The organism is Rouxiella badensis (assembly GCF_002093665.1).
GTDB classification, from domain to species: Bacteria; Pseudomonadota; Gammaproteobacteria; order Enterobacterales; family Enterobacteriaceae; genus Rouxiella; species Rouxiella badensis.
In genome coordinates, this window is the sequence record NZ_MRWE01000006.1 from 115,344 (window position 1) to 159,193 (window position 43,850).

Annotated in this window: 40 protein-coding genes (1 of these 40 only partly in view); 19 read left to right on the top strand and 21 right to left on the bottom strand. The window is 51.2% G+C overall.

Annotated elements, in window-relative coordinates:
• The 3 genes from BS640_RS05485 to licT all read right to left on the bottom strand — a co-directional run.
• Positions 1–18, bottom strand: the beginning of a protein-coding gene (locus tag BS640_RS05485) for a glycoside hydrolase family 1 protein (RefSeq protein WP_017490225.1). Its footprint begins 1,380 nt before the window's first position; the window shows 18 of its 1,398 coding nt (coding positions 1–18); its start codon is at positions 16–18; its stop codon lies off the left edge, out of view.
• A 15-nt stretch (positions 19–33) separates the two neighbouring features.
• Positions 34–1,926: a PTS beta-glucoside transporter subunit IIABC gene (gene bglF, locus BS640_RS05490; RefSeq protein WP_084912143.1), complete on the bottom strand. Its 1,893-nt coding sequence runs from the start codon at positions 1,924–1,926 to the stop codon at positions 34–36.
• Positions 1,927–2,172: 246 nt separating this feature from the next.
• Positions 2,173–3,033 carry a BglG family transcription antiterminator LicT gene (gene licT / locus BS640_RS05495; RefSeq protein WP_017490227.1) on the bottom strand — a complete coding sequence of 287 codons (861 nt, stop codon included), beginning with the start codon at positions 3,031–3,033 and terminating at the stop codon, positions 2,173–2,175.
• A 183-nt stretch (positions 3,034–3,216) separates the two neighbouring features.
• Between licT and BS640_RS05500 the strand changes: the two genes are divergently transcribed.
• On the top strand, positions 3,217–3,486 hold the full coding sequence (locus BS640_RS05500) for a hypothetical protein (protein ID WP_192504017.1): 270 nt from the start codon (positions 3,217–3,219) through the stop codon (positions 3,484–3,486).
• Positions 3,487–3,546: 60 nt separating this feature from the next.
• Here the strand turns inward: BS640_RS05500 and BS640_RS05505 are convergent, their stop codons facing one another.
• The 7 genes from BS640_RS05505 to cspE all read right to left on the bottom strand — a co-directional run bounded on the left by BS640_RS05505 (position 3,547) and on the right by cspE (position 9,970).
• Positions 3,547–4,704, bottom strand: coding sequence for a DUF1615 domain-containing protein (locus BS640_RS05505; RefSeq protein ID WP_206600911.1), 1,158 nt, complete (start codon positions 4,702–4,704; stop codon positions 3,547–3,549).
• 95 nt (positions 4,705–4,799) lie between these two features.
• Positions 4,800–5,768 (bottom strand): beta-propeller fold lactonase family protein, encoded by a 969-nt coding sequence (locus BS640_RS05510; RefSeq protein WP_017490230.1) that lies wholly within the window; start codon positions 5,766–5,768, stop codon positions 4,800–4,802.
• Positions 5,769–5,870: 102 nt separating this feature from the next.
• Positions 5,871–6,500, bottom strand: coding sequence for a Qnr family pentapeptide repeat protein (locus BS640_RS05515; protein ID WP_139802780.1), 630 nt, complete (start codon positions 6,498–6,500; stop codon positions 5,871–5,873).
• A gap of 13 nt (positions 6,501–6,513) precedes the next feature.
• Positions 6,514–7,983, bottom strand: a complete 1,470-nt coding sequence (locus BS640_RS05520; protein ID WP_017490232.1) for a heavy metal sensor histidine kinase — start codon at positions 7,981–7,983, stop codon at positions 6,514–6,516.
• Positions 7,980–8,654 (bottom strand): heavy metal response regulator transcription factor, encoded by a 675-nt coding sequence (locus tag BS640_RS05525; RefSeq protein WP_017490233.1) that lies wholly within the window; start codon positions 8,652–8,654, stop codon positions 7,980–7,982. The genes BS640_RS05520 and BS640_RS05525 overlap by 4 nt, the downstream gene beginning before the upstream one ends.
• Before the next feature lie 73 nt (positions 8,655–8,727).
• Positions 8,728–9,498 (bottom strand): alpha/beta hydrolase, encoded by a 771-nt coding sequence (locus BS640_RS05530; protein ID WP_017490234.1) that lies wholly within the window; start codon positions 9,496–9,498, stop codon positions 8,728–8,730.
• A gap of 259 nt (positions 9,499–9,757) precedes the next feature.
• Entirely contained in the window at positions 9,758–9,970 is a 213-nt protein-coding gene (cspE, locus tag BS640_RS05535) for a transcription antiterminator/RNA stability regulator CspE (protein ID WP_017490235.1), read from the bottom strand.
• A 1,219-nt stretch (positions 9,971–11,189) separates the two neighbouring features.
• Between cspE and BS640_RS05540 the strand changes: the two genes are divergently transcribed.
• The 6 genes from BS640_RS05540 (at position 11,190) to BS640_RS22225 (ending at position 17,412) form a co-directional block, all read left to right on the top strand.
• Complete coding sequence (locus tag BS640_RS05540) at positions 11,190–11,390, top strand: DUF7736 domain-containing protein (RefSeq protein WP_017490237.1); 201 nt, start codon at positions 11,190–11,192, stop codon at positions 11,388–11,390.
• A gap of 410 nt (positions 11,391–11,800) precedes the next feature.
• Positions 11,801–12,184 (top strand): winged helix-turn-helix domain-containing protein, encoded by a 384-nt coding sequence (locus BS640_RS05545; RefSeq protein ID WP_017490238.1) that lies wholly within the window; start codon positions 11,801–11,803, stop codon positions 12,182–12,184.
• A 195-nt stretch (positions 12,185–12,379) separates the two neighbouring features.
• Complete coding sequence (locus BS640_RS05550) at positions 12,380–13,660, top strand: MASE1 domain-containing protein (RefSeq protein WP_081601382.1); 1,281 nt, start codon at positions 12,380–12,382, stop codon at positions 13,658–13,660.
• The gene (locus BS640_RS05555; protein WP_017490240.1) at positions 13,657–14,292 is read left to right on the top strand and encodes a response regulator; all 636 of its coding nucleotides are present in this window, start codon (positions 13,657–13,659) and stop codon (positions 14,290–14,292) included. Before BS640_RS05550 ends, BS640_RS05555 begins: the two co-directional genes overlap by 4 nt.
• A gap of 23 nt (positions 14,293–14,315) precedes the next feature.
• The gene (locus BS640_RS05560) at positions 14,316–17,069 is read left to right on the top strand and encodes an ATP-binding protein (protein WP_225741524.1); all 2,754 of its coding nucleotides are present in this window, start codon (positions 14,316–14,318) and stop codon (positions 17,067–17,069) included.
• A gap of 94 nt (positions 17,070–17,163) precedes the next feature.
• Positions 17,164–17,412 (top strand): hypothetical protein, encoded by a 249-nt coding sequence (locus tag BS640_RS22225; RefSeq protein WP_081601383.1) that lies wholly within the window; start codon positions 17,164–17,166, stop codon positions 17,410–17,412.
• Here the strand turns inward: BS640_RS22225 and BS640_RS05570 are convergent.
• Entirely contained in the window at positions 17,409–18,605 is a 1,197-nt protein-coding gene (locus tag BS640_RS05570; RefSeq protein WP_084912146.1) for an MFS transporter, read from the bottom strand. The two genes, BS640_RS22225 and BS640_RS05570, sit on opposite strands and share 4 nt — an antisense overlap.
• Positions 18,602–19,810, bottom strand: coding sequence for a serine hydrolase domain-containing protein (locus tag BS640_RS05575; RefSeq protein WP_084912147.1), 1,209 nt, complete (start codon positions 19,808–19,810; stop codon positions 18,602–18,604). Before BS640_RS05575 ends, BS640_RS05570 begins: the two co-directional genes overlap by 4 nt.
• Positions 19,811–19,928: 118 nt before the next feature.
• Here BS640_RS05575 and BS640_RS05580 point away from each other — a divergent pair, with 118 nt between their 5' ends.
• Entirely contained in the window at positions 19,929–20,813 is an 885-nt protein-coding gene (locus BS640_RS05580) for a LysR family transcriptional regulator (protein WP_017491453.1), read from the top strand.
• Between the two features lie 18 nt (positions 20,814–20,831).
• Here the strand turns inward: BS640_RS05580 and BS640_RS05585 are convergent, their stop codons facing one another.
• Positions 20,832–21,530 carry a VIT1/CCC1 transporter family protein gene (locus BS640_RS05585; protein ID WP_017491454.1) on the bottom strand — a complete coding sequence of 233 codons (699 nt, stop codon included), beginning with the start codon at positions 21,528–21,530 and terminating at the stop codon, positions 20,832–20,834.
• Between the two features lie 109 nt (positions 21,531–21,639).
• Here BS640_RS05585 and pdxR point away from each other — a divergent pair, with 109 nt between their 5' ends.
• Positions 21,640–23,055, top strand: a complete 1,416-nt coding sequence (pdxR, locus tag BS640_RS05590; protein WP_084912148.1) for a MocR-like pyridoxine biosynthesis transcription factor PdxR — start codon at positions 21,640–21,642, stop codon at positions 23,053–23,055.
• Here pdxR and BS640_RS05595 read toward each other — a convergent pair.
• Positions 23,052–23,531, bottom strand: coding sequence for a carboxymuconolactone decarboxylase family protein (locus BS640_RS05595; RefSeq protein ID WP_017491456.1), 480 nt, complete (start codon positions 23,529–23,531; stop codon positions 23,052–23,054). The genes pdxR and BS640_RS05595 overlap by 4 nt on opposite strands.
• A 293-nt stretch (positions 23,532–23,824) precedes the next feature.
• On the opposite strand from BS640_RS05595, the gene BS640_RS05600 reads away from it, so the two are divergent.
• Both BS640_RS05600 and BS640_RS05605 read left to right on the top strand, forming a co-directional pair.
• Complete coding sequence (locus BS640_RS05600; RefSeq protein ID WP_026110473.1) at positions 23,825–25,297, top strand: EmmdR/YeeO family multidrug/toxin efflux MATE transporter; 1,473 nt, start codon at positions 23,825–23,827, stop codon at positions 25,295–25,297.
• Positions 25,297–25,755 carry a thiol-disulfide oxidoreductase DCC family protein gene (locus BS640_RS05605; RefSeq protein WP_206600913.1) on the top strand — a complete coding sequence of 153 codons (459 nt, stop codon included), beginning with the start codon at positions 25,297–25,299 and terminating at the stop codon, positions 25,753–25,755. Before BS640_RS05600 ends, BS640_RS05605 begins: the two co-directional genes overlap by 1 nt.
• Positions 25,756–25,777: 22 nt before the next feature.
• Here the strand turns inward: BS640_RS05605 and BS640_RS05610 are convergent, their stop codons facing one another.
• Positions 25,778–26,212 carry an OsmC family protein gene (locus BS640_RS05610; RefSeq protein WP_017491459.1) on the bottom strand — a complete coding sequence of 145 codons (435 nt, stop codon included), beginning with the start codon at positions 26,210–26,212 and terminating at the stop codon, positions 25,778–25,780.
• 384 nt (positions 26,213–26,596) lie between these two features.
• Here BS640_RS05610 and BS640_RS05615 point away from each other — a divergent pair, with 384 nt between their 5' ends.
• Positions 26,597–26,890, top strand: a complete 294-nt coding sequence (locus BS640_RS05615; protein ID WP_017491460.1) for an Rdx family protein — start codon at positions 26,597–26,599, stop codon at positions 26,888–26,890.
• A gap of 1 nt (position 26,891) precedes the next feature.
• Here BS640_RS05615 and BS640_RS05620 read toward each other — a convergent pair whose 3' ends face one another.
• Positions 26,892–27,809, bottom strand: a complete 918-nt coding sequence (locus BS640_RS05620) for a bestrophin family protein (protein ID WP_026110474.1) — start codon at positions 27,807–27,809, stop codon at positions 26,892–26,894.
• Positions 27,810–28,724: 915 nt separating this feature from the next.
• On the opposite strand from BS640_RS05620, the gene BS640_RS05625 reads away from it, so the two are divergent.
• The 6 genes from BS640_RS05625 (at position 28,725) to BS640_RS05650 (ending at position 37,322) form a co-directional block, all read left to right on the top strand.
• Positions 28,725–30,191: a sugar porter family MFS transporter gene (locus tag BS640_RS05625; RefSeq protein ID WP_017491462.1), complete on the top strand. Its 1,467-nt coding sequence runs from the start codon at positions 28,725–28,727 to the stop codon at positions 30,189–30,191.
• Between the two features lie 323 nt (positions 30,192–30,514).
• Entirely contained in the window at positions 30,515–32,440 is a 1,926-nt protein-coding gene (locus BS640_RS05630) for a bifunctional 5-dehydro-2-deoxygluconokinase/5-dehydro-2-deoxyphosphogluconate aldolase (protein WP_084912150.1), read from the top strand.
• Between the two features lie 109 nt (positions 32,441–32,549).
• A complete protein-coding gene (locus tag BS640_RS05635) occupies positions 32,550–33,725 on the top strand; it encodes an arabinose transporter (RefSeq protein WP_051040057.1) in 1,176 nt (391 codons plus the stop codon).
• 361 nt (positions 33,726–34,086) lie between these two features.
• Positions 34,087–35,592 (top strand): CoA-acylating methylmalonate-semialdehyde dehydrogenase, encoded by a 1,506-nt coding sequence (locus tag BS640_RS05640; RefSeq protein ID WP_017491465.1) that lies wholly within the window; start codon positions 34,087–34,089, stop codon positions 35,590–35,592.
• Positions 35,593–35,616: 24 nt separating this feature from the next.
• Positions 35,617–36,438 carry a 5-deoxy-glucuronate isomerase gene (gene iolB / locus BS640_RS05645; protein ID WP_017491466.1) on the top strand — a complete coding sequence of 274 codons (822 nt, stop codon included), beginning with the start codon at positions 35,617–35,619 and terminating at the stop codon, positions 36,436–36,438.
• A gap of 80 nt (positions 36,439–36,518) precedes the next feature.
• Positions 36,519–37,322, top strand: a complete 804-nt coding sequence (locus BS640_RS05650; protein WP_017491467.1) for a TIM barrel protein — start codon at positions 36,519–36,521, stop codon at positions 37,320–37,322.
• A 10-nt stretch (positions 37,323–37,332) separates the two neighbouring features.
• Here the strand turns inward: BS640_RS05650 and BS640_RS05655 are convergent, their stop codons facing one another.
• Both BS640_RS05655 and BS640_RS05660 read right to left on the bottom strand, forming a co-directional pair.
• The gene (locus BS640_RS05655; RefSeq protein WP_017491468.1) at positions 37,333–38,169 is read right to left on the bottom strand and encodes a MurR/RpiR family transcriptional regulator; all 837 of its coding nucleotides are present in this window, start codon (positions 38,167–38,169) and stop codon (positions 37,333–37,335) included.
• A gap of 597 nt (positions 38,170–38,766) precedes the next feature.
• Positions 38,767–39,174, bottom strand: coding sequence for an InvB/SpaK family type III secretion system chaperone (locus tag BS640_RS05660; RefSeq protein WP_017491469.1), 408 nt, complete (start codon positions 39,172–39,174; stop codon positions 38,767–38,769).
• 118 nt (positions 39,175–39,292) lie between these two features.
• On the opposite strand from BS640_RS05660, the gene BS640_RS05665 reads away from it, so the two are divergent.
• On the top strand, positions 39,293–39,760 hold the full coding sequence (locus BS640_RS05665; protein WP_017491470.1) for a DUF3237 domain-containing protein: 468 nt from the start codon (positions 39,293–39,295) through the stop codon (positions 39,758–39,760).
• 59 nt (positions 39,761–39,819) lie between these two features.
• On the opposite strand, the gene BS640_RS05670 is transcribed toward BS640_RS05665, so the two are convergent.
• The 3 genes from BS640_RS05670 to iolG all read right to left on the bottom strand — a co-directional run bounded on the left by BS640_RS05670 (position 39,820) and on the right by iolG (position 43,660).
• On the bottom strand, positions 39,820–41,304 hold the full coding sequence (locus tag BS640_RS05670; RefSeq protein ID WP_017491471.1) for a sugar porter family MFS transporter: 1,485 nt from the start codon (positions 41,302–41,304) through the stop codon (positions 39,820–39,822).
• A 369-nt stretch (positions 41,305–41,673) separates the two neighbouring features.
• The gene (gene iolE / locus BS640_RS05675) at positions 41,674–42,570 is read right to left on the bottom strand and encodes a myo-inosose-2 dehydratase (RefSeq protein ID WP_017491472.1); all 897 of its coding nucleotides are present in this window, start codon (positions 42,568–42,570) and stop codon (positions 41,674–41,676) included.
• Between the two features lie 76 nt (positions 42,571–42,646).
• Complete coding sequence (gene iolG / locus BS640_RS05680; protein WP_017491473.1) at positions 42,647–43,660, bottom strand: bifunctional inositol 2-dehydrogenase/D-chiro-inositol 1-dehydrogenase; 1,014 nt, start codon at positions 43,658–43,660, stop codon at positions 42,647–42,649.
• Positions 43,661–43,850: the final 190 nt, after the last annotated feature.

Sequence of the window (43,850 nt, forward strand, 5' to 3'; positions counted from 1 at the left end):
TGGAAATTGTTGGCTCATCGTCTTTCTCCTGTGTTAACGCACCAAGGTCAATAAAGGGGTATTTTCTTGAATGTCCTGCACGTCATTGATAATGACGTCGGCAAAGTCGTCGCTATTGGTAATCAGAATCGGTGTATCCAGGCTGTAGCCCTCGCGGCGAATAGCCTCACCGTCGAATTCGAGCAGCAGTTGTCCGCGAATAACCTCATCGCCTTCACTGACGTGCGGGGTAAAATATTTTCCGTCGAGTTTCACGGTGTCTATTCCGACGTGGATTAGGATTTCGGCGCCTTGCGGCGACTCAAGCCCAATAGCATGGAAAGTTTTAAACAATGAGGCGACCTTGCCGTCTATCGGCGATACCACACGCCCTACCGTCGGGGTAATGAACGCCCCTTTGCCCAGCAGGCCACCGGCAAAAATCGGGTCACTGATGTTTTCCAGCGGGTGCAGCTGGCCGCTCATCGGACTATAGATTTTTTCAAGCGCCGCTTCGCCATGGGTCGTTGAGGTCAATGGTGCAGGCTCCACCTCCTGCACCTGGACCTGAGGTTTCGCGGCGGGCTTCATGCCGAAGAAATAAGTCAGCAGCGTTGCGAGGGTCAGCGAGATCAGGAGGCCAATGATTGCCGCGACCACCGTGAAGTCGAAACCGGTGGGAGGAATTAGCTGGGCCAGCGTGAAGATGCTTGCAAAACCAAACGAGTAAACCGCCGTCTGGAAATAGCCGATGATCCCGGCTCCAATCGCCCCGCCGACGCAACCAAAAATAAATGCACGACGGTTTGGCAACGTAATGCCATAGACTGCAGGCTCGGTGATCCCGCAAATTCCCGCCGCCATTGCCGAAGCCGCATTGCCTTTCAACTGGGCGTCTTTGGTGCGTAGAAAAATGCCCAACGTTGCGCCAACCTGCCCGAAAATAGCCGGAACCAGCAGAGGGATGAGCGTGTCGTGCCCAACAACGCTGAGGTTATTGACCATGATAGGCACGATGCCCCAATGAATGCCGAACATCACACAAACCTGCCACAGGCCGCCCATCAACATGCCGGCAATGACCGAGTTAAAGCCGTAAATCAGCTCGTAGCCTTGCGCAAGCATATTGCTCAGCCAGGTTGCGGCGGGGCCGATAATCAGGAAGGTCAGCGGCACCACAATCGCGATACACAACAGCGGCGTGACAAAGTTTCTCACCGCACTGGGCAAGCGAGGATGTACGCCGCGCTCAATTTTGCAAGAGAGCCAGCAGGCCAACACCACCGGAATAACGGAAGAACCGTAGTTGATCATCACAACAGGTATGCCGAAGAAATGATGCGGCTGCGCGCCCGGCAGCTGTGAAGCGGTAAAGGCGGCGAGCATCAGCGGATGGGTTAAGGCACCGCCGATGGCCATCCCGACAAACGGGTTACCCTGGAATTTTTTACAGGCAGAATAGCCAAGGAAGATAGGCAGAAAATGAAACATCGCGTCGCTGGCGGCGAACAGAATCTGATAGGTGCCGCTTTGCGGAGTCGCCCATCCGGCAGCCAGGGAGATAGAAAGCAGCCCTTTAAGCACCCCACCGGCAATCAAGATACCGATAAATGGCGTAAAAATGGCAGAAATAATATCGATAAGCCGAGCCAACAGCCCTTCTTTAGCGGTGCTTTCGTTGTTCACAGGCTGTGAAGGTGAAGCGTCGAGCTGCTCTGCTATTGGCTTATAAACCTGATCGACATCGTTGCCAATGACCACCTGATACTGGCCGCCGCTTTCCACAACCATGATGACGCCGGGCGTTTTTTTTAAGGCTTCTGTGTGCGCTTTGCTACTGTCACGCAGTTTGAATCTCAAGCGCGTAGCGCAGTGAACCAGGCTGACCACGTTCCCCGTTCCGCCGACGCCGCCTAACACCTCGGAAGCTAATTCTTTATATTTCATCGTGTTTACCTTCTTCCCTGTACAGATATGAGTCTTGATAACTCGCGTTTTCCGGAATTCAGGCCAAAAAAAAACCTAAACCGATATCCTGTTAGCGGCACATGAATGCCGTAACAAAAAATCGGTTTAGGTTTTGCCTGCTTTCCAGTAACAATCCTAACTTTCGGTAAACAGCATGCCCTGAGAGAAAGCTTTACTCAAGCACGCGTCTCACCGTCGTTTGGATTTTGTGAGCGATCTCTCGAATCACTCCCCTTCAACCGCTGGCTGATTGAGCGTTTCTTTACGCACCCTTTCGATGTGAATCGTCAGAAACATTTTTTCTTCTTTAGTCAGCGCGTAAAGATAATTTTTCTGAATATGACGCTCCACGGTCAGCACGCACTGGTAGGCTTGAGGATAGAGATTTTTGACCTCATCGTGCAGCGACTCGTCTTCATTACGGACCAGTTTGCTACTGAGCATTCGCTGGGCGAAAAATTTTAGATGGGTAATAAAACGATGATAACTCAGGCTATCTTCCCGGTAATCGAGGCGCAGCTGGTATTTCACGATGTGCATAATTTGCTGAATAATCCGTGTGACCTGTACCACCTCAGACATCTCGCCCTGTAGCTGCCCCTTCACCAAATGCTGTGCGATATAGCCCGCTTCGTCCTCAGGTAAGCGCACGCCGAGGCGCTGCTCGATGATGTCTAACGCTTCAAGGCTAACGGCAAATTCACGGTGGTAAACCCGTTTGATATCCCAAAGCAGTGCATTGGGCAATGAAATCCCTTGCCTGAAACGTTCAAGTGCAAAATGGCAGTGATCGGTCAGGGCAATATACAGATTATTACCAAGCTGCTGCCCAAGACGCGACTGCGCAAGATCGATGATTTTTTCGGTCGTGGTCAGCACCTCCAGCGGAATTTCGGCCAGCAGCTCGCTGAGTCGAGCATTAAGCGCATTGCCCTGTAGCGAGAAAATCTTCTCGACCTGCGACATATCGAGGCGTTCGCCGACTCTTTTTTGGAAAGCCAATCCTTTGCCCATCATGACCTGTTCATGCAGAGAATCATCGACGGCAATGACCGCGTTATTGTTTAGAATTTTTATAATTTTCATCATGTTCCCTGAATGAAAAAGGATAACGCCAGTGCGTGTCCTTCGCTGATAACGGTGAAAGAGTCCGTAAAAACAGCGGATAACAAGCATTATTATTTGAGTAAACGGCAGGAAAAAGCGAGGACTCGTTTCTTATTGAGTAAAATTGGGGTAGGGTTTGCGGGTTTTAAACAGGAGGCTGAAATGAGCGAAGAAAATTTATCCCAAAGAATCGATCAACTGGAACGCATCAACCGTGAGCTGTTGGTTCAAATATCTGCCATGCGCATGCTGTTTGGCAGCGTCGGCAACACCATGAATGCGCAGTTTGAAAATAGCTTCACGACCGGGGTAAAAACCTTCGTGGAACGTGAGAAAGAAGCGTTGAACGCCAGCGAGATTGATGAGGCGTCGAAGAAATTCCGCACTGACGTGCTTAACTGCGTGTCTTCTCTGCTGCCAACCGTTATTTAAGTATCAACACCCTGCATTTGTTCATTAATGCAGGGTGGATTTTATCAACAAAATAACGCGTTAACCTCGAGTCAGGCACTGACGTCTGCGCTCATCCACGCGCTGGGCAAACCAGGCGGTGGTCAGATTTCGGGTTATTTTCGGGCTGTTTAGCTCAATCCCCGGCAGCATTTCTCGCGGCACCTTTTTACCCGCCGTTTTATCGGCGAGCGCAAACACTAACTTCCAGGTCGGCGTCTTCTCAAAATCGATTGACTCACCCAGCCTGAGATCGCGAGAAATATCCGAATTACTCAGACTCAGCCTTTTACTCAGCCTGCGCACGGCCATTTCGGTTTTCCCCGTCGTATCGCTGTAGCTCACCACGTCGCCATCAAGCGCCAACTTTACCCCGGATAAACGACTCACCGCCTGCTGAAAGGCTGCATTTCGGCTGGCATAAAAACCCGCGTTATAGTCGGCGAAGCGGTAAATCGGCTCACTGTAGTGCGTCGGATAACCGAGCAAATGCGCGATACCGAAATACATGCCCCCTCTGCGGCTAAATACTTCGCGACGAATAGTGCCGTCAATGGGATACGGGTAGCCACTCGCCTTAGATTCGGCAAAGGCGACACTGACCTGCATCGGGCCGCCGGTATGCACCGGATTAAGGTTGCCAAACAGCTTCTGCCCCATAGGCACCATGCCGATAAAGTCGTCGAAAATCGCGCTTAGCTCTTTCTCGCTGCGAACGTTGTCCAGGCGATCGCTATAGGACTTGCCGTTGGGAGAGTTGATTTTTAGCGCGGTATGAACCAAGAATGCAGGAATATGAACCTCGGCCGCCCGTCTATCTATCTCTTTCCAGGCGATTTTCCCCAAACCTGGCACCGGCGCATTGGCGTTAAAGTTGGATTCTTGTTCAGTGACCGCCAATACGGCGCAGATATTTTCCGTCGTCGGGTCGATTTTTTGCGTGATAAACGCGGTGCTGATGTCCTTCGCCCATCCCTGTTTATCGGCAACGTTGGCCGGCATCAGTGACACAATATCCGCTCGTACCTGTTCAGGTCGCTGGGTGCTGACGGTATTTTTTTCGGAACTGCATCCTGCGAGCAGTGAAAGAAGCAAAGCGCCAACCACCGGCTGCGTGCGCAGTTTCAGCAGAATGCGCGCACGGGGCAACAGTGCCACTTGGCGAGCGTTGTTGGTAAATAAAATGTTATTGAGCGTCATGTTTTCCCTGAATAATCAAACCAGTCACCTGGTCCGATTATTCACAGAATGAACGACAACAACAAAGCTTTTATTTACCAAGGTTGGCAGGAAAATTACGCCGCCTTCTCGACAAAATAGTTCAGAACCTCACAGCCTTTCCCCACGGACGGGGTTGCAATCACCCTTTTGCTGGCGATATCAATAATACTCACCGTACCGTCAGCTTCGTTAGCGATGAGAAGGCGCTTATTATCCGGACTGAAGCAACCGTCCATCGGCTTATTACCGACGTTAAAGCAGGCTATTTCATTTAGGCCGCCATCAAACAGGGTCGCGACCGGCTCTTGATCGCCAATCACAATGAGATATTCACCATCTTGACTGAAACGGACAATTTGCGCCCCTTTCTTATGCCCACGCAGTGGAACATATCTTTTAATTTTATGCGTTTGGCTATCAATAATAACTAGTTCAGGTTTATCGGCATTGCTGGTCACAATAAATGGCGCATGCGGTGCAGCGGAAATACCGTTCACACCTCCCGGCATGTCAATATTATCGATGACTTTCCCATTAGTATTTTTTAATTCTACGACCGTGACGCTGGCATCTTCCTCGTTGTCTGTGAATAACTTATTTCCTTCCGGTGTTACGCTCAGACGATGCGTATAGGTTGAAGGCACAGAAATTTGGCGGATAACTTTATCGGTTTTAGGGTCGATGACGGCTATCGTGGCGCTATTTTCACAGCAGAGATAGACGTTGCCATCGGCACCGAGACGCGCGGTGTGCGGTGCTTCAAGCGGGCTAAGCTCAATGAATCCGCTGAGTTCATGGTTGATAAGACTAATAACAGCAACCTGATGCTGAGGATGTGGATTATCGCCATGAATTCCGTCGCCAAATATCGGCACATAGGCTTTATCGTGTTCAGGAATAATCAACAACTCATGGGGATTGCGTGGGAATCCGGTTAATACTTTCTCTACTTCCAATGTTTCTGGATGCAAAAATAATACGCGACCACCCTGCTTATCTACCGCAATAATACCGTACCGGTTGTTATTTTCTGATAAAGACATGTCAGCTCCGTGATATTTTCAATAAGAAATACGGGTAATAGCCCTATGCTGTTAACTGTACTCATAAGGATAGTCGCTTATTTCCACTATCGCGATAGCGTATTAAACCGAGCTCACCACAATCAGACCAATCCGTTCCAATAACTGCGCCTGCTGCCATATATCAATCTTCACTCCGTCAAGGCTAACGCGGCGGATATTTAAATCCCCCAGCTCTGAACGCGTTAAGTCGCAAAAGGTGAAATCTGCCGTCGTCCAGTCTATTTGATGAAACTCTCCGCCAGACAAGTCTGACCCCCTAAAACTGGCCCCCAGTATATTGGCACCGGTCCAACGGTTTTCCCATAATTCGCATTTTTCGAGCACGACTTTCTGAAAGTTGGCATAGCTAAAATTATTCTTGGTGAGATAGGCTCGGCAAAAATAAGAGCGGCTGGTGATCATATTCATGAAACTGGCACCGCGAAAGTCAGCCCCTGACGCTTTACACTCACGGATTTCGCAGCCAATAGCCTCTACGTGTTTAAAATCGGCCATGGTCAAATCACAGCGCACGAAGCTGCTTTCTCGCAGGTTGGCACGCTGAAAACAGCAGCCAACCTGCTGACTGTCATCATAAAAATCACAGTCAATAAACTCGCTTTCTGACAAGTCAGCGCCGCTAAAATCACAGCGGATAAAGCGGCAGTTTTGCAATTTCTCATCGCAAAAAGTGGCGTCATCGAAACGCATATCGCTGTAGGTTTTATTTTGGACGGTCATTTTCCCTCTGGGTATTTTTCGGAAAGGGTTCAGGCATTTTCAGCGGGAAAAACAGCGTAAATCGCGTCTCGCGGTTTTCACTGGTGACGTCCCAACGCCCCTGATGCAGGTTCATGATGCTGCGTACAATAGACAACCCCAGTCCGCTTGATTGGGATCGGGTATTACGCGACACGTCGGCGCGATAAAATCTGTCAAAGAGTCGCGCCAGATGCTGCGACTCGATAGTCGGGCCGAGATTAGTCACGCTGATGCAGGTACCTTTAGGCATTTGCTCGGCCAGCAGCAAGATTTCAGAACCAGGATCGGCATAACGAATCGCATTGGCCAACAGGTTTGCCAGCGCGCGGCGCAGCAGGTTGGCATCCGCCCAGACGCTGCCGTCGCTGCGTAATTTAAGCCTCACATGACGTTCATCCGCGGGACCTTCAAAGTATTCTCCCACCCGCTCAAACTCGTCGGCAAGCGTAAGTTGGGCACGCTCAATGGCGTGGTCCGCGTGCTCGGCGCGCGCCAAAAAGAGCATGTTATCGGTCATTTTAGACAACCGCAGCAGCTCCTCAAAATTCGAACCCAACAGTTTCTCATAGTACTCGACTCCGCGACGCTGGCTTAGCGCGACCTCCGTTTGCCCAAGCAGATTGCCAATCGGCGTGCGGAGATCGTGCGCCATATCCGCCGAAACCTGACTCAACTGAGTAAAGCTTATCTCCAGCCTGTCGAGCATTTCATTAAATGCCTCGATAAGCGTCGACAGCTCTCGCGGTGCCTGAGTGCTGTCAATTCGCACCGACAAATTACGAATGCCAATTTCGGCGGTTTGCCCGGCAAGACGCCGCAGTGGGCTAAGCCCGCGCCGGGCAATGAGATAAGCCAATAGCGCAGTTAATGCCCCCGCCCCCAGCGCAAGCAGGAAAATCTGTTCGCGATAGACCTCTAAAATCCGCGTACGTTCGGTCATCAGTCGGCCGCTGATAATCTCAAGATCATGCGGCGAATCCGAGGTTTGTGCCGCGGCAGAGACCGAGATAAATGGCGTGTCGTCGCGCGAGGCACTGTGCTGAACTGCCGCAAGCGTGAGATCTTTATTGGCAGGAACAGGGGGAATATCAGGCACCGGTGAATGGCCGGGATTGACTTCAATAAGCGGGGGTTGGCCGGGAAAACGCAGCACCAGCAGCGATTCCTGGTTGCCCAGCATGTTGGCAAACAACTGAGGTTTCTCGTGGATCAGATTGATCACGTCTTCGTCACGAAGCAGAGTACGGATCTGTTCTACGCGGGTCAGCAACGCGCCGTCATCGCGGAGACTGATCTGTTTTTCCAGCGTGCGATATAGCGTAAAACCGACGGCGGCGATCACTATAAATGAAAGTAACGCAAAAATGATCGACAGACGCGTGGTGAGCGAAATGTGTTGCCAGGCGCTGAGACGTGAGCGGGCAGGTTTCATGATTCGTCTTCGCAGCGGTAACCGACGCCGTGAACGGTATGGATCAGCTTGAGATCGAAGGGATCGTCAATTTTCTGCCGCAGGCGGCGCACCGCAACATCGACGACGTTGGTATCGCTGTCGAAATTCATGTCCCACACTCGCGAGGCTATCACCGAGCGCGAAAGCACCTGCCCTTCGTGCTGCATAAACAGCTGAAGTAAATTAAATTCTTTATTGGTCAATGTAATACGCGTTCCGGCGCGGATAACCCGCCGTTTGGGAATGTCTATCTGCAGGTCGGCCAACTCGACTATTTCTTCCTGCTTAACCCGTGCTCCACGGCGCAGTGCGACGCGAATTCGCGCCAAAAGCTCGGCAAAGGAAAAAGGTTTAACCAGATAGTCGTCGGCACCGAGGTCCAGCCCTTTGAGCTTGTCCTCCAGCGTGCCGCGTGCGGTCAGGAACAGCACCGGCGTTTTCAGCTGTTTGTCGAGGCGTCTCATCACTTCCCAGCCGTCCATTTCAGGCATCATCACGTCGAGCAGTATGAGATCGTAGAGAAATTCTTGCGCCAGATGCAGACCGTCGAGGCCATTAGTCGCCACATCGACTACGTATCCTGCCTCTGTCAGGCCGCTGCGCATATATTCCCCGGCTTTGGGTTCATCTTCAATGACCAGAATTCTCACATTGCTTCCCCCGTTATGCATAAAACAGCGGGCGCACGCATAAGACTGCGCCCTGCCGGGTTAACCACTACGACTATTTCAGTGCGTGCTGCGCTGCCTGCTCAATCAAAGCGGCCACTTCTTTAGGGTGAGATTCATATACCGAGTGGCTTGCTCCCGGAATTTCAACCTTATGGCTGTGAGCACGTGCGGCATACATGCGTTCAAGATCGGGATTAATGATTTTGTCGGATTCAGCCACCATATACCAACTCGGTTTTACCTTCCACGCTGGGTCAGGAATATTCGCGGTGAAGACGCTGGCGTTGGTGGGCATCTGCGCGTTGGCTTCAAACTGCGCCTCTTTCAACGGCAGGTCGGCGGCAAAGTCGGACGGGAAGTATTGCGGCTTGATGGTCAGATAGCCGTCTGCTGATTTGGCAAAAGGATGCGCCGAATTTGGGAACTTCTTACCGTTGCTGGCTTCGGTTTCACCGGCGTCGAGAGCGTGTGCGGCGATATAGACTAGGCCTGCAACATGTGAATCATTCCCTGCTTCGGTAATGATTGCGCCGCCGTAGCTGTGTCCTACCAGAATAGCCTGACCCTTTTGCTCATCAAGAATGCGTTTGGTGGCGGTGACGTCATCATTAAAGGAGGTCAGCGGTTCCTGGACCAGCGTCACGTTATAGCCGTCCTGGGTCAGAATATCGTACACAGGACGCCAGCCCGAACCGCCCACAAATGCACCATGAACCAGAACAATATTTTTAACCGGCGCCGCCAAAGCCGGTGCCGCCGCACCCGCGAACAGTAATGCAGTAATAGACGAAGTAATCAGACGTTTTTTAAATGAGTTTTTCATGATTTTTCCTTAATGATAGTTGATGTTAGGATGCTGCTGCACCATGGGGACCAGTCTATGGCCGGGGGTCCCACATCAACATGACTCAATCATTACAAAAAAATGACGGAGGGCAGCTCTTTAAGCCGCTTCTCGCTCAAAACTTTTTCCCAGAAAAGCAAAAAACCCGCTTTATGGGCGGGTTTTTCTGTTTGGGCCAACTTAACTGCTCCGGTCTATACCATCATCGCTATCGTAAGTTTGCCTCGCTGTTCACTTATTACAGTGCAACAACGTTTACTGCTGATGGGCCTTTAGCGCCGTTCTCGATAGAGAACTCAACTTTTTGACCTTCATCAAGAGTTTTGAAATCGTTGCTCTGGATAGCAGAGAAGTGTACGAACACGTCTTTGCTGCCGTCAGCAGGGGAGATAAAACCAAAACCTTTACCAGCGTCAAACCACTTCACCAAACCAGTCATTTTAGTAGACATATTAATTTCCTTTAAATTTATACCGCCATAAGGCGAGGGAGGTCTGTTTTTTTAGTTGTGATACTTATGGGGCACTAAAGAAGGAAATTCGCGGTGAAGAGATATCTAGTAAGGATAACGCTAATACAGTGAACTACTTTACTCAAATTGCTTTCATAAGGTCTGTACTACAAACCGAGGAGTGCATTAACGCACGCCATCAAAGATTACGCAAGCATTATTTTTTTTAAAGATTTAGGCGGTTAGTTTTATAAAACTTAATCTAAATCACAAAAAAATGTTCAGATTCGCGTCACTATTTGTCTAACAAATGGAGGAGTGACTATGAACATTGTACAAGGTAAAACTCACAGCAAAGTTACCATTCAAGATGTAGAAGTCATGGTTGCCATGTTGGCTATTGTTGCCATCATCCTTTGGGAACTGCTGTTCTAGACCTTACCAGACAAGGCGTTAGAGCAAAATATGCCGTTGCATATCGTTGCGCGTTAACAGAGACAGGCGCTGGAAATCACCTGTCTTAAAATAAGCAGCGGGATGGAGCTAACCACAGTTGGCAGGATTGATTGGCGACGGCATCTTACTGTGCAGGTTTCTGATTGCACCTACAAACTTAAGCATTTTTTATAAATGCGCGTAATTGGCTATCGGTTGACGACGTTTCCAGTAGGCTGTCGGACGTTAGTAACCGCTCGACTCAAGAACGAAAGGCAAGTCAATGATCAGATTGGCAAGCAGTACAGCCAAACTGGAATAAATGACTAATTTCAGCATAAGGACCTCAGAACACCGCGATAAGAACGAGGAAACCTATCCCGTTCACTAATATTTAGAAACGTGCATCATGAACGGCCAATCCAGCATGACCATAAATGCCAGACTTGCCGCACAAGCAATAATTACAACCTTCATATTGTCCTTAAAAATCAATCCAATAAATCTTTTTCGCTGACCTTCCCGAGAAACATTGCGGGAGATATTTGCCTTCCCGAAACGGTCAAAAATAAGAAGCCTTGACTATTCGCGCTAGTAATAGCAAAAAGCGCAAATGTGATCAATATCACGTTTAAAGAATGAGCACTTTTCGTCTTTTCCCTAAAAATATAACGATAAATATCCCCTGTCGCTTGGGGTTGTTATCCCTGTCTATCCTGGGGCAAAATAGGCTTGAGGATGAAACATCCCACTGACTGTTAACCCCCTCCATCAAGGATCTCCAGTGACCAAACTAACCCAGCAACAGTGCATCATTCTCACCGGCTTTACCGGAATACTGCACGGTGAATTCGAATGGTTTCATGCCGATCTGGAAAGAAGGCTGGGTCGTGAGGTCCAGACCTCAGAGCTCGGCTACCCGGAGTTTATGGAACAATGCAAGGCATTGTATGAAGAAGACTTCTCTGCGCTGATACCTGATTAACTGCGGCAGCTTAATAAAACCGGTCTGCCCCATGGCCGCGCCGGTTTCTTCCCTTAAATACCTCTTTTAACTTCTGAAATTTATTAAAACAATCAGCCAACCCTCGTAATATTTAATTTTTAACAACGATTAGGACGAGTACGGAAAAATTCAACATACGGGAAATCTCGTTGTATTACATCCAGCTTTGCTATTTAATACGCTCAGTTTCACAATCGAAGGTTATCTTAAAACCCTTATTTAAATGATACAGAAGAGGGCAACGCATTTTATACCTTCGTACATTTTATTTAAAAACTTTTAATAATATTAAGCTGGGTGATAACGTGAATACAAAATATATTGCACCATCTATTTTACTTAACAACCCTTTCGTTGATTCCCCTATAATTAATTGTAAGGGAAATCAAATGAGCATTAATAACAAAACCTTTGAAGTCACTGAAAAACATAAAAGGCTGGTTATTTGCCTGCTGAAGGGCGTCACTCAGAAAAACGATATTATAAATATCGTCTGGTATGAACAAGGTGGCATGGTCAGTGATAATAATTACCATCAACTGATCCACAAATTTCGCAATCTGCTTGCCGATAATAATCTGCCGAAGGCGATGCTAAGAACTATCCCGCGCCATGGCGCCATGCTCGACCTGTCATTACTCCCAGAGCAAGAAATCGCACCAGGCGAGATTACTGCCATTGAGTTACAGGCCAGGAAACCCTTTAGCCTGTCTACCCTGGGCAACAGCTTTATGGAAAGTATTAGTCAGATAGCCAAATCGCTGTATCGCTAATCTTTCGCCTTAACACCTGAGCGCATCTTCTCTTGCCCGATCTCAATAACTTTCGGGCAGGAGCGAATGACCTGAGTCACAAATCCCCCCCATTTATTTGCTCTTATTTTGACCTTAGAGCATATCAACGCGTTAAGCCTGTATACTTAAGATCTCGTGAGCCAGAAAGCTCACCTCTCGCAAAGAGATAGTCTGATGACCAGATGGGCGTTCCCACTGAAATGGCTTTTATTTTCATTAAGTTATTTAGCTCTGGCCTTCCTATGCCTTGAAACACGCGACAGCAGCAGCCTTTCCTCGGCGATTTGGTTACCCGCAGGCTTAACGCTCGGTATTCTTTGTTCATCTCCCCTTTCACGTTGGCCGCTATGGTTAGTTAGCGCGGGCACACTGCACGTTCTGGCAAGCTACCTGCATCACCGCCCAATGGATATTACGCTGGTTTTTGCCGTCACTAATCTGGTTATCCTCTGTCTCAGCGCCCACGTTTGGTTGACCCTCATGAAGGGCCGCGGTATCGCCAGCAACCTCAGCGCAATGGCCCTGTTTATCAGCATCGTTCTGGCCGCCAGCGCACTCGGCGGTATGACTATCCTGTTCGCTTTACGCATGCTTGCTTACCCCACTGTCGTCTCTCATTTTGTAAGCTGGAGCATTTCCAATGCGACCGGATGCCTGGCAATGGCGCCACTTTTCATGGTTAATCAGTTGGTTATCAATAAAAGGGTTAAAAGCCAGAACCTACTTTTGATTACCGGAATACTGCTCATTACGTTGGCGCTGTTTTTACCTGATTACGATTATCAGCAAAATATTCCGACAGTGGATTTCTCACTTTATTTGCTTTTTGGCCTAATATTGCTTTCGTTGTTGTTTATTACAGAACGAAGGCTGGCTCTATTACAGGTCATTATTGCGCTTATTATCAGCATCACAACCATTTATAATCGCGGCCCTTTCGCAGACAGTTTCTATTCCGATAACAACGGTATTACCGCTTCTCAACTTTATCTTTTAGCCATATTCATCTCAGCACTGCTGGTGCGAAGCGGGATAACCGATCTCTATTTTTTAAAACGGCAAAGCGAGCGCCAAATATTACTGATGAGCGCCAACTTTGCCGAACAGAAGAGTTACCCCTTTCGCATAAACGTCACGCAGCAAAAGGTTATCTGGACCGATGTCTTGAAGATGCCTGACGCTTTACCGCAGGCAGCACTCATGACTCCGGCACAAATTCTCGGGCGTATGCATCCCGATGACAGAACATTATTTTCACCCTGGTTTATGGGAGCGAATAAGACCTCAGTAAGGCCATTTACCCAACCGGTGCGGCTTATTTTAAGCAGTTCTGATTTCTGTAAGGGGCATATCGCCCTGCTGAGTGACCACGACAACAACGCAAACCTCTACCTGAACGGCGTCCTGACCCTTTATCAGGGCCCCCTACCCGAGCCAGTGAGACAGCTAACATGAAAACAGTTCTGATTGCCGACGACCATCCCGTTTATCTGCTCGGGCTTAAATCGCTCCTGGAGACGCAGTTTGCCAGGGATTACACCCTGAGTGGCACCGCGAGCAACGTCGATGAGCTGCTGGCGTCGCTCAAAAATGCTCAACCTGATCTATTGCTTACTGACTTAACCATGCCGGGCACTCAGCATTCTGACGGTTTACACCTGATTCAGTTTTTACGCCGCACCTATCCCTCACTGCCGATTATTGTTATCAGCGTGCTGTCAAATCAGGCTATCGCGAACTTGATGCTGAATTCCGGCGTGGTGGCCGTGATTAATAAACAGAGTCTGAGCACAGAACTTAACGCCTGTCTTAAGGCGTTGGCGCTGGGGCAAAGCCTGACACGAACCCGCAAGACTCAGGGGCTTAAAAATCTTGCCGATGACAGCCACGCTCACAACGTACCTATCAGCCCCAAAGAAACCGAAGTCTTACGGCTCATGAAACAGGGGCAGACGGTAAATCAGGTCGCCCAAATACTACACCGCTCGAAACAAACCATCAGTGGACAGAAAAAAAGTGCCATGCACAAGTTAGGTCTGACGACGGATGCCGATCTGTACGAATATCTGCTTAAGATTGAACTGTGATTCGCAGCTCGAGGGTCCTTATTTTGTTGCTGCTGTGCCTGGCGCAGCAGGCCTATGCCGAGGTATTACGCATCGGCGTGGATAACGTCAGCGTGCGCTACAGTGAAATTAACACCCGCGTTCAGAATGATGACATCGAGCCGGCGATTATTTCCTTACTTAATCAACAGCTTCATGCTCAGGGAGAGACATCGCTGACTCTGGAGGCGGTGTATCTCTCCGACAACATCATCAAGAACGGCCTGTTGGGCAGCAACGCCCTCGACGCCGTTTTCATGGAAACCTCATTCCCGCCAGTGGCTGACGGCGAAATTGAAACACTTCCGCTCTTCACCACCCACTGGCGCATCGTCTCACTGCCCAACCGCCGTCAGAATGCCGAGACAAATCTTAACGACCTTAACGATAAACATATTATCGTCGTCAACGACGCTCCGCTCTCGGCGTTAAAACAGCGTTACCCTCGGGCGATGCTTATCACCACAGCGTCATTGGGCGAGGCGATTGCGCTGCTAAAAGCCGGTGCAGGGGACGGGGTATTCTGCCGTCAGGCCGCCGCCAGCGTATTGAGCGAAAACATTTATCCCGGCGAGCTGCAGGTCAGCGACGTCGATAGCCTGGTAACCGAGACCCATTTAAGGATGCGGGCCGACAACCCCGCCGTTCTCGCGGCACTTAATCGGGCCATTCCGCAGCTTCCCCAGGACACCATCAAAGATATTCTAAGCCGTAATTTCACCGTATTGACCCTGATGAATATTGTGCCCATGCTCAGGCAAACGCACCGTAACTTCGATACCGCAGCGGTGGCCGTCGGCGTCGCATCACTCTTCCTGATTAGCTTCCTGATTGGGCAGGTGGTTCGCCGCAGACAGGCCGAGCAGCGGTTAAAAGACTCGGTAAAATTTTGGGAGGTGTTGCTCAACAGCCTTTCCACGCCGGTTCTGGTGTGCAACGCTGCCGGGATAATAACTCATGTGAATCAGGCACTTTGCCAAAGTCTAAACATCGACAGGCGGCGTATTATTGGCAGTATGGTCGAAGGGTTGAACAAACAGTTTTTTACCTCACCTGCGCTGGAGACGGCAGGTTTGGTAAAGGCAAGTCAGGCCACCGAGCCGCAGTTTTTCGAGGGGCACTATACCCTCAATCAGAATTTGCACAGCATCGCCGGTTGGATAACGCCCTACAGCAATACATCTATGCTGCCACAGGGTCTGGTGATTGGTTGGTATGACATGACCGAGCGCATCAAACTTGAGGGGCAACTGGCTCAGGCACTCACCGAGGCCAAAGCGTTCAGCCATGAGAAGAGCGAATTTTTGGCACGGATGAGCCACGAAATCCGCTCACCCATGAACGTTATCATGGGTGTGCTAGAGATTGAGAATCAGCGCCTCAACAACCCACAGTCTCCTATCGCCGTGGCCTATAACGCCTCACGTGGGCTACTGCAAATAGTCGGTGATATTCTGGACTTGTCAAAAATCGAAGCCGGTGAAATGCAGCTCAAGCCAACGCCGGTCTCACTCTTTACCTTGCTGACCCGTGCTGCCGAGGCCTATCAGACGCTGGCGAAGAGGAAAGGCCTGAACCTGAATACTCATATCGAAAGCTGTTTTGGCCAGTATTATCTGATTGATGAGGGCAAACTCAGGCAGGTGGTCAATAACTTGCTCAGCAACGCGGTGAAATACACTCAGACCGGGCACGTCGTGCTGTCGGTGCGACGGGTATCCCAGAGTTCCTCAGATAAAAATCAGGAATTAATCATTAGCATCACGGACAGCGGCATCGGTATTGCGCCCGCGCTGCTGCCCGGCATTATTAAACCCTATCGGCAGATATCCTCGTCTACGCCAGACAGCACCGGACTTGGCCTGACTATCTGTCATCAACTTGTCGTCCTGATGGGGGGCAAGCTCGAGATAAGCTCGCGTGAGAACATCGGTTCGACGTTCAGCGTCAGGCTGACGCTAAAACGGGTGGAGGCCGACCAAGCGCCCTCCTCCACGGCAGATTTTTCGGCGGTCAACAAAGGGTTTAGGCTCTGGGTTATCGACGATCTGCCCGCCAACCTGTTGGTAATGAAAATGCAGCTCTCGGCGCTAGGGCATCAGGTGACTACCTTTAACAAAGCAGCCGAGGCGCTCGCCGAGCTGCAACGTCATCCAGCGCCTAAAGTGGATATGATTCTGACCGACTGCCAGATGCCCGAGATGTCTGGCTATGCCTTTGCCAATCGGGTACGTGAGTGGGAGGGCGACAGTCCGTCTCATCTGCCCATCGTGGGCTGTACCGCTAACGCTTTTTCCGACGAGGAAACCAAGTGCCTGAAAGCCGGGATGGACGCTCATTTGACCAAGCCGATGACGCAGGCGGACCTAAAGAACTGCTTGCAGGAGTTGCTGCAAAATCGGCGTATCGACCTCGACGAGGTGATGGCACTTTCTGCCGGGCAGTCGACTATTATCAATAATATCATCAACGAGTTAAAACAGAGCAGCGCAGAGGATCTGCTGCTGATCGAGCAGGCCTGGCAGACTGGAGACATCGACACGCTCAAAGGAAAGGTTCATCGCCTAAAAGGGAATTTTGCGCTAACGCAGTTCGAGGCGGGGCAAAACCTGTGTCTTACGCTGGAGAGAAAGCTGTCGCAGGATGGCCGCGACATTGAGCGCTATCTGTTGCTTTTGCGCCACACCACACGACACTTCATCAGTCTGCTGCAAGCGTTTCAGCCCCCAACTTGGTCACACCGCCCGCCCGCTGATTAATTTTTGTTCTATCATGTTAATTGGTTGAAACCTGATGCCTCGAGAGAGAAAATAGGTCGATTTTATTTTTCACATTGATATCAGTGTCGGACCTATGAACGCACGCAAACCACGCCGTCCCCCCGGACGTTGGACGTATTACATCCTGTATGAAGACATTCTGTGGCCTTGCCCAGTCCGATGGGAGTGGGAAAGTGGCTACGGTGGCTGGCTGCCCTTCTACTTTTCGCCGACGCTGGAGTTCGTCGCCGGGGATCCGTCCAAGGCGACGAAAGTCTCGGGCGGCCGACCTGCCACAGCCAGCCGCATTCGGCAACTTGCCTGTCTCTCAGAGGAGGGCTAACAGTCTGCCTTCTCAGTTGACTCTGCCATCCGCGAGCCGGGCGTAAATCCGTTGCTTTTTGCACGCAGTACAATAGCCAGACTCAGCACCAATAGCAGCAGCATCACCCAGGGGAACGACGAAACACCCTGCGTTTTAAGCAGCACCCCCCCGGCTATTCCTCCTCCTGCGATTGCCAGATTCCAGGCCACGACAATCATCGATTGTGCGATGTCTGCGCTGTCACCCGCCGCGTCTGCCGAAGCGGTTTGCAGCAGCGTTGCCGCACCGCCGAAGGTCAGACCCCAGACAAAAATGCCCAGATACAGCACCGACGCAGAGGCCCCCAGACCGCCAAACGCCAGGCAGGTCAACGCAAAAAGGACAAGGCTCGACAGCACCGTGCGACGCAGCCAGCGGTCCACCAGCCAACCGGTCAACCCAATGCCAAGCATGGCGCTCAATCCGAACAGCAGCAGCATCTTGTCCACCTGTCCCGCGAGCCCTGACCGAGCCAAAAAAGGCACAATGTAGGTATAAAGGATGTTGTGCGCCGTTATCCAGGTAAAGATAACCCACAGCACCGAACGTACGCCCGGCAGTTGCCACACCTGATATAGCGAGCGCTGTTTCTGGCGTGACTCGCCCGGGAAGTCGGGAACCTTGAGCAGGATCCACACCGTTAGCAGCAGGGTCATCGCCGACATGAGGCCGAACGCGGTGCGCCACCCCACTAGCGAGCCAAACCAGGTACCCAGCGGCACGCCGAGCGACAGCGCCAACGGCGTGCCGATCATTGCCAGCGTCATGGCTTTACCCTGCAAGGCAGGCTCGACCATTCGGCGGGCATAACCCGCGATCAGTCCCCACGCCAGCCCGGCCGAGGCACCGGCAAAGAAGCGTGCCACCAGCGTCAGACTATAGTCGGTCGAAAATGTTGTCAGGGTGTTGAATAGCAGAAAGCCCAACACCGATGCCAGCAATGCCCGGCGGCGACGCCATCCACGGGTTGCCACCGTTAGCGGAATTGCCGCCACCAGCGAACCGAGGGCATAAAGCGTGACCATTTGACCGGTCATTGAGGCTGAAACACCTAGACCGCTGCTAATCTGCGGCAGCAGTCCTGCGGGCAAGGTTTCGGTCATGATGGCAATAAATCCGGTCATCGCCAGCGCCAGCAGCCCCGAAACCGGCAGCCTTGAAGTGTCGCTCATGGCTGTGTTACTCCTGAAAGACTCGCATACACGGCGTCACGCAGTTCGTTAACGAATGCGCCCGACATTCCCTCCATCATGGTATTGGTTAACGCGACCACCGTCAGTTCACGCTGTGCGTCGACAAACCAGGAATGGCCGTAGACCCCACCCCAGCGCCAGGTGCCGACGGATTCCGGCGAGCCAGCTTCCTCTGGGTCACGCAGCACAGAAAATCCGAGGCCAAAACCGAAGCCGGGCGCATCTGGTAAAATTGCGCCTGCCGTCTGGTCGCGGCCCATCTCCTCGATTAACGCTTTTGAAAGCAGACCGTGTTTGCCTGAACGCAAGGACTCGAAGAAACGCAACAGGTCCGGTGCGCTACCGACCATACCTGCCCCCGCCGAGGGGAAAGCCTCGGGATTTAGAATGCGCTTTGGCGAAAAGCGGATACCGGCGGTATCGGGAAACGGAGCAACATATTCATTTTCCTGCAATATATGCGGCTCGGGTCTGTCGTTGACGTAAGCAGTGGCGAGGCGCTCAGGCCACAGGGTGTAAAAACCACTGTCGTGCATCTGTAGCGGATCGACGATTAGAGCTTTAACTGCCTGGTCGAGCCGTTGCCCGCAAACCTGCTCAATCACTGCACCCAATACATCGACGGACAACGAGTAGCACCAGGCGCTACCCGGCGTGAAAAGCAGCGGCACGTCGGCAATACGTTGCAGGTTTTCACTCAGTGAGTGCGTAGCGTCGTCCATACCGTCAGAGACTCCCGCACGCGCGTAAGGCCCCTGCTCATCGCTTTCCAGAAAACGGTAACCGAAACCGGCGGTATGGCTCATTAATTGACGTACGGTAATGGTCGCCACCTCACCGTTCGGCAAGCGCGGATGAAAGTCGGCCAACAGCGTATTCAGCGACTGTTCGAGATGAAGACGCCCTTGCTGGACGAGCACCATCGCCGCCGCGGTAACGATAGGTTTTGACACCGATGACAGGCGAAACAGCGTCGTTAAAGACATCACCTGCTGCGTTTCTCTGTCCGCCCAGCCGTGCGCGCGCTGGTAGCGCGTCTCCCCCCGATACGCGACCATGACTACCGCACCAACCAGACGTTTCTCTTCGAGTGCACGTTGGATAACGGCATCAACCGAAGCAAACGGCGACGTTTCCGCGACCTGATGCTCACTGCTTTTTGTTTCCAGAGCTGAGAGTTGCATAATGCTTTTTCCAAAAGTAATGAACCAGAGATTCAAGATAGATCGCTAGGGGTTACGGAAAAAGTGGGGTAGATTTCTCTTATCTGCGGACCTTTTTGTCCGCAATGGGGAGAAACCTATGGACAGCCTGAGCAGTCTCGGCGTTTTTGTACAGGTGGCGGAAACCGGCAGTTTTGTTGCCGCAGGAGGCGTGTTGGGCGTATCGGCCTCGGCAATCGGCAAGAGCATTTCGCGACTGGAAAGCCGGCTGAACGTGCGGCTGTTTCACCGCAGTACGCGAAGCCTGACGTTGACGGCGGAAGGCGCGCTGTTTCTCGAACGCAGCAGGCGTATTTTGGCCGAATTTGAAGCCGCTGAGCACGAGCTGAGCCTTGCGACCCAGTTTCCACGCGGCAGATTACGCATCAGCCTGCCGATGGTCGGTTCACTGATGCTGCCGGTATTGAGCGAATTTATGGGGCAGTACCCAGACATTGAGCTGGAGCTTAATTTCACCGATAAAATGGTAGACGTCATCGAGGAAGGCTTCGACGCGGTGATCCGCACCGGAGAGATAACCGACTCACGCCTCAACCTGCGAAAGCTCGGCGATTACACCAAATACGTGGTCGCCTCTCCCGACTATCTGGCGCAGCACGGCACACCACAAACCTTAGAAGAGTTACCCCAGCACAGCTGCCTGCACTACCGTTTCAGCCGCAGCGGAAAAATCGAACCCTGGCCGCTCACCTTTGATAATCCGGTCGATTTGCCGCTATCGATGGTCTGCAATAACCTAGAGGCACAGGTTTTTTTTGCCGAACAGGGCCGGGGAATTACCTGCCTGCCTGAGTTCTCGGTACGTGAAGGTCTGTCCGCTGGCAGATTGCACAGCGTGCTGGAGCAGTACGTCTCCCACCGTGCATCGTTCAACATTCTTTGGCCCTCGGGCGGCTGCATGACGCCGAGACTCCGGGTGCTGATCGACTTTCTGTGTGAACACACCTTTGCCGTCGACCGCTAATGTGCAGCAACACCCTGCTCAACCGCTGAAATGGGCAAAGAGCGAACCAATAATTCCAGAAGCGCCCATGGCCAGCGCGCTCCAGAAGGTGACTCGCACCACGCCGCGCAACACCGAGGCACCGCCGACTCTTGCTGCGAGACCGCCAAGTATCGCCAGCGATAACAGCGTCGACACGACGATAGCGCCGATGACCCAGGCGTGCGGCACCAGTAACGTGACTAACAGCGGCAGCGCGGCACCGAGGGCGAAACTGCAGGCGGATGTCAGCGCCGCCTGCAAAGGACGTGCCGTCGTTATCTCTGAAATACCCAGCTCGTCACGGGCGTGTGCACCGAGCGCATCGTGCGCCATCAACGCTTCGGCAACCTGTTTCGCCAGCGGCAGGCTCAGTCCACGCTTGACGTAGATCCCCGCCAGCTCGCGAAATTCACCGTGGTAATCCTCCTCCAGCTCTCTGTGCTCCTCTTTTAGCGCCGCTTCTTCAATATCCGCCTGCGAAGAGACCGACACGTATTCGCCCGTCGCCATTGACATCGCGCCAGCCACCAGCCCGGCTAATCCAGTGAGCAGCAGACCGCTGTGGCCGACCTGCGCCGCAGCGACGCCAAGCAATAGACTGGCGGTAGACACGATGCCGTCATTCGCCCCAAGTACCGCGGCGCGCAGCCATCCCGCATGGGAGATACTGTGTGCCTCAATGTGTCCTCTGCTCAATCGACAATCCCTCTTCTCTGTTTTAAATGATTGCAGGCAGGCATCGTCTTGCATGCCAAAGGCGAGATGACATAATTAAATCCCCACAACCTGCATAAATGAGTAGGCCATGAAATCCTCAGCCAGCAGACCGTTGCTTACTATTGAAAGTACCAGCGATGAGCCTTTTTATCGCCAGATTTATCACCGAGTCAGGGCTTCTATCAACCAGGAGTTGCTAAAACCCGGCGATCGCCTGCCCTCGGCAAGGCAGTTGGCGAAAGAGCTGGGGCTGGCGCGCGGGACTATCGAGTCAGCCTATGCGCTGTTGTCCGCCGAAGGTTACATTCAGTCTCAGGGGCAAGCTGGAACCCGCATTGCGGCTAATGTGCAGCCCCAGCCTGAAAACAAAACGCAGCCACAGCGTGCGCCGACAAAGGCTTTTGGTATGCATACCCCGGCCATTTTGCCGCTACAGATGGGGCTACCGGCGATGGACGCTTTCCCGCGCAAAATCTGGGCAAGGCTGGGCGCCAGATACCTGCGCGCCATGCAGCCCAATGACATGAAATATCCGGCGCAATTCGGACTCCCTGCGCTGCGGGACGCGATTGCGGCCTATTTGCACATGGCGCGTGGGATAGCCTGCACGGGCGCGCAGGTGTTTATCACCTCTGGCTATCGCAGCACCTTGCAACTGATTGCTCACACCTTGCTTAAGGCCGACGACGCCGTATGGGTCGAGGATCCCGGCTTTCCGCTAACGCGTCAACTGCTGAATAACGCGCAGCTCAGACAGGTTGCCGTACCGGTCGATGCTGAGGGAATTCAGGTGCATAGCGGGATAACGCTGGCAAAAAATGCCCGTGCGGCAGTGGTCACGCCAGCGCATCAAAGCCCGCTGTGTGTTTCGCTGTCCCTGTCACGCCGTCTGGCCCTTCTGGAATGGGCCACACAGAAAAAATCATGGATTATTGAAGACGACTACGACGGTGAATATCGCTACGTCAGCCGTCCGCTTCCAGCGCTGAAAAGTCTGGATACCGCAGGGCGTGTCTTATACTGCGGCACCTTTAGTAAAGTACTGTTTCCCGGCATCCGACTTGCGTATCTGGTGGTACCGGAAAATGAGGTGCAGCGCTTTGAGCAGGCCAGTCTGGGGTTCTTGGAAGGTATGGGTGAGATGAATCAGGCGATTGTCAGCGCTTTTATGCAGGAAGGACACTTTTCGCGACATATTCACCGTATGAGAAAGCTGTATGCAGAACGACGCGAGCATGCGGCAGCGGGATTAAACAAGATACTGAGCCAGCATCTGCACATCGACCCCCAACCGGGCGGTATGCATCTGGTTTTGCGACTCCACAACGGCCTCAACGACGTCGAGATTGCCGCCCGCATGCGTGCCAACGGGCTATACGTTCATGCAATTTCAAACTGGAGCAGCCACGCCAGTACTGAGCGTGGCCTGCTTGTCAGTTTCACCAATATTGAATCTCAGGCGCAGGCCGAGAAAATTGGCCAGAAGATCCTGGGACTGCTTTAGCGCAGCCCGGATTTTTCCAACCCATAGGCGGCATCCGCTGAGCCAGGTTCGACGCGAAAAGCGACCCCAAGCCGGTTCCAGCCGTTGATGCCGATAATCACGAAGCTGAGATCCGAAATTTCCTGCTCGGTAAGATGCGTACGCACGCGGTCGTAAATCTCGTCGGATACGCCGTGCGCGGACAGCGTAGTCAGGGCTTCAGTCCACTCCAGCGCCGCGCGTTCACGCGGGGTGAACAGCGGCGAGTCGCGCCAGATGGCAAGATGATGCACGCGCAGGTCACGTTCACCGCTGATTTTGGCTTCTTTAACGTGCATGTCGAGACAAAATCCACAGCCGTTAATTTGCGAGGCGCGAATAGTGACCAGAATCTTAAATTCTTTCGCCGCGGCGCTTTTGCTGACCGAGTTGTTAAAGTCGAGATATTTTTTGGCAATCTCGGAAGACACATTGTAATAGTCGATACGCTGGGACATAAAAAAACCCTTTTCAATATTGGAAGATGGTTGCCTGCAAGGTATCTGCCGTTGCGGCTCGTGATACCTGATGGCGACTATCATCACCGCACTTGGCCTAGTGAAAAAGCACCAAGAATCGGCTTATTGACTGGGCCATGATGGGCTATCCCCCCCATTTGGTGCAACTGTTCAACCAATCTGAAATGGCGGTTTGAATTAATTAAATCTGGCACAAAAAGACTTTGCATAATTGTTATTCTTTAATCATGCTTATTTAGTGAAATTCACTTTTTCTTAAAGCTGGAACTATTTTGCAAAACCTCAGAGCCTCAGTGCTCAACGCTATCAAGCGTACACCCTGGTATCCCAAGCGACGTTCCTATCGGGTACTGTTCTGGCGAGAAATAACGCCACTCGCGGTGCCCATCTTCTTCGAAAACGCCTGTGTGTTGCTAATGGGGGTGTTAAGTACCTTTCTTGTCAGTTGGTTAGGCAAAGAGGCGATGGCCGGGGTGGGTCTGGCCGACAGCTTTAATATTGTTGTTATTTCCTTTTTTGCCGCCATCGATCTCGGTACTACGGTGGTGGTGGCCTTCAGCCTGGGAAAACTTAATCACGAACGCGCCCGCGATGCCGCGCGACAGTCATTAATCATCATGACGTTGTTCGCCATACTGCTGGCGATGATCATTGAGTTTTATGGGCAAGGTATCATCGATTTGATTGCCGGCAACGCCGCGCCCGAGGTTAAGGCGCTGGCGTTGAGCTATCTGCGTATTACGGTGTGGAGCTATCCGGCGGCGGCAATCGCCCTGATAGGCTGTGGCGCACTGCGTGGAGCGGGTAATACCAAAATTCCGATGCTAATTAACGGCGGAATGAACATACTGAATATCGTGATCACTACCGTGCTGATTTACGGCTGCCTTTCCTGGAAGGGGCTAGGATTTATCGGCGCAGGATTAGGACTGACGATTTCACGCTATATCGGTGCCATCGCGGTGCTTTATGTGCTGGCAATCGGCTTTAATCCCTCTCTAAAAATCTCTCTGAAAAGCTATTTCACCCGTATCAATACCAGTATTTTGGTCGAGGTGCTGGGTATCGGCATTCCTGCCAGCATAGAATCGGTGCTGTTTAACGGCGGTAAACTGCTTACGCAGGTTTTTGTCGCCGGGATGGGCACCAGCGTTATTGCCGGTAACTTTATCGCTTTCTCGATTGCCTCATTGATTAACCTGCCGGGCAACGCCCTCGGTTCGTCAGCGACCATCATCGTCGGGACGCGCCTGGGTAAAGGTGAGATAGCTCAGTCAGAGTTTCAGCTGCGTCATGTCTATTGGCTCTCCGCCATCGGGATTTGCTCGCTCGCCTTGCTTTCAGTACCGCTGGCGGGCCTGCTGGCGTCGTTCTACACCCGTGACCCCGAGGTTATTCACGTCGTTAAAATCCTCGTCTGGCTCAACGCCGCCTTTATTCCCTTCTGGGCCGCCTCATGGGTCCTGCCCGCAGGCCTGAAAGGCGCACGCGATGCGCGGTTCACCATGTGGGTATCGATGCTGGGAATGTGGGGATGCCGTATTGTCGCTGGTTACACGATGGGAGTGGTGCTGGGGTTCGGCGTCGTCGGGGTATGGTTAGGCATGTTCCTCGACTGGATCGTTCGCGGCATCTTCTTCTACTGGCGTATGGCCAGCGGCCGCTGGTTGTGGAAATATCCACGGCCTGAAAAAGAACCTATTCAGAAAGCGCAGGAAGAAGAGCAAGTTTCGGTGCAGGGATGATGACCACGCCGGGGCCTGCCCCTTACTTACGTCAAGGCGAGCGCGTCGTGATTTATGACGGCGTCTGCCGACTGTGCAATGGGTGGGTCAACTTCCTGATTCGTCATGATAAAAATCACAGTGTGCGCCTTGTCGCCGTACAATCCGAGGCAGGAGAGGCGTTGCTGAAATGGGCCGGATTATCCCCGCAGAACGTCAACACTCTCGTGCTCATCGACGGCGAAAACCTGTATAAACGTTCAGAAGCCATATTTCGGGTGATGTCCTTTCTGCCGTGGCCGTGGCGTATGCTCACAGCACTGCGCCGATTGCCGCTGCCGCTCAGAGACGCCTGCTATAATCGCATCGCCCTTAACCGCTACCGGCTATGGGGTCGTTATGACAGCGTAAAAAAGTTGCAGTCCGATCATCAGGGGCGATTTATCGAGGATGACGATAGAGGGAATGATGACCACTGAGAGCTCAGTGGTCATAGGAAGCCTAGTTATGGAGTTTGTACTCTAACGTAATTTCAGCATTCAGAACCTTCGACACAGGGCAACCTGCTTTCGCTTTCTTAATCAGCTCGTCGAATTTGTCCTCGGGAATACCCGGCAGTTTAACCGCACTGTCCAGCTTAATAGCCGTTATGGCAAAGCCGCCGTCCACTTTATCGAGTGAAACCGTGGCCTTGGTATCAATGCCTTCCGGCGTAAAACCCGCCTCGCCGAGGATAAGAGAAAGTGCCATCGAGAAACAGGCTGCGTGTGCAGCGCCAATCAACTCTTCCGGGTTGGAGCCAGGTTTACCCTCGAAGCGAGTATTAAACCCGTAAGGCTGGTCTTTCAGCGCACCGCTTTCAGTGGTGATGGTCCCTTTGCCTTTCTTGATGTCGCCTTCCCAGTGAGCCTGTCCATACTTATGAATAGTCGCCATAATTTCCTCTGTTCTGTTTAACACAGAACTAAGTATAGACGCTTAACCGCATTGGGAAAGGCAGCCGGAAGGATCCCCCCCCTTCCGGCGCTTATCTCCGGCACTCGCTTGAAACGGCGTTAGCTCTGTATAAGGGGGTTGAAGAGATAATACCATTTAAGATAAATCTCATGAAGAGGATTTACGATTAATAATCATTATCATTTACTTATTTAAGCAACTGTTACCAGATGTATCTCATATTGAGCGTTTCTTCAGCATATTGTGATGCAAAATTCCGCCTTCATGGCCTAAAACACTGCACATTGCTCGTAAGGCGAGAACGATTTAGATTATTGCGGTAGAGAATTCGAGGATTCATTCACTTTAACGGAAGCCATCCACATGGAAAAACGCCCCACTGTTACCATCAAATACTGCTCACAGTGCAACTGGCTGCTGCGCGCAGCCTGGATGGCACAGGAGCTGCTGAACTCCTTCAGTACCGATCTCGCCTCCGTGACACTCATGCCAGGCACCGGCGGTATTTATGAAATTACCCTCGATGACCACATTCTTTGGGAACGCAAACGAGACGGCGGCTTTCCAGATGCCGCCCAGATAAAACAAAGGGTGCGAGATATCTGTTTTCCTGAGCGCTCACTGGGTCATATTGAGGGTAAGAAGATTGACAAATAAATCAGTTTAGCTGGAACTGTTTATCCGGTCGCAGTCTTTGCGGAAGGTTCGTTTCGTCATTCATTTCACGAAGATTGATTTCAATAACGTTGCACATTGCGTTCAACGGTAGGTCGTTCGGTGCCGTGCCGAACGGATCTTCCAGTTCTTCCGCCAGCGCATCCAGCGAGATAAAGGTATAGGAAATAAATACCGAAACCAGCGGCGTCATGTAGTGCAAATCAGGCACCAGCGCGAAAGGCAACAGCGAACAAAACAGATAGACCGTGCGATGCACAATCAGGCTGTAGGCAAACGGAATAGGCGTATTAGAAATACGCTCGCAGCCCGCCAGCACAGAAGACAGCTGATTAATATTTTGGTCAACGCTCTGAAACAGAATGTCCGACACCTCACCCGCCTGACGGCGCTCTCCCAGCCACTGCCCAATTAGCAGCAGGATTCGATTACAGGGCGACGCGCTGCTCTCCAGCGACTTCAGGTCGTGATTTGGCAAAAGACGAGCCAAATCTTCACGCATTGACGTCCCGCGCAGCTGATGTTTCAGGCAATAACTGAAGGCTATCAGCAGTGCTGCAAACTCCTGCGCCAGTTCAGGACGCTGCGGCAGAATGCTTTTAACCTGTCTTAATAGAGAGCGATTAACAATCAGCAAACTTCCCCAAAGTACTCGCGCCTCGGTGAAACGCGCATAGCTGACGCTGTTGCGAAAACCGAGGAAGATGGCGATCGCGACGCCCAGCAGGCTAAAGGGAGCCAACGTCAGCTTGACGCCAAGGGCTTCGTACCACTGGAAGCAGAGAATAGCGACTACCGACATCGCCAGATTCAAGCTTAAACGAAATAAGATCTCGGACAGCACAGAGCCGTGCCAAACGAACAATCTTCGGAACCAATGTTGATGGGGTCTGACAATCATAGAGCAGGAATTAAATTAGGGGGGTTAAGTCTGTGTTATAGCAGATTCATTTGAATAATATCAATCAAGAAACTAAGGCAATTAAGGTTTCTTTAAGGCCGTTAATGCTTGCCTCAATATTGCAATAAGCGCTCAAAATTTCTGAATATTGCTGTGGAAGTCTTATTTTAAGGCCAAACAAAGTGCATCAGGAGGATCAGACAGATAAATTATCGGTTAACTCAAGCCAACTCAATTAGTTAAGAGAAATTTAAAATGACCTTTAAAGGTAAAGTCTGGATCGGAATGGTATGCTCTTCATTAACATTTTGGGGCATCGTCGGTTATGCCACTTATCTGCTTATGGCCTGAAACATGCGCCTAAATAACCTCATCGCAGGCACACTTTGCCATTCCGAATAAATCTTTCACTTACTGTCACTGACAGCCATCATCATGCGGCAAATAATTCAGCGTCACTGCATGTGGCTGTTTAAGGTGCAGGTAAAAAGGCGTTGACCCGTTTACGTTCGGCAAAGCTATGCAGCCGCGGTTTTGGCTACGGGTAACTCAATAGAAAGTCCTTATATTTGAGGAGTCTTTTCGAAAATTAATGTCAGGCTTTGGCTCATTTTATACAGCGCTTTTTAGCCAGGTTAACACAATAAAAACATCGACCACGTCACAAATTATTCCCGCCTTCGCAATAAAATTCACATAAAATACTTTAAAAACATAATGATAAAATTTTCTTCATAAAACGAGACTATTTTTTAAATTGTCGCCCCCCTCACATTAATGAAACATATAATTCACTAATATTCATTTGCGAATTTTTATTTCAAAAAAAGCAATTTTTTATAGAATGTCTCATTAACCTGTACAGAATCCTTTCGCAATTGAGTGCGCTACTGAATGTGAAAAGGGAGGGTAAAAATGGCTACAAACAAGACTCATTACAACCTGGTCTACCTGATGCTTTGTTGCACCGTCGCTGCTTTTGGGGGCCTGCTGATGGGATACGACAGCTCAATCATTTCAGGGGCGATTGAACCACTCAGTGCTTACTTCCAGCTCGGCCCGGCAGAAACCGGTTGGGCAGTGTCCTGTATTCAAGTATCAAGCCTCATCGGCTGTCTGGTTGCGCCAAAAATAAGTGACCATTTCGGCAGAAAGCGTTCACTTTGCGTGACTGCCATTATTTTCGCGGTGTCCATTGTCGGCACAGCGCTGGCACATAACTTCACCGTCTTTATTTTGTTCAGGTTGATTGGCGGACTCGCTATTGGTTTGGCCTGCGTGATTTCTCCCATTTATCTGGCGGAACTTTCTCCTTCAAGATATCGCGGTCGAACCACCGCGCTTTACTCTATTTGCTGTGTGGGCGGTCAAAGCGTGGTGATGCTGACCAACTTCTTCATCAGTAAATCAATGACCTCCGCCGTTTTAGTGGATACCGGCTGGCGTCTAATCCTTTCCTCGGCGCTGGTTCCCTGCATCGCTTTACTGGTGTTTATCTCGTTTATCCCCGAATCGCCACGCTGGAGCGTATTTAAGGGTCGCGATAAAGAAGCGCTGACTACCCTGGGTAAAATTTCAAACCTTGAACATGCCAAAACCGTGTTTGGTGAAATCAAAGATTCAATTAAGACCGATATCCACAGTACGGTAAAAGCTAAATTCACACTGAATAAAAAAACCTTTCCTCTGTTAATCATTGGTATTGGCCTTGCCTTGGGTAACCAACTGAGCGGCGTAAACGTCATTCAGTATTTTGGCCCTACGTTGATGAAAAATATCTCCAGCGATAACAACACTGCAATGTTCCTGGCCTTCGTGCTGGCCTTTGCGCAGTTCCTTGGTGTCGTAGTGGGCATGTTTCTGCTGGATAAAGTGGGGCGACGTAAACTGCTGCTGTGGGGCGCACTCGCTTCGACGGTTTGTCTGGCCTACTCCTTCGCCGCATTCTATCTGCGCTTCGCAGGGGTATACTCTGTATTGGGTCTGTTTGCTTTTATGTTTTTGTTTGGTATCACCTGGGGTCAGGTTATCTGGACCGTGTTGGGCGAAATCTTCCCGATGGAAATTCGCTCTATCTGCGTAGGTATTTCGGTGTGCTCGCTGTCTGTCGCTAACTTTGCCGTCAGCACCACCTTCCCTATCATGAACAGCAACCCCTACCTGCAGCAGGTGTTTCACGGTGGGTTCCCGCTGCTGCTGTTCTCGGGCTTCTCGTTGCTGATGTTCCTGTTTACTTATCGCTATGTACCTGAAACAGCTAACGTTCCGTTAGAAAGAATCGAAGCCATCGTGTTGAGAAAATACTATGGTCGCGATATCGAAGACGACGTTGAACCGGTTCATGGCGAAAACATCGGCCCCCTGGGTGATGGCATAAAATAAGCGTTCCTTTGACCTGACCAGATGGCCCGGCTCCTCATCATGAGAGTCCGGGCCATTTGTTTATGGGATAGACATAAAATGAATTAAAAATGTCAAAACAGGATATTTCATTTCATTTTGCCAGTGGGTTCACAATTTAATTTATTTTCTATAAAAAACAAAAAATTAACAAAATAACGCAAGATTAAACCTTTCACCAATATGATAATTTGTGAGCAACATCATAAAAACAATGCGTTAAAATATTTCATTTATATTGAAAATGAAATTATTAATCCTTAATATACTTTAAAGGCCATTCAGCTTGGGTTGAGGATAGGAAGATGAACAACGTGCAAAAGAAACTGGATGTTATCTGTTTGGGACGTATCGCCGTCGATCTGTATGCGCAGCAAATTGGCGCCCGCCTGGAAGATGCAAGCTCCTTTGCCAAATACCTCGGCGGATCGTCGGGTAATGTGGCTTACGGAACGGCTATTCAGGGGCTGCGCTCCGGCATGCTCGCCCGCGTCGGCGATGAACACATGGGACGTTTCCTGCGCGAAGAGTTAACCCGCGTCGGCGTCGATACCCAATATCTGATTACCGATAAAGATCGTCTGACCGGCCTGGTGCTGCTGGGCATCAAGGATCAAGACACTTTCCCGCTTATCTTCTACCGCGATAATTGTGCCGACATGGCGCTGAAGCCACAGGACATCAGCGAAGACTACATCGCTTCTTCGCGCGCTCTGGCTATCACCGGAACACACCTTTCGCATCCCGATACCCGCCAGGCGGTGTTGACCGCGCTGGACTATGCCAAAAAACACGGCCTGCGTCGGGCGCTGGACATCGACTATCGTCCGGTGCTGTGGGGCCTGACCGCGCTGGGTGACGGTGAAACCCGCTTTGTTTCATCCGAGAAGGTCACCCGCGAGATTCAAGAGGTGCTGCATCACTTTGACCTGATTGTCGGGACGGAAGAAGAGTTCCACATCGCAGGCGGCAGCACCGATACCCTGACCGCCCTGGCGCGCGTTCGTGAACTGACCGATGCCACCCTGGTCTGCAAACGCGGTGCATTAGGCTGCTCGGTATTTGAAGAGCAGATCCCCACGTCCTGGGATGAGGTAAAACTGCAAACCGGCGTTCGTGTCGAAGTGCTGAACGTACTGGGGGCGGGCGACGCCTTCATGTCAGGCCTGCTGCGCGGTTATCTCAATGACGAAGGCTGGGAACAAGCCTGCCGCTACGCCAACGCCTGCGGTGCGCTGGTGGTTTCACGCCACGGCTGTGCGCCCGCCATGCCAACCAAAAAAGAGTTGGACGACTATCTGCTGCGTGACAAATCTGTGCCGCAGCCAGACAAAGACGCCCGCCTGAACCACCTGCATCGGGTCACCACCCGCAAGCAGCATTGGCCAGAACTGTGCATCTTCGCCTTCGACCACCGTAAACAGCTTGTGGACATGGCGCAGGAAGTCGGCGCTAACGTCAACGAGATCCCGCGTTTGAAAGTATTGCTGCTCGAGGGTGCGCGTCAGGCGGCTAAAGAGGCCGGGCTGCGTAACAACAGCGGTATTCTTGCCGACACGACCTTCGGACAGAACGCACTGAATGCCATTACCGGCGAAGGCTGGTGGATTGGTCGCCCGATTGAACTGCCGAGTTCGCGTCCTCTGCGCCTTGAACACGGGAACATTGGTTCGCAGCTGATCGATTGGCCGCTGGAACACGTGGTGAAATGCCTGATGTTCTACCATCCAAAAGACGATGCTGCACTGCGTGAAGAACAGGAGGCCTTGGCGCTGGAAGTTTACCAGGCGTGCTGCAAGTCCGGCCACGAGCTGCTGCTTGAGATTATCCTTCCGAGCGACAGTCCCTTCCAGGACGAGAAATATTATGCCCAGACCGTTGAGCGCTTCTACTCCCTCGGGATCCAGCCTGACTGGTGGAAACTTCCTGCGCAAAGTGTCGAAGGCTGGAAAGCGATAGGTCAGCTTATCGACAACAACGATCCTGATTGCCGCGGCATTCTGATCCTCGGCCTCGACGCACCAGAATCTACGCTGAAAACCGGCTTTGCGGCCGCAGCAGATATTCCATGGGTCAAAGGCTTTGCGGTAGGACGCACCATCTTTGGCGAATCCTCCCGCCAGTGGCTGGCAAACAAGTTTAATGATGAAGAACTGATTAACGACGTGAAGCAGCGTTACCTCACGCTCATCAAATACTGGCGTGAATATCGCCCGGCTAGCCATCGCTAATACTCTGCCCTTGGGGCCTGACTTCCGCTCGACAGTCAGGCCCTCGCTATTTTCAGCTTTGTCGCATTTAACCGCTCATGTCATTCATTAACCACAATGGGTTCCGCCGATGACGACATTAATTCAGGAGCCACACCCTCGCCGCCTTTTATTACGGCTCAGTATCGGCATGTTTGTCGCCTATCTGTCGATTGGCCTGCCGCTGGGGATTATTCCGCTTTACGTACATCAACAGCTAGGGCTGAACGACGTGATGGTCGGTATCGCCATCGGTACCCAATTTCTGACCACGCTTATCACGCGAAGTACCGCAGGCCGCTGGGCCGATCATCAGGGCGCGCGGCGCACCGCCTTTCTGGGCATGGCCAGCTGCGTGGGTTCAGGCATTGCCACGCTTGCTGCCGCGTTGATGCCGGGAAATGCTCTCGCGCTGGCTTACGGCCTACTGATCGGCGGACGCGTACTGCTTGGCGTGGGCGAAAGCCTGTTACTGACCGGCAATCTGACCTGGGGAATGGGGCTGGCTGGCAGCAGTTTGGCGGGTAAGGTCATGTCCTGGAATGGAATGGCGACCTATGGCGCGATGGCCGCCGGTGCACCGTTGGGATTAGCAATTTACCACTCTCAGGGGATGGCCGCCGCCTCGGGTCTGATGTTGGTATTGCCGCTGATTGCGCTGGTTATCGACAAAGGCGTACCACCGGTTGCCGTACATACTGGCAAAAGACAGCTGCTCAGCGCTATTTGGCTGCTCATCTGGCGACCGGGTCTGGGCCTTATGCTACAGGGTATCGGGTTCTCGGTGCTCAGCGTGTTTGTCACCCTTTATTTTGCCCAATTTGGCTGGCCATATGCCGGTTTTGCGTTGACGGCGTTTGGCAGTGCGTTTATCGCCGTCCGGCTGACTTTTGGCAACCTGCCGGACAAGATGGGCGGCATTAAGGTGGCACAGTTTTCCTTACTGGTGGAATGCGCCGGGCTGCTGCTGATTTTTCTGGCGGTTAATCCCTTGATGGCGCTGGCTGGTGCCGCGCTCACTGGCTGTGGCTGTTCGCTTATCTTCCCTTCGCTTGGCGTTGAGGTAGTGCGCCGTGTACCGCCAGAGGCCAGAGGTACGGCATTGGGGGGATTTTCGGCCTTTCAAGATTTGGCCTATGCGTTGACAGGCCCTCTGGCAGGGATTCTCACAGGCCACGCGGGCTATCGCAGCGTATTTTTGCTGGCAGCGGTGTGCGCTTTTCTCGGCATGCTGCTGGTGAAACTCGGTCTGACAAAACGAGGATAAATCCACGCCCCAGTGTCCAGAAAACACCTGTAATGAACTTTTTATACCGTTAAAATGAAATGTCAGACATTCTCGTGCGCATGACAACGGTCTCTATGACGTTTTCAGCCCAGGCCTTATCTGACGGCATTTCATCAAAAATTTAAAGCATTTAAATCATATAGATATAATTTTAAGGCCTGTATTTTAGGTGCACATCTCCGCAGGTTGAGATCATAAAATCCTGCCACCGATCACAGAAACATAAATTCCATAAAATTTAATTTGAAACATTTAGTTCAAAGTAATAAGGTTAATTCAGTCGGGCGATCCTTAGCAGGGTCCAGCATACTCATCACGGTTCTGAGGTAAGGTAGAGAAGATGGAAACAATCGCGAATTTCATTAATGGCCAGCTCCACACGAGCAGTAGCAAAGAAACTCTGCCGGTAACTAATCCGGCTACCGGTCAGGTCATCCGTCAGGTCACACAAAGCACCGAGAAGGAAGTGTTACAGGCCATCGAGCATGCACACAAGGCTTTCCCTTCATGGGCCAAGACTCCGCCTCTGCGCCGTGCACGTATCCTTTTTGAATTCAAAGCCTTGATCGAGAAGAACCGTGATGAGCTGGCTGAACTGATCACCAGCGAACACGGTAAAGTCTATTCCGATGCGCTGGGTGAGCTGACCCGCGGTCTGGAAGTGGTTGAATTCGCCTGCGGTATTCCGCACCTGTTAAAAGGCGAGTATTCCAACACCGTCGGCACTGGCGTAGACAGTTTCTCGGTCATGCAGCCGCTGGGCGTGGTAGCGGGAATTACGCCATTTAACTTCCCGGCAATGGTGCCAATGTGGATGTTCCCGGTCGCACTGGCCTGCGGTAATACCTTTATCCTGAAGCCACCGGCTCCAGCCCCTTCTGCCTCAATCCGTCTGGCTGAACTGCTGAAAGAAGCAGGCTTGCCGGACGGCGTTTTCAACGTCGTTCACTGTGGCAACGAAGCCGCCAGCCTGTTAACCAGCGATGAACGTATCCAGGCAGTCAGCTTTGTGGGCTCCTCTGCGGTTGCCCAGCATATCTACGCTACCGCCAGCGCCCACGGTAAACGTGTACAGGCGTTTGGTGCCGCGAAAAACCACGCTATCGTCATGCCGGATGCCGACCTCGATGCGACCGTGCAAGCCATTATGGGCGGCGCATTCGGCTCTGCCGGTGAACGCTGCATGGCGCTGCCAATCGTGGTTGCCGTAGGTGATGACACCGCCGACAAACTGATTGCCAAGCTGACACCGCTGGTCAATGCGCTGCGTATCGGCCCGGGAAATCTGCGCGGTAAAGAAGAAAATGAAATGGGCCCCGTCATCTCTAAGGCTCACCAGTCCAAGGTCGTTGGCTATATCGATCAGGGCGTTGCCGAAGGCGCGAAACTGGTTATCGACGGCCGCAACCACAAGGTTGAAGGTCATCCGGAAGGCTTCTACGTTGGCGGTACACTGTTTGACAATGTCACCACCGATATGAAGATTTACCGCGAAGAGATTTTTGGACCGGTCTTAGGCATCGTCCGCGAGAAAGATTTCGACTCGGCGCTGAACACTGTTAACGGCCATGAATTTGGCAACGGCAGCGCGATTTTCACCACCAACGGTCACTATGCTCGTGAGTTTGTGCAAAACGTTGAGGCTGGCATGGTGGGTGTCAATATTCCTGTGCCGGTACCGGTGGCCTTCCACTCCTTTGGTGGCTGGAAACGCTCGGTGTTTGGCGCGTTGAACGTGCATGGGCCAGACGGCGTCCGCTTCTATACGCGTATGAAAACCGTGACCACTCGCTGGCCAACCGGGCAACATACCGTTGCCGAGTTCAGCATGCCGACGCTGGGTTAATATTTTCTACACAAGGAGAGGAACATGTCCCGCTTGCTCAGTAAGCATGCCCCATCGAAAGACGGGCGTATCCAGCATATTACGCCAGAAAGTGCGGGCTGGAAGTATGTGGGTTTCGACGTTTATCAACTTGAAGAGGGTCAGACGCTGACCCTGCCAGCGGATGATAAAGAACGCTGTCTGGTGCTCGTTTCCGGACGGGCAAGCGTGGTCACTCCTGCAGAAAAGTTTGAGCATATTGGCCAACGAATGAGCCCGTTTGAGCGCATTCCCGCGTGGTCGGTCTACGTACCGCACAATACGCCCTCAGAAGTGAAAGCTGAAACCGCGCTGGAGCTGGCAGTATGCAGTGCCCCCGGCTTCGGCAAATTGCCTGCACGACTGATTGCGCCGAAAGACGTGGGCGTTGAGCGTCGCGGCAAAGGACGTAACCGCCGTCTGGTGCATAACATCCTCCCTGACGACAAGCCAGCCGACAGCCTGCTGGTAGTTGAGGTTTATACCGATGAAGGCGATTCCAGTTCTTATCCTAGCCACAAGCACGATACGCCGGTGGAAGGTAAGGAAACCTATCTGGAAGAAACTTATTATCACCGTTTTGATCCCCCGCAGGGCTTTGCGCTGCACCGCGTCTACACCGACGATCGCAGCCTGGATGAATGCATGGCGCCATACGATCGCGACGTCGTGCAGGTTCCACGCGGTTATCACCCGGTGGCAACCATTGCCGGTTACGATAACTATTATCTGAACGTTATGGCCGGTCCGGAACGTAAATGGCAATTTACCTGGGAAAAGGACCACGCCTGGGTAAACTCAGATCAATATCCAAGAAATAAGGTTTAATCAGTTGCATTAGGCCTTTCACTTCAAACTTCTAAGCAGCCTCCGGGCTGCTTTTTAAGATCTTTGATTAGGAAAATATTATGTCCACGGCCCTTAGCTCTCCTTTCCAGTTGGCAGTCTGCGCCGAAATGGTCTTCCTGGACTTGCCTTTTGTTGAGCGTGTTAAACGTATTCATCAGGCGGGATTTGCGGTAGAAATCTGGGACTGGACTCAAAAAGACATCGACGCGCTTGCCGCAACCGGTGCACGCTTTACCTCAATGACCGGCTACATCAGCGGTGATCTGCTGGATGATGACGGCATTGCGCGTCTGCTTGAAACAGCCGAAGTCTCGATTGAGATTGCCAGGCGCCTGAACTGCCCTAGCCTCAATCTGCACGGTACCGGCCTAGACGGACAGGGATTGCCGCTCAAACCGAAAAGCCACGTCACCGGCGCGATGTGGATTAAGGCCTATAAAACACTGAGCGAAATTGCCAAATTGGGCGAACGCCACCAGCAGGTATTTTTGCTGGAGAACCTCAATACCCAGGTTGATCATCCGGGAACCCCCTTCGCCAGCGCACAGGACACTCTGACGCTGATTTCAGCCGTCGACAGCCCGTGGTTAAAGATGAATCTGGACCTGTACCACGCGCAAATTGGTGAAGGTAATCTAATTGAGTTGATTCGCCAGTCGGCGCCCTACATTGGTGAAGTTCAGGTCGCAGATGTACCAGGCCGTCAAGAGCCGGGCAGCGGAGAAATTAACTACCCGGCGATCGCACGCGCGCTTTATAAGACAGGGTATCGCGGCGTGGTCGGGATGGAGGCATGGGCGTCGGGGGATTCCAACAGCGCGATTGCGCGCTTTTTGGATTCATTTGGCGGCGATTTTATTTGAAAATCAAAACCTACTCTGCACTACTTAACGCTAACGACACTGCAATAGTCTGCGCAAGACACATTGATGCAACCTGTGAACGGAAACCGTCGAGCTGGGCCTCGCGCACGACAAAGCAGACGTCGCTGAATGCCGCTAATGGGCTGACCTGGCTGTCGGTAATCGCTATCTGCCGCGCACCGCGACGTGCACCGAGCTGGACGAGTTCCATCGCTTCACTGGCGTAAGGCGAATAGCTGATAGCAATGACCACATCTTTTGGGCTCACCATGCTCAACTGTTCTGAGAACATCCCGCCGAGTCCGTCAATCAGAAACGCACGACGCTCCAGATGGCGCAACGCATAGGTTAAATAGCTGGCCACGCTGAAGGAACGACGCAGGCCGATAATATAGATGTTTTCCGCCTGCGAGAGCATGGCGATCGCTTGGTCAAGCTGTTCGGCGGTAATGTGTGCAGGCAACTGCTGTAGCGCCTGCGCATTGACCATCGAGAACATGTTCAACACTTCGTCCGGTTTTTCCGGTGCGGCAGTGCCTTCCTCGGTAGAAGACTTTCGAAATAAGCGCGCACGCTCGGTATAGCTGACCGTCTCTTCCATCAGGTGTTGACGGAATACTTGTTTCATTTCGTTGAAACCGCTAAAGCCAAAAGCGCTGGCAAAACGAATCAACGTCGAGGGCGGCACGTCGGCACGCTGAGCAATGGACGCCACCGTATCAAACGCTACGCTGTTGCTATTATCAAGAATATAGCGTGCTACCTGTTTAAGACGCTTGCTCAGACTGTCGTAACGGGTACGAATGTCTTCCTGTAAAATAGACAATTGAGTGGTATGTTTCGACACGGGAAGCCGCCCTTAATTAACATCATAGTGAATGTTTCAGTCTAACAAAATGAACAAAAAATTTCATTCGTAGACCCCAAGCCGGATCCCACTTTAAGAACATCCTTGTTCTTACTCTCCGGCGCTAACGGTGAGTCCAGGCAGTCAGGCTATCGAAATTGTCTTTACCCCTTTGCCACAGGTCATCTTTCAAATGCGTCGGGCTAAGCGGCTCAGGACACCACACGTCCGCCACAGAAGTGAATACCGTAGATAAGATTGACGTCCATTCCGCGACCTCTTCGGGCTTATGCCCCCCAATGCGCCTCAGGCCATTAATACCGCTAACCTCAGGCGCATCAAACCCTGTTTCAGTGGCTATTCTCAGCGGTGTGACGGCGTTGCTATCCCCAAAAACTATACAGAGACTCCGTGGAATGCCTTTTTCATTATTCTCAAAACTAGGTGAAACAGGTCGCTAAACAGTTCGATAGGATCTACTGTGCACAAAACGAAACAAACAAGCCATTTATTTTATTTATGAAATTCACATATCGTGATAGCCGTCAAATTAACGATGGATACCCCTCAAGATAGTGCTGGACAACGGCAAGGAGCCTAGCGGGACTGACTAAAACGCTCATGCAGACGAACACAAAGTACATAGAAACCTTCCAGCAACTCTTCAAGACGCGCCTCTTCATCAAAACAGTGGTCATCCACCAGCGCTTTCAGCTCATAGCCTTCGCTGCCAAGCCCGAGAACCGGCTGACCCGTCACAACCCAGCACAGCGCCGCCTGTAACTCTTCCCAGAGTTCTGCCCCCCAGGAGGTAAAGGTTGAGCTGTCCATCCATGTCAGGGCGCTCCACAGCCATAATCTGTCGTCAATGACAGAGAAAAACAGGCTGGGAATGTTGGCAAAACTGATTTCAATGGTGGAGTGGGCGTCAAACTGATTTTCTTCAACCGGATAACCCATGTTGTTCAAAGTCTTACACAAGCGCTCCGCAATGTTATAGTTCATTCGTTCTTTCCTTGAAATTTTTGATTTTTAATTGAAAAACAGAAACCCATTAGCCGATACAAGCTAAAGCGCTTCCGTTTTATACACAGCTATAAATCGCTCAAACTGCGGAGGAATAATGCATCCAGAGCTCAAACACAGTTTTTCTGTGGAGATCAAAGTCGATAAACCGATAGTCGTGAATGCCACAGCAGAAGGCGGAAAACGCCAACTGATCGCGATTCTAGAAGGGGAAGTCAGCGGAAGATTACGTGGGCAGGTACTACCAGGGGGCATCGACAGCCAAATTATTCACCCCGACGGAACCTGCCAGCTTTCCGCGCGATACGGACTGGAAACCAGCGAGGGCCGGGTCTATGTTGAGAATAACGGCATCCGCCGCATTCCTGCGGAGTGGAGAGAAAAACTGTTTAGTGACGATATGTCGTTCTTTAATCTGATCCCGCAGGAGGAAATCTATTTTCGTGCTGTCCCCAAGTTCGAGGTGTATAGCGAGGCACTGCGCTGGATGACTGAATCTATATTCATTTGCACTGGCCAACGAACGGCGCAGGGCGTCTCTCTCAAGTTTTACGAGTTAACTTAGCGGATTAACGCACTACGCGCCGGCCCTGCTAATAAAGGCCAGCGCGTAACAGAACAACATCAGACTTTGCGTTTCTCAATGGTGTTTAACAGCCCCTTCACTTTCGCGCTAGAATTATATTTTGCATAAAAATAATGCTCGATCTGCTCCAGGCTGCGGCCACGCGTTTCGGGAATACAGCGAATGACAAATATTCCGCCGCCGATACCGATAACGCCGAAGATAAAGAATGCTCCCGCCAGACCGAAATAGGCCAGTAACAGTGGAAACGCCATCGAGATAATAAAATTGGCTATCCACAGAGAGAATACGGCTCCCCCCATGCAGATCCCCCGCATTCTGGTCGGGAAAATCTCAGACAGTAACAGCCAGGTGACAGGTGATAATGCGCCCTGCTGGAAGCTAAGGAACAGCAACATACCGGCCAAGATCATATAACAACGAACAAGATTCACTCCGCCGTTAGCATGAAATTCGGGCAGCATACAGACGAGACCTATCAGGAATAAGCAGGCAGTGCAGCCTATTTGCCCTATCAATACCAACGGACGGCGCCCAATGCGGCCCAGCATCCAAATACCTACGAAGGTCATCAATACCGATATTACGCCATTCGCAATGGTGGCAAATAAAGCCGCATCGGTGCTTAGACCAGACATTTTAAGTACGGTTGGCGCGTAATACATAATGGTATTAACGCCCGTAAGCTGCTGAATAGTGGCGATACCGATGCCGAGAAAGAACAGCTTGGCTAACCAAGGTGTGGCCAAATCTCGCAGTTTCCCTTTACCTTTATGGCGGTTCTCTTCAATAGTCTCCTCTATTTCGGTCAATTCCCACTCTACATCCTCTTTGGCACGGGTTCGTTCCAAAATACGGCGAGCCTCGGCAAAACGGCCTTTCATGGCATACCAGCGCGGCGTGTCTGGCATAAACATCATGCCGAACCAGAGCATGATTGCAGGAATAGTGGCAATGGCCAGCATCCAACGCCAGGTGGTATCACCGCCCCAGATCTCGTGGAAGGTTGCGTTAGTGATATACGCCAGCATTTGCCCGATAACAATCATAAGCTCCTGCATGGTCACTAATTGGCCACGCCGATTCGCTGGCGCAATTTCTGCAATATAAACCGGCACAGTCGCCGCCGCACCGCCCACGGCCAGACCGAGAACCAGACGGAAGAAAATCATCCAATTCACATCGGGTGCCATGGCGGTACCCGCAGCGCCCACCGCAAAGATAATCGCCAGTAGGATAATAATTTTCTTACGCCCAGCGCTATCCGCGAGATGTCCGGCTGCCAAGGCACCAAATGCTGCACCAAACAGCAAGGAGCTGGTCACTAGCCCTGTGGTAAAAGGAGTCAGGTGTAATTCTTTGCCCATAAACAATAATGCGCCAGAAATAACGCCTGTGTCATAACCGAATAACAGGCCCCCTAGTGTTGAGATGATAGCAATGACCTTGACGAACGGTTCTGTCTTGGTCGTGCTGTTCGGGCCGGAGGCCGTATTTTTTGTTATAAACTGTTCATGTTCCATAGTGACTCCAATGATCGTTTAGACTCTGTTGTAGGGACATATTGCAGTAATAGGAATGGGCAACAATTAATCTAAATACTTCATCAATTAGGAATTGATATCTCATCTGGCTAACATGATATGTAACCCCGTCATGGTGACTTACAAATTAAACCCAATATTCATCAAAGGCTTTTAATTCTAACTTATCGAATAAATACTTTATTTATCACCGCGCGTAGCCGTTGGTACTCAATTACTCGCTGAGTGAAAGCTTCTTTTTTTACGTTAATTTTTTATTAATAACCTGTCTTAATGATTTAACTCCCGCGAGGCGAATTAATTACCCCGCGGGGAAAACATCAATAAACCAATATCTAAGAAATGACGTTAAATTCCAGCCACTTCCTGAATGTAACGACGCGCCTTGAGGGCATATTCAAACGGGTTAGCTTTGGCGGGATCCTGTTCTGCCTCTACGACAATCCATCCTTCGTAACCAAAATCCTCTAATAACTCAAAGACCGGCTTGAATTGTATAATTCCATCACCCGGTACGGTAAAAGTGCCTTTTTTAACACCCTCAAGAAAACTCAGTTTATGAGTACGAACCTCATTCACTATGCTGTCTCGAACATCTTTTAGATGAACATGGTTAATACGTGGCAAATGCGCCTTCAGGATTTGTAACATCGCTTCCTGAGATCCTTCGGAATAATAGGCATGACCGGTATCAAAGAGCAGATAAACATCGTCATTGACGATATCAAGAAAATGCTCAATTTCTTTCGCGGTTTGAATGCCAGTCCCCATATGATGATGAAGACCTACCGTCATTCCTTTCTCGGCAGCGAGGTCGGCCAATTCGTTATAGCCATTCGCCACGAGTTGCCATTCACTGTCGGTAAAAATTGGCCGCCCTTCAAGCACGGGACGCGATGTGCCCTGCGTGCTGCGCGACTGCTCCGAACAGCCGATAACTTTCGCTCCCATCGCATGAAGGAAATCGCGATGTATGATGAATTCATCAATGGTGCGCGCTTTTTCTCCGTCGGCGAAAAAAGTACTGAACCAGGCATTGCATATTTGAATGCCGCGCAAATCCAACATCGGCTTGAGAATTTTTGGATCGCGTGGATATTTGCTGCCGACTTCACTTCCTGTAAAACCGGCAAGCGCCATCTCGCTTACCGTTTGCTGAAATGTATTTTCCTTGCCTAAATCGGGCATGTCGTCATTCGTCCAACCGATAGGCGCAATGCCGAGTCTGACTTTATTTTTGTCCATGATAAACGCACCTTAAAGAGTGAAATTGTCCAACAACGGTTTTCAAGCCGCCTTATGCGAATTTACGCACGAGTATTCAACGCTCGTAAAAAGCCGGGCGCGGAGGCAAAGAAATACTCACTGGACCTGAGGTGTTTTGCGCTTTAACACAAGCATCTGCCGCCGTTGAGGCCGCATATCCATCCCAGGCGGAAGGCCCCGTCAATTCCCCTTTAATAACACCATTAATAAAGTCTTGTAGTTCGGTATCATAGGCATCAATAAAACGATCTTTCCAATCGGTGAGAATATTGTGTGAACGTTTGGCATTGCTGCGTAATAAAACGCTGCTTGGCTCCGGCAGGCTGGCAATACCGCTTTCCCCTACTACTTCAGTTTGAATGTCATAGCCGTACTTACAGTTAACGAAAATTTCTACATCAATGCGTACACCCTTGACCGTTTCCAGCAATACAATTTGCGGATCGCGCAATTTAGCGTGGGTATGCGCCGTCGCCCGTGGGAAAATGACCTGAGCCGAAACAAAATCTTCATTCAGCAGCCATCGTAATACGCTTAATTCGTGGATTAGCGTATTGGTGATTGCCATATCGGTACTGTAACTCTCATCCACGGCAGGGTTGCGGTGCGCGCAATGCAGCATTAAGGGCTGTCCGATTTCACCGCTGTCGATCACTTTTTTCAAGGCTTGATAACCCTGATCGTAGGGACGCATAAAACCGACCTGCACCAGACGACGGCCATAAGCGATTTCAGCATCGACAATGCGTTTACAACCTTCAGCCGTGATCGCCAGCGGTTTTTCACAAAATACCGGCTTGCCCGCGGCAATCGCAGCTAAAACGAACGCTTCGTGGGTGGGATCCCAGGAAGTCACAATCAAAGCATCCACATTGGAGGAATTGATGACCTGTTCGCCATCGGACAACACCTCTGCTTCCAAACCGAGACGTTTAACCGCCTCGGCAGCTCCTTTGAGGTTGATATCGGAAACTGCGACCACCTTTGCCCCCTGTAACACATAGCTACAGCGGCGGATATGTTCCTGGCCAATGGCTCCAGTACCAATCACCCCTAATTTCAGCGTCATCTTTATTCTCCTGTAAAACATGAATTTTTAGCTTCAAATGTTTAAGCCGCCCCTAATCAGCGTCACATCATTTACCTGGGCACGGCACCTGACTGTGGTACACAGCATCCACCTTAACGCCAAGTGGAACTTATTTTCCATAAAACAATAATACAAAAAATATGTTTTATTCTGGGAGGCGGATCAAATC

What these genes read in the sequence shown, in the direction of transcription:
- bglF (WP_084912143.1), bottom strand. Translation starts at nt 1,926, where the DNA reads ATGAAATATAAAGAATTAGCTTCCGAGGTGTTAGGCGGCGTCGGCGGA.
- licT (WP_017490227.1), bottom strand. Translation starts at nt 3,033, where the DNA reads ATGAAAATTATAAAAATTCTAAACAATAACGCGGTCATTGCCGTCGAT.
- BS640_RS05500 (WP_192504017.1), top strand. Translation starts at nt 3,217, where the DNA reads ATGAGCGAAGAAAATTTATCCCAAAGAATCGATCAACTGGAACGCATC.
- BS640_RS05505 (WP_206600911.1), bottom strand. Translation starts at nt 4,704, where the DNA reads ATGACGCTCAATAACATTTTATTTACCAACAACGCTCGCCAAGTGGCA.
- BS640_RS05510 (WP_017490230.1), bottom strand. Translation starts at nt 5,768, where the DNA reads ATGTCTTTATCAGAAAATAACAACCGGTACGGTATTATTGCGGTAGAT.
- BS640_RS05515 (WP_139802780.1), bottom strand. Translation starts at nt 6,500, where the DNA reads ATGCGTTTCGATGACGCCACTTTTTGCGATGAGAAATTGCAAAACTGC.
- BS640_RS05520 (WP_017490232.1), bottom strand. Translation starts at nt 7,983, where the DNA reads ATGAAACCTGCCCGCTCACGTCTCAGCGCCTGGCAACACATTTCGCTC.
- BS640_RS05530 (WP_017490234.1), bottom strand. Translation starts at nt 9,498, where the DNA reads ATGAAAAACTCATTTAAAAAACGTCTGATTACTTCGTCTATTACTGCA.
- cspE (WP_017490235.1), bottom strand. Translation starts at nt 9,970, where the DNA reads ATGTCTACTAAAATGACTGGTTTGGTGAAGTGGTTTGACGCTGGTAAA.
- BS640_RS05545 (WP_017490238.1), top strand. Translation starts at nt 11,801, where the DNA reads ATGAGCATTAATAACAAAACCTTTGAAGTCACTGAAAAACATAAAAGG.
- BS640_RS05550 (WP_081601382.1), top strand. Translation starts at nt 12,380, where the DNA reads ATGACCAGATGGGCGTTCCCACTGAAATGGCTTTTATTTTCATTAAGT.
- BS640_RS05555 (WP_017490240.1), top strand. Translation starts at nt 13,657, where the DNA reads ATGAAAACAGTTCTGATTGCCGACGACCATCCCGTTTATCTGCTCGGG.
- BS640_RS22225 (WP_081601383.1), top strand. Translation starts at nt 17,164, where the DNA reads ATGAACGCACGCAAACCACGCCGTCCCCCCGGACGTTGGACGTATTAC.
- BS640_RS05570 (WP_084912146.1), bottom strand. Translation starts at nt 18,605, where the DNA reads ATGAGCGACACTTCAAGGCTGCCGGTTTCGGGGCTGCTGGCGCTGGCG.
- BS640_RS05575 (WP_084912147.1), bottom strand. Translation starts at nt 19,810, where the DNA reads ATGCAACTCTCAGCTCTGGAAACAAAAAGCAGTGAGCATCAGGTCGCG.
- BS640_RS05580 (WP_017491453.1), top strand. Translation starts at nt 19,929, where the DNA reads ATGGACAGCCTGAGCAGTCTCGGCGTTTTTGTACAGGTGGCGGAAACC.
- pdxR (WP_084912148.1), top strand. Translation starts at nt 21,640, where the DNA reads ATGAAATCCTCAGCCAGCAGACCGTTGCTTACTATTGAAAGTACCAGC.
- BS640_RS05595 (WP_017491456.1), bottom strand. Translation starts at nt 23,531, where the DNA reads ATGTCCCAGCGTATCGACTATTACAATGTGTCTTCCGAGATTGCCAAA.
- BS640_RS05605 (WP_206600913.1), top strand. Translation starts at nt 25,297, where the DNA reads ATGACCACGCCGGGGCCTGCCCCTTACTTACGTCAAGGCGAGCGCGTC.
- BS640_RS05610 (WP_017491459.1), bottom strand. Translation starts at nt 26,212, where the DNA reads ATGGCGACTATTCATAAGTATGGACAGGCTCACTGGGAAGGCGACATC.
- BS640_RS05615 (WP_017491460.1), top strand. Translation starts at nt 26,597, where the DNA reads ATGGAAAAACGCCCCACTGTTACCATCAAATACTGCTCACAGTGCAAC.
- BS640_RS05620 (WP_026110474.1), bottom strand. Translation starts at nt 27,809, where the DNA reads ATGATTGTCAGACCCCATCAACATTGGTTCCGAAGATTGTTCGTTTGG.
- BS640_RS05625 (WP_017491462.1), top strand. Translation starts at nt 28,725, where the DNA reads ATGGCTACAAACAAGACTCATTACAACCTGGTCTACCTGATGCTTTGT.
- BS640_RS05630 (WP_084912150.1), top strand. Translation starts at nt 30,515, where the DNA reads ATGAACAACGTGCAAAAGAAACTGGATGTTATCTGTTTGGGACGTATC.
- BS640_RS05635 (WP_051040057.1), top strand. Translation starts at nt 32,550, where the DNA reads ATGACGACATTAATTCAGGAGCCACACCCTCGCCGCCTTTTATTACGG.
- BS640_RS05640 (WP_017491465.1), top strand. Translation starts at nt 34,087, where the DNA reads ATGGAAACAATCGCGAATTTCATTAATGGCCAGCTCCACACGAGCAGT.
- iolB (WP_017491466.1), top strand. Translation starts at nt 35,617, where the DNA reads ATGTCCCGCTTGCTCAGTAAGCATGCCCCATCGAAAGACGGGCGTATC.
- BS640_RS05650 (WP_017491467.1), top strand. Translation starts at nt 36,519, where the DNA reads ATGTCCACGGCCCTTAGCTCTCCTTTCCAGTTGGCAGTCTGCGCCGAA.
- BS640_RS05660 (WP_017491469.1), bottom strand. Translation starts at nt 39,174, where the DNA reads ATGAACTATAACATTGCGGAGCGCTTGTGTAAGACTTTGAACAACATG.
- BS640_RS05665 (WP_017491470.1), top strand. Translation starts at nt 39,293, where the DNA reads ATGCATCCAGAGCTCAAACACAGTTTTTCTGTGGAGATCAAAGTCGAT.
- BS640_RS05670 (WP_017491471.1), bottom strand. Translation starts at nt 41,304, where the DNA reads ATGGAACATGAACAGTTTATAACAAAAAATACGGCCTCCGGCCCGAAC.
- iolE (WP_017491472.1), bottom strand. Translation starts at nt 42,570, where the DNA reads ATGGACAAAAATAAAGTCAGACTCGGCATTGCGCCTATCGGTTGGACG.
- iolG (WP_017491473.1), bottom strand. Translation starts at nt 43,660, where the DNA reads ATGACGCTGAAATTAGGGGTGATTGGTACTGGAGCCATTGGCCAGGAA.